Annotated in this window: 53 protein-coding genes (2 of these 53 only partly in view); 41 read left to right on the top strand and 12 right to left on the bottom strand. The window is 60.9% G+C overall.

The features are described from left to right. On the top strand, positions 1-79 hold the 3' end of the coding sequence (locus F0M18_RS01760; protein ID WP_149609656.1) for a GlcG/HbpS family heme-binding protein. It extends 317 nt beyond the left edge of the window; 79 of the gene's 396 nt are visible here — the last part of the coding sequence; its start codon lies beyond the left edge, outside the window; it ends in the stop codon at positions 77-79. Between the two features lie 75 nt (positions 80-154). Here the strand turns inward: F0M18_RS01760 and F0M18_RS01755 are convergent, their stop codons facing one another. Beyond that, entirely contained in the window at positions 155-826 is a 672-nt protein-coding gene (locus F0M18_RS01755) for a GntR family transcriptional regulator (RefSeq protein ID WP_149609655.1), read from the bottom strand. Positions 827-1,087: 261 nt separating this feature from the next. Between F0M18_RS01755 and F0M18_RS01750 the strand changes: the two genes are divergently transcribed. From F0M18_RS01750 to F0M18_RS01705, 10 genes are all read left to right on the top strand, one after another. After that, positions 1,088-2,017 carry a catechol 2,3-dioxygenase gene (locus F0M18_RS01750; RefSeq protein ID WP_149609654.1) on the top strand — a complete coding sequence of 310 codons (930 nt, stop codon included), beginning with the start codon at positions 1,088-1,090 and terminating at the stop codon, positions 2,015-2,017. Positions 2,018-2,019: 2 nt separating this feature from the next. Continuing rightward, positions 2,020-3,516 carry a 2-hydroxymuconic semialdehyde dehydrogenase gene (locus F0M18_RS01745; protein ID WP_149609653.1) on the top strand — a complete coding sequence of 499 codons (1,497 nt, stop codon included), beginning with the start codon at positions 2,020-2,022 and terminating at the stop codon, positions 3,514-3,516. A gap of 13 nt (positions 3,517-3,529) precedes the next feature. After that, positions 3,530-4,321, top strand: coding sequence for a 2-oxo-3-hexenedioate decarboxylase (gene dmpH / locus F0M18_RS01740; RefSeq protein ID WP_149609652.1), 792 nt, complete (start codon positions 3,530-3,532; stop codon positions 4,319-4,321). A 31-nt stretch (positions 4,322-4,352) separates the two neighbouring features. Beyond that, complete coding sequence (locus F0M18_RS01735) at positions 4,353-5,336, top strand: WD40/YVTN/BNR-like repeat-containing protein (protein WP_149609651.1); 984 nt, start codon at positions 4,353-4,355, stop codon at positions 5,334-5,336. Between the two features lie 28 nt (positions 5,337-5,364). After that, positions 5,365-7,785, top strand: a complete 2,421-nt coding sequence (locus F0M18_RS01730) for an efflux RND transporter permease subunit (protein ID WP_262500796.1) — start codon at positions 5,365-5,367, stop codon at positions 7,783-7,785. Between the two features lie 63 nt (positions 7,786-7,848). Then, positions 7,849-9,810 (top strand): DUF1302 family protein, encoded by a 1,962-nt coding sequence (locus F0M18_RS01725; RefSeq protein WP_149609650.1) that lies wholly within the window; start codon positions 7,849-7,851, stop codon positions 9,808-9,810. Between the two features lie 25 nt (positions 9,811-9,835). Then, positions 9,836-11,137 carry a DUF1329 domain-containing protein gene (locus tag F0M18_RS01720; protein WP_149609649.1) on the top strand — a complete coding sequence of 434 codons (1,302 nt, stop codon included), beginning with the start codon at positions 9,836-9,838 and terminating at the stop codon, positions 11,135-11,137. Between the two features lie 76 nt (positions 11,138-11,213). Next, entirely contained in the window at positions 11,214-11,807 is a 594-nt protein-coding gene (locus F0M18_RS01715) for a 2-hydroxychromene-2-carboxylate isomerase (protein ID WP_149609648.1), read from the top strand. A 4-nt stretch (positions 11,808-11,811) separates the two neighbouring features. After that, complete coding sequence (locus F0M18_RS01710) at positions 11,812-12,606, top strand: glutathione S-transferase family protein (RefSeq protein ID WP_149609647.1); 795 nt, start codon at positions 11,812-11,814, stop codon at positions 12,604-12,606. Next, positions 12,603-13,214 (top strand): glutathione S-transferase family protein, encoded by a 612-nt coding sequence (locus tag F0M18_RS01705; protein ID WP_149609646.1) that lies wholly within the window; start codon positions 12,603-12,605, stop codon positions 13,212-13,214. The genes F0M18_RS01710 and F0M18_RS01705 overlap by 4 nt, the downstream gene beginning before the upstream one ends. 115 nt (positions 13,215-13,329) lie before the next feature. On the opposite strand, the gene F0M18_RS01700 is transcribed toward F0M18_RS01705, so the two are convergent. After that, entirely contained in the window at positions 13,330-14,013 is a 684-nt protein-coding gene (locus F0M18_RS01700) for a GntR family transcriptional regulator (RefSeq protein ID WP_149609645.1), read from the bottom strand. A 125-nt stretch (positions 14,014-14,138) separates the two neighbouring features. On the opposite strand from F0M18_RS01700, the gene F0M18_RS01695 reads away from it, so the two are divergent. The 4 genes from F0M18_RS01695 to F0M18_RS01680 all read left to right on the top strand — a co-directional run bounded on the left by F0M18_RS01695 (position 14,139) and on the right by F0M18_RS01680 (position 18,511). Further along, positions 14,139-14,927: a fumarylacetoacetate hydrolase family protein gene (locus tag F0M18_RS01695; RefSeq protein WP_149609644.1), complete on the top strand. Its 789-nt coding sequence runs from the start codon at positions 14,139-14,141 to the stop codon at positions 14,925-14,927. Between the two features lie 145 nt (positions 14,928-15,072). Continuing rightward, a complete protein-coding gene (locus F0M18_RS01690; RefSeq protein WP_149609643.1) occupies positions 15,073-15,981 on the top strand; it encodes an acetaldehyde dehydrogenase (acetylating) in 909 nt (302 codons plus the stop codon). A gap of 139 nt (positions 15,982-16,120) precedes the next feature. Then, the gene (gene dmpG / locus F0M18_RS01685; RefSeq protein ID WP_394349376.1) at positions 16,121-17,167 is read left to right on the top strand and encodes a 4-hydroxy-2-oxovalerate aldolase; all 1,047 of its coding nucleotides are present in this window, start codon (positions 16,121-16,123) and stop codon (positions 17,165-17,167) included. A 72-nt stretch (positions 17,168-17,239) separates the two neighbouring features. After that, complete coding sequence (locus tag F0M18_RS01680) at positions 17,240-18,511, top strand: hypothetical protein (RefSeq protein WP_149609642.1); 1,272 nt, start codon at positions 17,240-17,242, stop codon at positions 18,509-18,511. Between the two features lie 28 nt (positions 18,512-18,539). Here the strand turns inward: F0M18_RS01680 and F0M18_RS01675 are convergent, their stop codons facing one another. Then, entirely contained in the window at positions 18,540-19,277 is a 738-nt protein-coding gene (locus tag F0M18_RS01675) for an SDR family NAD(P)-dependent oxidoreductase (RefSeq protein WP_149609641.1), read from the bottom strand. A gap of 80 nt (positions 19,278-19,357) precedes the next feature. Here F0M18_RS01675 and F0M18_RS01670 point away from each other — a divergent pair, with 80 nt between their 5' ends. The 5 genes from F0M18_RS01670 to F0M18_RS01650 all read left to right on the top strand — a co-directional run bounded on the left by F0M18_RS01670 (position 19,358) and on the right by F0M18_RS01650 (position 24,191). Continuing rightward, positions 19,358-20,080 carry a sulfite exporter TauE/SafE family protein gene (locus tag F0M18_RS01670; RefSeq protein ID WP_149609640.1) on the top strand — a complete coding sequence of 241 codons (723 nt, stop codon included), beginning with the start codon at positions 19,358-19,360 and terminating at the stop codon, positions 20,078-20,080. 2 nt (positions 20,081-20,082) lie between these two features. Further along, complete coding sequence (gene rarD / locus F0M18_RS01665; RefSeq protein WP_149609639.1) at positions 20,083-21,051, top strand: EamA family transporter RarD; 969 nt, start codon at positions 20,083-20,085, stop codon at positions 21,049-21,051. Then, the gene (locus tag F0M18_RS01660) at positions 21,048-21,728 is read left to right on the top strand and encodes an MliC family protein (RefSeq protein ID WP_188109548.1); all 681 of its coding nucleotides are present in this window, start codon (positions 21,048-21,050) and stop codon (positions 21,726-21,728) included. Before rarD ends, F0M18_RS01660 begins: the two co-directional genes overlap by 4 nt. A 153-nt stretch (positions 21,729-21,881) precedes the next feature. After that, positions 21,882-22,538, top strand: a complete 657-nt coding sequence (locus F0M18_RS01655; RefSeq protein ID WP_149609637.1) for an OmpW/AlkL family protein — start codon at positions 21,882-21,884, stop codon at positions 22,536-22,538. A 444-nt stretch (positions 22,539-22,982) separates the two neighbouring features. Then, a complete protein-coding gene (locus F0M18_RS01650) occupies positions 22,983-24,191 on the top strand; it encodes a DUF1624 domain-containing protein (protein WP_149609636.1) in 1,209 nt (402 codons plus the stop codon). Between the two features lie 101 nt (positions 24,192-24,292). Here the strand turns inward: F0M18_RS01650 and mutS are convergent, their stop codons facing one another. Next, positions 24,293-26,920, bottom strand: a complete 2,628-nt coding sequence (gene mutS, locus F0M18_RS01645; RefSeq protein ID WP_262500795.1) for a DNA mismatch repair protein MutS — start codon at positions 26,918-26,920, stop codon at positions 24,293-24,295. A 320-nt stretch (positions 26,921-27,240) separates the two neighbouring features. On the opposite strand from mutS, the gene F0M18_RS01640 reads away from it, so the two are divergent. After that, a complete protein-coding gene (locus tag F0M18_RS01640; RefSeq protein ID WP_188109547.1) occupies positions 27,241-27,888 on the top strand; it encodes a sulfotransferase family protein in 648 nt (215 codons plus the stop codon). A 201-nt stretch (positions 27,889-28,089) separates the two neighbouring features. On the opposite strand, the gene F0M18_RS01635 is transcribed toward F0M18_RS01640, so the two are convergent. Both F0M18_RS01635 and F0M18_RS01630 read right to left on the bottom strand, forming a co-directional pair. After that, positions 28,090-28,326: a DUF6316 family protein gene (locus F0M18_RS01635; protein ID WP_149609635.1), complete on the bottom strand. Its 237-nt coding sequence runs from the start codon at positions 28,324-28,326 to the stop codon at positions 28,090-28,092. 319 nt (positions 28,327-28,645) lie between these two features. Further along, positions 28,646-29,230, bottom strand: coding sequence for a hypothetical protein (locus tag F0M18_RS01630; protein ID WP_149609634.1), 585 nt, complete (start codon positions 29,228-29,230; stop codon positions 28,646-28,648). A 327-nt stretch (positions 29,231-29,557) separates the two neighbouring features. On the opposite strand from F0M18_RS01630, the gene F0M18_RS01625 reads away from it, so the two are divergent. Next, positions 29,558-31,015, top strand: a complete 1,458-nt coding sequence (locus tag F0M18_RS01625) for an SDR family oxidoreductase (protein ID WP_149609633.1) — start codon at positions 29,558-29,560, stop codon at positions 31,013-31,015. 117 nt (positions 31,016-31,132) lie between these two features. Beyond that, complete coding sequence (locus tag F0M18_RS01620) at positions 31,133-31,324, top strand: hypothetical protein (RefSeq protein ID WP_149609632.1); 192 nt, start codon at positions 31,133-31,135, stop codon at positions 31,322-31,324. Positions 31,325-31,392: 68 nt separating this feature from the next. Here the strand turns inward: F0M18_RS01620 and F0M18_RS01615 are convergent, their stop codons facing one another. Both F0M18_RS01615 and F0M18_RS01610 read right to left on the bottom strand, forming a co-directional pair. Then, positions 31,393-33,585, bottom strand: coding sequence for a carbohydrate-binding family V/XII (locus F0M18_RS01615; RefSeq protein ID WP_262500794.1), 2,193 nt, complete (start codon positions 33,583-33,585; stop codon positions 31,393-31,395). 139 nt (positions 33,586-33,724) lie between these two features. Further along, positions 33,725-34,291: a peroxiredoxin gene (locus F0M18_RS01610; protein WP_188109581.1), complete on the bottom strand. Its 567-nt coding sequence runs from the start codon at positions 34,289-34,291 to the stop codon at positions 33,725-33,727. Positions 34,292-34,495: 204 nt separating this feature from the next. Between F0M18_RS01610 and F0M18_RS01605 the strand changes: the two genes are divergently transcribed. The 7 genes from F0M18_RS01605 to F0M18_RS01575 all read left to right on the top strand — a co-directional run bounded on the left by F0M18_RS01605 (position 34,496) and on the right by F0M18_RS01575 (position 42,253). Continuing rightward, complete coding sequence (locus tag F0M18_RS01605; RefSeq protein ID WP_149609630.1) at positions 34,496-35,191, top strand: Crp/Fnr family transcriptional regulator; 696 nt, start codon at positions 34,496-34,498, stop codon at positions 35,189-35,191. Positions 35,192-35,279: 88 nt separating this feature from the next. Beyond that, positions 35,280-36,563 (top strand): spinster family MFS transporter, encoded by a 1,284-nt coding sequence (locus F0M18_RS01600; RefSeq protein ID WP_223177881.1) that lies wholly within the window; start codon positions 35,280-35,282, stop codon positions 36,561-36,563. 63 nt (positions 36,564-36,626) lie between these two features. After that, entirely contained in the window at positions 36,627-37,091 is a 465-nt protein-coding gene (locus F0M18_RS01595) for a MaoC family dehydratase (RefSeq protein WP_149609629.1), read from the top strand. Between the two features lie 127 nt (positions 37,092-37,218). Further along, the gene (locus tag F0M18_RS01590) at positions 37,219-38,139 is read left to right on the top strand and encodes an SDR family NAD(P)-dependent oxidoreductase (RefSeq protein ID WP_149609628.1); all 921 of its coding nucleotides are present in this window, start codon (positions 37,219-37,221) and stop codon (positions 38,137-38,139) included. Positions 38,140-38,194: 55 nt separating this feature from the next. Further along, positions 38,195-39,373 carry an acetyl-CoA C-acyltransferase gene (locus F0M18_RS01585; protein WP_149609627.1) on the top strand — a complete coding sequence of 393 codons (1,179 nt, stop codon included), beginning with the start codon at positions 38,195-38,197 and terminating at the stop codon, positions 39,371-39,373. A gap of 18 nt (positions 39,374-39,391) precedes the next feature. Continuing rightward, positions 39,392-40,369, top strand: coding sequence for an NADPH:quinone oxidoreductase family protein (locus tag F0M18_RS01580; protein ID WP_149609626.1), 978 nt, complete (start codon positions 39,392-39,394; stop codon positions 40,367-40,369). A gap of 78 nt (positions 40,370-40,447) precedes the next feature. Next, positions 40,448-42,253, top strand: a complete 1,806-nt coding sequence (locus F0M18_RS01575) for an acyl-CoA dehydrogenase (RefSeq protein ID WP_149609625.1) — start codon at positions 40,448-40,450, stop codon at positions 42,251-42,253. A gap of 13 nt (positions 42,254-42,266) precedes the next feature. Here F0M18_RS01575 and F0M18_RS01570 read toward each other — a convergent pair whose 3' ends face one another. After that, positions 42,267-43,178 (bottom strand): haloalkane dehalogenase, encoded by a 912-nt coding sequence (locus F0M18_RS01570; protein WP_149609624.1) that lies wholly within the window; start codon positions 43,176-43,178, stop codon positions 42,267-42,269. Between the two features lie 164 nt (positions 43,179-43,342). On the opposite strand from F0M18_RS01570, the gene F0M18_RS01565 reads away from it, so the two are divergent. Both F0M18_RS01565 and F0M18_RS01560 read left to right on the top strand, forming a co-directional pair. After that, entirely contained in the window at positions 43,343-44,095 is a 753-nt protein-coding gene (locus F0M18_RS01565) for a class I SAM-dependent methyltransferase (RefSeq protein ID WP_149609623.1), read from the top strand. A gap of 2 nt (positions 44,096-44,097) precedes the next feature. Beyond that, the gene (locus F0M18_RS01560; RefSeq protein WP_149609622.1) at positions 44,098-45,129 is read left to right on the top strand and encodes a hypothetical protein; all 1,032 of its coding nucleotides are present in this window, start codon (positions 44,098-44,100) and stop codon (positions 45,127-45,129) included. A gap of 16 nt (positions 45,130-45,145) precedes the next feature. Here the strand turns inward: F0M18_RS01560 and F0M18_RS01555 are convergent, their stop codons facing one another. Genes F0M18_RS01555 through F0M18_RS01545 form a run of 3 tightly spaced genes read right to left on the bottom strand, consistent with a single transcriptional unit; the run spans position 45,146 to position 47,375 of the window. Then, positions 45,146-45,685, bottom strand: coding sequence for a retropepsin-like aspartic protease family protein (locus F0M18_RS01555; RefSeq protein ID WP_149609621.1), 540 nt, complete (start codon positions 45,683-45,685; stop codon positions 45,146-45,148). Positions 45,686-45,708: 23 nt separating this feature from the next. Beyond that, the gene (yghU, locus tag F0M18_RS01550; RefSeq protein WP_149609620.1) at positions 45,709-46,551 is read right to left on the bottom strand and encodes a glutathione-dependent disulfide-bond oxidoreductase; all 843 of its coding nucleotides are present in this window, start codon (positions 46,549-46,551) and stop codon (positions 45,709-45,711) included. After that, the gene (locus F0M18_RS01545; RefSeq protein ID WP_149609619.1) at positions 46,551-47,375 is read right to left on the bottom strand and encodes a crotonase/enoyl-CoA hydratase family protein; all 825 of its coding nucleotides are present in this window, start codon (positions 47,373-47,375) and stop codon (positions 46,551-46,553) included. The genes yghU and F0M18_RS01545 overlap by 1 nt, the downstream gene beginning before the upstream one ends. A 175-nt stretch (positions 47,376-47,550) precedes the next feature. Between F0M18_RS01545 and F0M18_RS01540 the strand changes: the two genes are divergently transcribed. From F0M18_RS01540 to F0M18_RS01500, 9 genes are all read left to right on the top strand, one after another. Next, a complete protein-coding gene (locus F0M18_RS01540) occupies positions 47,551-48,657 on the top strand; it encodes an S-(hydroxymethyl)glutathione dehydrogenase/class III alcohol dehydrogenase (protein ID WP_149609618.1) in 1,107 nt (368 codons plus the stop codon). Then, on the top strand, positions 48,657-49,490 hold the full coding sequence (fghA, locus tag F0M18_RS01535) for an S-formylglutathione hydrolase (RefSeq protein WP_149609617.1): 834 nt from the start codon (positions 48,657-48,659) through the stop codon (positions 49,488-49,490). The genes F0M18_RS01540 and fghA overlap by 1 nt, the downstream gene beginning before the upstream one ends. Before the next feature lie 78 nt (positions 49,491-49,568). After that, positions 49,569-50,045, top strand: a complete 477-nt coding sequence (locus F0M18_RS01530; RefSeq protein ID WP_262500793.1) for a formate dehydrogenase subunit gamma — start codon at positions 49,569-49,571, stop codon at positions 50,043-50,045. Then, complete coding sequence (locus tag F0M18_RS01525) at positions 50,042-51,568, top strand: NADH-ubiquinone oxidoreductase-F iron-sulfur binding region domain-containing protein (RefSeq protein ID WP_149609616.1); 1,527 nt, start codon at positions 50,042-50,044, stop codon at positions 51,566-51,568. Before F0M18_RS01530 ends, F0M18_RS01525 begins: the two co-directional genes overlap by 4 nt. A gap of 8 nt (positions 51,569-51,576) precedes the next feature. Next, positions 51,577-54,426, top strand: a complete 2,850-nt coding sequence (fdhF, locus tag F0M18_RS01520) for a formate dehydrogenase subunit alpha (protein WP_149609615.1) — start codon at positions 51,577-51,579, stop codon at positions 54,424-54,426. Continuing rightward, complete coding sequence (fdhD, locus tag F0M18_RS01515; RefSeq protein ID WP_149609614.1) at positions 54,419-55,207, top strand: formate dehydrogenase accessory sulfurtransferase FdhD; 789 nt, start codon at positions 54,419-54,421, stop codon at positions 55,205-55,207. Before fdhF ends, fdhD begins: the two co-directional genes overlap by 8 nt. A gap of 9 nt (positions 55,208-55,216) precedes the next feature. Then, positions 55,217-55,459 (top strand): formate dehydrogenase subunit delta, encoded by a 243-nt coding sequence (locus F0M18_RS01510; RefSeq protein WP_149609613.1) that lies wholly within the window; start codon positions 55,217-55,219, stop codon positions 55,457-55,459. Then, entirely contained in the window at positions 55,456-56,178 is a 723-nt protein-coding gene (locus F0M18_RS01505) for an SIMPL domain-containing protein (protein ID WP_149609612.1), read from the top strand. The genes F0M18_RS01510 and F0M18_RS01505 overlap by 4 nt, the downstream gene beginning before the upstream one ends. A gap of 58 nt (positions 56,179-56,236) precedes the next feature. Then, a protein-coding gene (locus F0M18_RS01500; protein WP_149609611.1) for a glutamate-cysteine ligase family protein crosses the window boundary here: on the top strand, positions 56,237-57,476 show its 5' portion. 242 nt of this gene lie beyond the right edge of the window; only the first 1,240 of its 1,482 coding nucleotides appear in the window; the start codon lies at positions 56,237-56,239; its stop codon lies off the right edge, out of view.

The raw sequence follows: 57,476 nt of genomic DNA, 5'->3' as shown, positions 1-57,476 counted from the left end.
TATCGGTATTTCGGGCGCGACAGCAGAGCAGGATAGGGCGATTGCGCGGGTTGCTGTCCAGCATGCGGGGCAAAACTGATCTCGCCCTTGCGTATCTTGTTCCCCGTCGTCGTGGATAGCGATTTACCAGCTGGTCAAGGTGCTGCGCTATAGATCAGGCTTTCTGCGCAACCTCCAGATTTTCCTGTAACAGCTTCTTGGTGATCTCTGCGGTACGGCGGATATGCTGCTCGTTGGCTGCGCAGAGCGCCGAAACATCCTTGGCCAGGGCCGCGTCGCAGATAGCGGTGTGCTCCTCGTGAACGTTACGCCGGGAAGCCCTGTCGATGCGTGCCAGGTTGCGGTAGCGCTTATGCTGGTCGTACAGAATTTCGTGAAACCGCATCAGCCAGGGCGAGTGGCAGCATGAGACCAGGGCGAGATGGAATTCCCGGTTGCGGACTTCCCATTCCTGCAGGTCTGGCTCTGCCTGCATTTCTGCCTTGGTGAGATGGTGAAAGGCCGCTACCACGCGTGATTCCCAGTCATCATCGCTGTTCTCCACACTCTGGGTCAGGGCCATACCCTCGAGCACCACACGCAGGTCGGTGATGTCTTCCAGTTCCTCCGGTGACATCTCAGAGACACGAAAGCCGCGCTGGCCCTGCACCAGTACGAAGCCGTCTGAACTCAACCGGTATAGCGCTTCCCGTAAAGGTGTTGCGCCGACACCGTAGGTGCGTTTCAGCAGTTCGATACCCAACTTGTCACCCGGACCGAACCTTCCGTGAACGATGTCCTCCCGCAACTGTTGATAGGCCTGGTCTGTAAGAGTCTTTGCTTCCATGTGTCCGTTTCCATGCCCCGGGGCGAAATATAGAGATTAAATCCAAGAACTGCTTATTGCGAGGATATTCCGACACTGGCGGATATTCGATGGAATTTTTAGATCAATTCGACATTAACAACAAAATCGTTAAAACCATTAAATATCGATAATAAGTTGTTAGCGTTTGAAATATCGACTATCGTTAATCCATCCAAATATCGATAAAAAGCTTTTCATATAGATCTGCCTCGGCAGATCCAGGCGACGGAGACAATAATCATGAGAAAAGGCGTTATGCGACCAGGGCACGTTCAACTGCGCGTCCTGGATCTGGAAGAAGCGGTGGTCCATTACCGGGATCGCCTTGGCTTGATCGAGGTGCAGCGCGATGACCAGGGCCGCGTGTACCTGAAGGGCTGGACTGAGATCGACGCGTGGTCGGTGGTTTTGCGTCCCGCCGACGAGGCAGGCATGGACTTCATGGGGTTCAAGGTGCTGGATGAGGCGACCCTGGAGGCCCGCAAACAAGACCTTATCGATTACGGTTGCGAGGTGGAGACAATCCCGGCGGGCGAGCTGGACGGCTGCGGTGAGCGTATTCGCTTCCAGGTGCCAACCGGCCATTTCCTGGAGCTGTTCGCGGAAAAAGAACAGACCGGCAAGTGGGGCGTTCACGAAAACAATCCCGAAGCATGGCCCGAAGACCTTAAGGGCATGAAAGCCACACGCTTTGACCATGCGCTGCTTTACGGCGACGATCTCGACGGCACAGTCGACCTGATGACCAATGTGCTGGGCTTTCAGCTATCAGAGCAGGTCATTGACCGGGACAACGACGACTTCCGCCTTGCCGCATTCCTGACGGTATCGACAAAAGCGCACGATGTGGCCTTCATTCGGCATCCGGAAAAGGGCAAGTTGCATCACACATCCTATTATCTTGACACATGGAACGATGTCCTGCGCGCGGCGGACTTGATCGCCATGCATGACATACCGCTGGATATCGGCCCTACACGTCACGGGCTCACCCACGGGCAGACCATCTACTTTTTTGATCCATCGGGTAATCGGACTGAGGTGTTTGCCGGCGGTGACTACACCTACCCGGATCATCCGGTCACGACCTGGGATGCAGACAAGCTCGGCAAGGCGATCTTCTATCACGATCGTGAGCTCAACGAAAACTTCCTCTCTGTGGTGAGCTGATCGTGTCCAGTTCCCCATCCAAGCGAGCTGCGCCCGCAGTCAGTGAAGTCAGGAACTTTATTGACGGAGAGTACCGGTCATCCTCGGGCGGCAAGACCTTTGATAACGTCAACCCTTGTACCGGGGCGCTGAACGGAAAAGTTCATGAAGCCACCAGTGAAGACGTGGATGCGGCAGTGCGGGCAGCCCGCGCCGCACTGTACGGGCCATGGGGCAAGATGAGTGATGCCGAGCGAGGAGAAATCCTGCACCGCGTGGCTGACGGTATCGATGCGCGATTCGAAGAGTTTCTGGAAGCGGAGTGTGCCGATACCGGTAAGCCGCACGGCATTGCCAGCCACATCGATATACCCCGGGGCGCAGCGAACTTCAGGGTATTCGCCGATGCGGTGAAAAACTTCGCCACGGAAGCGTTCCAGATGGCTACGCCGGACGGCAAGGGAGCTTTCAATATTGCCGTGCGCAAGCCCAAGGGCGTGATCGCGGTGATCAGTCCCTGGAATCTGCCCCTGCTGTTGATGACCTGGAAAGTGGGCCCGGCACTTGCCTGCGGTAATACCGTGGTGGTGAAGCCCTCGGAAGAGACGCCAACGACTACCTCACTGTTGGGAGAGGTAATGAACGAGGCCGGCGTGCCGCCCGGCGTCTTTAATGTCGTCAACGGTTTCGGTGCCGACTCTGCCGGCGCCTTTCTCACCGAGCATAAAGGCGTCGATGCCATCACCTTCACGGGCGAGACCCGAACCGGGGAGATCATTACACGCGCCGCGGCAAAAGGGCTGCGCGATGTGTCGATGGAGTGTGGCGGCAAGAATCCGGCGCTTGTGTTCGCTGACTGCGACCTGGAAAAGGCGATTGAAGGCACACTGCGCTCAGCGTTCGCCAACTGTGGCCAGGTTTGCCTGGGCACGGAGCGTGTCTACGTGGAGCGTCCCATATTCGATGAATTTGTCGCTCGCCTCGCCGAGGAGGCCGGCAAGTTCAAGCTGGGTCTGCCGCAGGATGCCGATACCGACATGGGGCCCCTGGTGTCACACGAGCACCAGCGCAAGGTGCTGTCCTATTACCAGCTGGCCGTGGAAGAGGGCGCGCAAGTTGTTCTGGGTGGAGGTGTGCCAGACATGCCCCCCGAGTTGGCCGGCGGTGCCTGGGTGCAGCCCACCATCTGGACGGGTCTTGCCGACGATGCTCGCGTCAACCGCGAGGAAATCTTTGGCCCCTGTTGCCATGTACGCCCGTTCGATACGGAAGATGAAGCGATCGCGCTGGCCAACGATACCGACTACGGCCTGGCTGCTGCCATCTGGACCGAAAATACCTCTCGCGCCCTGCGGGTATCCACCGCCATCAATTGCGGGATCGCCTGGGTCAACAGCTGGTTCCTGCGTGACCTGCGCACTGCATTTGGCGGAGCCAAGGAATCCGGCATGGGACGTGAGGGCGGAGAGCATTCACTGGAATTTTATACCGAGATGCAGAACGTCTGCATCAAGATCTGAGAGACACGACTAGATGAGCACATTAAGCCCCGAGACTGTAGAGCAGCTGGCAGAGCACCTGGAAAACGCCGAGCTTGAGGCCAGTGATGTCACCAAGATCACTGATGACTACCCGGATATGGATTTCGAGGATGCCTACGACATCCAGTGGGCGATTCGTCGTCGCAAGGAAGCCAGGGGTAACAAGATCGTCGGCATGAAAATGGGTCTCACATCCTGGGCCAAGATGGCACAGATGGGCGTAAAAGAGCCCTGTTACGGTTTTCTTGCTGATTACTTCAGCTGCCCTGACGGGGCAGCTATCAAGACTACTGAATTGATCCATCCAAAGGTGGAAGCTGAGATTGCATTCGTCACCAGGGCGCCGCTTAAGGGACCCGGTGTTCACGTGGCCGATGTGATTGCAGCGACGGAATTCGTACTGCCTGCGGTTGAAATCATCGATTCGCGTTACCGCGATTTCAAGTTCGATATCAAGAGTGTGGTGGCGGATAACAGTTCATCCTCGCGCTTCGTGACTGGCGGACACAGTCGTCCCCTGGATTACATGGACCTGCGTACATGCGGGGTGGTGATGGAGAAGAACGGTGAGATCGTGGAATTGGCGACCGGTGCGGCGGTGCTCGGTGACCCAGCTGCCAGTGTTGCCATGCTCGCCAATATGCTCGGTGAGCGCGGTGAGGAACTGCCGGCGGGGACGTTTGTCATGACCGGCGGCGTCACCGCGGCGGTTGCCGTTGCTGCCGGGGACAACATCACCGTGCGCTACCACGACATGGGCTCAATCAGCATGAGGTTTGTGTAAGGCCCGGCCTTACCTCCCAGGAAACAGCATCATGAAAATCATAAACAGAATGCTGCAACATTTGCCCGGGGTGCCATGGTCACGGGTACTGCTGCCATTGGTAGTCACACTGATGTTGTCCGCGTGCGAAGCGCCATTGAACCTGGAACAGGTGGAAGCAGAGAAAGAGCGGCCATTACGGCGTTATGACATGTTGCAGGCCGTTGCCCACAGCGGTGCAACAGTCGTGGCGGTCAGTTCGGTAGGGGCCATCGTTGTTTCTGGTGACAATGGCGAGAGTTGGCGCCGTCATGAGCTACCCGACCGGCCGGCGCTTATTGACGTCACAGCATGCAGCAGTGGCGAATTCTACGCTTTGGACGCGGAGCGGCGCATTTGGCACGAGTCCGCTGCCGGGGAGTGGGTGCCCACAATAATCGATACGCCTGAAAACACACTTTCCATTCACTGCGCGCCCAATGGCCGTCTCTGGGTGTCTGCCAGCTTCGGCACACTGTACTGGACGGATAAAACCCTCGAGCAATGGCACGAGTTTAGCCTTTATGAAGATCTGCAGTTCACTACCGTTCGCTTTTTGAATGAACGCGACGGTTATGCACTGGGTGAGTTTGGCACGGTACTGGCATCCAGCGACGGCGGCGACACCTGGGAATCCCGGGAACCCATACCCAACGAATTCTACCCCATGGGCGTCGACTTCCTGAACGCAACAACCGGCTGGGCAGGGGGGCTGGATGGCGTTATCTGGCAGACAGTTGACGGTGGCAATAGTTGGCAGCGACAGATGTCAGTGACTTCTGCGCCGATTTACAACGTGCACGCCAGCGCAGATGGCATCTTTGCCGTGGGCGGCAGTGGCAAGCTGGTCGAACTCAAGCAGGGTGCGTGGACTGGCTTTGAGGGTGGCCCCGAGGTACTGGCATTCATGCGCGGCGTAGATGTTCTGGAAAACGGTTCCCTGTTGGTGGCCGGAGGTGGGGGTGCCCTGGCGCTGATCCCGCTGGCGGTCCGCTGATGACCATGCGGATAAAAGGTAAAACATCGTGAAAAAAGACAGTGTGATCAGCCGGTTCTTCAGAATGATAGAGGTCTTCGTTTTCTATCATCCGAAATCGTTCCTTGCCGTAATTCTGCTGGCGACGCTGTTCTTTGCCAGCCGCATTCCCTACCTGGAAATGTATTCCAACTTCGCCGACCTGCTACCGCAGGAGCACCCGTATATCCAGTTGCACAATGATGTGAAGGACACCTTCGGCGGCGCCAACAATGTGGTGATGGCGATCTCGGTAGAAGAGGGTGATATCTTCAATGCTGATACGCTCTCAAGAATTCATCGGCTCACTCTCGGCGTCGATTCCCTGCCCGGTGTTAACCACAACCTGGTGCGCAGCCTGACCCACCGCACTGTGCGCAAAACCTGGCTGACGGAAATGGGCAACATGAATTCCGAGGCCTACTACGATCCGCTGTATCCGGACATGTCCCGCGAGCAGCTTGATCAGCTGCGCCTGGATGTCATGGCAAATCCCACGGTGTATGGATTGCTAGTCTCGCCTGACCTGAAATCAGCCCTGATCCGCGGCACCTTCAACGAAGGCCAGCTCGACTATGTAGAGATATTTCGTCAGCTGGGTGAGCTGAAGCAGGAGGTGGAAGAACTTCGCGCCAGTGAGTCCGCACCGGGCGTGCATATCTACGCGACCGGCCAGCCGGTGCTGATGGGCTGGGTCTACAGCTATCTCGGCCAGATCATGCAGATCTTCTTTTTGACCATGGCGATTCTCCTGGCGCTGCTGGTGGCGTATTTCCGTTCGCGGGTCTACGGCATACTGCTGCCGCTGGTGGGGGTGATGATTTCGGCGACGTGGGGTCTGGGAATCGTCTCGTTGCTCGGCTACAACCTGGACCCGCTGACACTGGTCATTCCATTCCTGATCACCGCGCGGGCGATGTCTCACGGCATCCAGCTGGTAGAACGCTATTACCAGGAGGCGCACGAGGCGGTGGACAATCACGACGCTGCACGCCGCACCTTCGAAACCCTGTTCCGGCCAGGCACGCTGGGTATCGTATCTGATGCCGTGGGCCTGCTGCTCATCTCCCTGGGCTCGTCGCCTATTAACGTCAAGCTGGGTATATACGCATCGATCTGGGCGGGAACGGTCGTGATCACCGTGCTGATCGCGGTGCCACTGGTGTTGTCCCTGCTGCCCCTGAGTAAAGTCAGCGGAGACGCCGCCGACAATGCCCAGGCGGGTGTGTTCGCGGCACTGGCCCGCTTTGTCACCAGCAAGAACGGATCACTGGCCGTCTTGTCGCTGGCGCTGGTGGTTTACATCGGTGGTGGCTTCCTCAGCTCGAAGGTGCAGATAGGTGAGTCGGAGCCGGGCTCGCCCATTCTCTATCCCGACCATGACTACAACATCTCCTCGAAGAACATCAACGATAATTTCCCCGGTTCCGAGGAAATGTACATCGTGGCCCATACCAGCGAGCCCGGTGGTATGAAGCGTCCCGAGGTTTTGCGCGCCCTGCAGGACCTGCAGATTCATATGTTGAAGGACCCGGAAATGGGCGGCACCAAGGGCATGCCTGACCTGGTGAAACAGGTCAACCGGATACTTCATAACGACGACCCGCGCTGGTCCGTCATTCCTGATGAAGCGTCTTATGTGGGCGGTCTGATGTTTGCGTTCATGGCCTCCAGCCCGATTCCCGGGGCGCTCAAGGAATTTGTCGATACCGACGACCAGACCGCCAATCTGGTGTTCTTCTACAAGGATCACAAAGGCGAAACACTGCGCCGTGCCATCCATATGGCGAAGCAATGGATCGATGATCCGGCTAACCAGGTCGAGGGCCTGGAGGTGCGCCTAGCGGGTGGCCCGATCGGCGTTACCGCAGCAATCAACGAGGCTGCTTTCGCCAGCAACATGGTCATTATCCCGGCCGCAATGGCACTGATTTTCCTTTTTGTCACGCTGTTTTACTGGTCATTGCATGCGGGCTGGCTGATGTTCCTGGTGATGACATTCTGCACGGTCGCAACCTATGCCTACATGGGTGTTGTCGGAATCGGCATTGACGTCAATACCGTGCCGATTATCGCCGTCGGTATCGGTGTTGGTATCGACTACTCAATTTACATGATGGACCGGGTTCGGGAAGAAACCGCGCGGGCGGATGGCGATCTGGGCAAGGGTATCCGGCACGCCATTGCCACCACTGGTAAAGCGATTGCCTTTACGGCTACGGCTTTGATCGGTGGTGTTGTCATGTGGGCTTTTGTCTCGGATCTGCGCTTCCAGGCTGACGCAGCGCTGCTGTTGGTGGTCATGTTGATACTCAATGCCTGGGCCGCTGCCAACCTGGTGCCGGCCTGGATAGTGCGCTTCAGGCCTGCATTTATTGTGGATGCCGAGTTGCTGGACGATGAAATTCATGCCGAGCCGGTAGCGGCTTGATGATGTTTTACCTGGTTGACGGCCACGGCCGACATTTCAAGAACACCTCAAGAGGGGATTCCGATGCGAAAGATAAATAAGATGCTAAGTGCGCTGGGAAGTACCGCAATCCTGGCCGGGCTGGGTTTGGTAAATGCCCAGGCCCAGGATGAAGAGTGGGACATGGCAGGCTTTGTCGAAAATGCCACGTTTTATCGGGACGGCGCTGGTATTTCCAAATCCCGCAACACCGGGCAGTTTGAGTTCAGTAAAGACTTCGGCAAGAAGTTCGGCATGAACAATTTCCGCGTCAGCGGCACGCTGCGTGCCACCTACGACGCCGTCTACGATATCAACGACGATGAGTACGGGAAGAATGCCGGTGGCCCCCGCTCCTTCGAAAACGCTGGCAGTACCACTGCACAGGCCATCTATGGCGGTAACGGTAACTCACCCTGGGGACAGTCGATACTGGGTAATGGCGGGCCTCCTGGCGCTGTGCCGCCGGGATTCCTGTTCGATGTCAGCCGCAATCCCAACCAGGGGCTGAAAGTCCTTGGCGAAGATATGCACAATCCGAATGCGGGGGTGACCATCGGTGTGCCCGTACGGCCCTGTGATAAGGACAGTCGGGGCTGTGGCCTCGATGACTACATGGACTTTGATACCAATGACCTCCGCTTCCCGGAGTTCAATGATCAACTGGACTTTATCCGTGAGCTTTACTTCGAAGGTAGTGTCCCGACCGGGGATATGTCTGAGTTGTTCTTTCGCGTTGGCAAGCAGCAGGTAGTCTGGGGACGGACTGACCTGTTCCGTGTGTTGGATATTATCAATCCTGTAGATTACTCACGGCACAATATTTACGACGAACTGGAAGACATCCGCATCCCCCAGTGGATGGCCACCGCAGAGTATCGCTGGGGTGCGACTGAAATTTTTGATGACCTGAATCTGCAGCTGGTCTGGAACTTTGACGAGTTCCGGCCAAATGCGCTGGGTCAGGGTGGCACGCCTTACTCCATACTTGACGCCGGCTCTTTCTTCCGCGCCATGAACAACTGCTGGGAAAACGGTTGTACCGTTTCCAACTTTGTCCCCGCTGGCGCCATCGGCCTTGACGATCCTGGCCTGATAGCGGCGGACTTCGCGCCGGGGGTTATTGGTATCCGCCAGGTGAACCTGCCTGATGGCCATGACCAGGGCGGTATCAAACTGGAAGGCGTCTACAACAGCGTGGGCTTCTCACTCAATTACTACCATTACTATCAACAATTGCCGGTACTGCGCGGTGATATTGTATCCATGAACGCTTTCACCGGAGAAATGGCAGACTGGGATCATCTTATTGCTTTCGATATCGATTTTCCGGAAGTGGATTTGTTCGGCGGATCGCTGGATTTCTACGTCGATAGCCTGAAGACCGTTTTCCGCGTCGAGACGACCTATACCCAGGGTGAGGAATTCGCGAATACGATTGAACCCGACCTGTATTCCGAATCCGATGTTTTCCGCTGGGTACTGGGCATCGACCGTAACACCTTCATCCCGATCCTGAACAAAAACCGCGCCTTCCTGATCTCGGGCCAGGTGTTTGGTCAGCACTTACTTGACCATGAGTTGGAGCGTGCCCCCCTAGGCGATATCGGCATGCCAGATTGGGAAGACAACTACACCATGACACTGCTGGTTAAGGGCTGGTATAAGTCAGACACCATCAGCCCTCAGGTCATCATGGCCTACGATTACGAAGCCGGGGCCGGCACCTTCGCGCCCTCGGTAGACTGGTTGATCAATGACAACTGGCGTCTGATCGTCGGCTTCAATATCAAGTTTGGCGACGGCATGGGCGATCAGGAATTCGACGATTGCCGGACCTGTAATCCCTTCCCGCCCTTTACCGCAACCCCGGCGCATGCTGACCCCAACCAGTCCGGTTCGGTTGGTCTAAGTGGTATTCAGCCGCTGGGTCGTTTCCGTTCGGGGCCACTGGGTAGTGCCAGCGAAGAAGACGAGTTTCAGGTCACCCTGCGTTACCGGTTCTAATCAGATAACAAACTGGAGAGTTCAAATGTTTAAGAGAGCAGCTACCACGATAGCCATGGCCGCGGCCATAGGCGTAAGCCACTCCTATGCCGATGTTGTGGATGAATCCTTTTATCCCTATCGCGAAGGCGCACCGTCCTATGAGGGACTCAGCGTCGGCATGACGATTAATGCAAGCAACGCGGACCAGTTCAAGGAGATACTGGATCCCGCGACCTACGAGCAGTTGAAGAATGGCTGGTGGGAAATGAAGGTGGGGGAGACGACCTCTTTCGATCTGCATCCCAACTATGTCGAGGCGACACGCAAGAATCTGGGACAGGTTTCACTTGGAGACGAACTGGGCCAGATTAACGGTTTTGTGGCCGGGCGCCCGTTCCCGGAAGAGCCGAGCGCCGACGACCCGCGCGCCGGAGAGAAGCTGGCATGGAACTACAAGTATGGTTACAACTGGGGGGATAGCGCCGCGATCTATCCCTTTTACTGGCGCTACAGGGATCTGGAGTCGGGCAAGATTGAGCGCACGTTGAAGTTCAACTTCCACTTCCTCAACTACAAGCACCGGGTGCAGCATGAACCCGTACCAGAGTTCGCGGACAACCCCTCTGACCTGTTCCGGGCCATTTATGTGCAGGTGCTCGAACCGTTCGATGTGAAAAACACGCAGTTGCTGATCCATCGTTCTTCGGATGACCAGACTGCAGACAATACCTGGCTGTACCTCGGTTTTCAGCGTCGAGTGCGTCGCCTCTCATCAGGCCAGATCACTGATGCCTTCCTGGGAGCGGACATCATGATTGAAGACTTCGAGGGTTATAACGGCCGCATCTCAGACATGAACTGGAGCTACCAGGGCACGCGCAACATCATGCTGCCGTTCTTCAACCACAACGAACTGGAACTGGCCACTGACCTTGAAGAGAAAGATGGCTATCAGTTTGTCGACTTTGGCGGCAAGGGAGGCTGCTTCCCGAACATTACCTGGCAGTTGCGGAAGGTCTATGTGCTGGAGTCTGACCCGATCGATGAGAACCACCCGATCAGCAAACGTACGCACTACGTCGACGCGCAAACGTTCACCTTGCCCCGTACGTTGATCTATGACCGCAAAGGTGACCTGTGGAAATCCTGGCTCATCGGTCAGGCGCACCCTGACCACCATCTGGAAAAGAACAAGGGCACCGGCGTTTCCATCGACGATGCTTTTTCCATGCTGGACATCCAGGCAGGTCACTGCACAACTGGCCAGTTCAAGGGACAGGTCGATCCCAAACTGAACGAGGTCAAGCTGTTTACCGTGCAGAATATGCGTGCCAAAGGGCGCTAGTCTTTCCTCCGTGGTGTTGGCCAACTCCCGGTTCAGTGTGGCCCGTGGAGTTGGCTCTTTTTCTTGAGGTTTCGACATGACAGACGCCGTTGACGTGACATTGTATTTCAACTTTCGCAGTCCTTACTGCTATATCGCTTCGAAAACCTTGTTCGCGATTTATGACGACTTCCACACCAACCTGGTGTGGCGGCCACTCGGGGGTTGGTCCGGGCGTTCCTCTCCGGAACGGGCCAAAGTGAAAGTTCCGCTAACTCGGCAGGATGTGCGCCGCATTACTGCCAGAATGGGTATTCCGATGACGCCCCCTCCCATTGACACAGACCCAACAAAGGCCGGGGCCGCATCGTTGCTGGCAGAGGAATGTGGCTTGCTGCGGGAGTGGATTGTGGAGGTGATGCGCGCTGAATGGGCGGAAGGACTGGACATCGGGGACGAGCAGGTTCTGCTGGACGTAGGCAAGGAGATCGGCTTGGATAAAGAAGCGCTGCAGCATGCGTTTACCCACGACACCTACCTGGAGCAACTGGAGTCTAACTGGACCGAGGCACAGTCTCTGGGCCTGATTGGCGTACCGAGTTTTCGAGTGGGCGACGAGTTATTCTGGGGGTCGGATCGCATCGACTATGTGCTGGATCACCTTAACAGCCTGCGCTTAAGAAAGGTATAGCGCCATGCTTGAACTCTACACGCACCCCATGTCTCCCTGTGCGCAAAAGGTTCGTATTGTACTGGCGGAGAAAGGCCTGGATTGGGTAGCCCATCACGTCAATCTGCAGGAGAAGGAAAACCTCGCGCCGGATTACCTGAAGCTCAATCCACTGGGTGTGGTGCCTACCCTGGTGCATGATGGCAGGCCTGTTATTGAGTCCAGCATCATCTGCGAATATCTCGATGACACCTGGCCTGAGTTCGCGCTGAGGCCTGGGGATACGTATTTGAGGTCGAAAGTCCGCTTCTGGATGAAGCATGTTGATGTCAAGCTGCATCCCGCCTGCGGCACATTGCAGTGGCCAATGGTGATGCGCCCCAAGCTCATGGAAAAGCCGCAACGGGAACGCGACGCAATCCTTGAGCGCATTCCGGAAAAGCCGCGCCGCGAGCGCCAGCAACGCCTGGTCAAACTGGGCCTGGATGCGCCAGATGTCGCCGACGCGGTGCAGACCTATCGCCGCACAATACTGGATATGGAGCAAGCGCTTGAAACCAGCCAGTGGGTTGTGGGAGAGAGCTTCAGTCTTGCCGATGTCTGCCTGGCGCCATATTTCCAGACCCTGACCCAGTTTAATTGGACGGCGCTGTATGATCAGGACTGCCCGCGCGTTGCTGACTGGGTAGGGCGCTGCCAACAGAGGTCGTCCTATCAGCAAGCGGTTGCAGAGGATTTCCCTGCAGCATTGACGGCGCGGCTGCAGCAAGAGGGCACCACGGTGTGGAACAAAATTGCCGTGCATCTCAACGAACGATGATCACGCTTTACCAACGCACTGATTGCCCTTTCTGCTGGAAGGTGCGTCTGGCGCTGGCGGAACTGGGGCTTGGCTACAACAGCGTCGACACCCGGCTTGGGGAGAAACACGCGGAGGTGCTGCGTCTCAGCCCTACCGGTACAGTACCGGTACTGGTGGAGGGCGACGTGGTGATCTGGGAGTCAGGCGTTATGCTCGACTACCTGGATGCTCGATATGCTCGCGCACGTTTCATTCCCGTGGCCGCCGTCGAGCAGGCGGCTGCGCGCAATCTACATGCCTACTCCGACAAGGTGGTGGGGCCAGCGCTGCGAGAACTGGTGTTTGAGAAGCGCGCCAGGCCGGAGGCTGACTGGGATTGGCGGCGCATACGCGACAGCGAATCGAGGTGGCGCGATTGCCTGGCATGGCTGGAGTCGGAAGCAGGAACGTTATCGGCCGGAGCCCCGGGTATCGCAGACTTTGCATTGGGCGCGCGATGTGGTGTGGCTGAGGCTTACGGGGCGGGTGTCGATGGCGATTTCCCGCGGCTTCGTGACTGGTTCAAGGCATTGCAGGATCGCCCAGCCTGGGATGCTGCGTACCCGACTTATTTCACAGCGCCGTAGGCATTGCACCAGCTGACGTCAAAATGCCCGCGCGTGCACGCCACCCGGTGCTGCCTCGCTTGTTGAAGCGCATCCTGGCCCGATTTTCGATGTTGCAAGCCGGGCGCTGATTTCCTCAACGCGAAAATAGTGTCTTTTCAAGCGATAACACGGTGTTGCGTATATGCGCTTCGTGTCGGTGCAGGAGTTGCGGTATGTCCTTTGCCAGTGCCGCTTCCAGTATGGCCTCGTGCTCGGCATGAATGTCACGACCGGCGCGCTCCACCCGTGCCAGCATGCGATAGCGCCGGTGCTGGTCATAAAGCAGTTCGCATACACGTTTCAGCCATTGGGATTCGCACTGGCTTGACAGGGCGACATGGAAGGCATTGTTGCGGGTTTCCCAAAGCTCCAGATCCGGCTGCGATTGCTTTTCTACTTTTTGCAGTTGGTGGAACGCCACCACCACACGTGCTTCCCACTCATCGTTGGCATGCTCCACGCTTTCTCGAAGGGCCAGGCCCTCGTTGACGATTCGCAGTTCCGTGAGTTCACGCAACTCCCGCTCGGAAACATCTGCCACGCGAAAACCGCGTTGCCCGGTCATGACCACGAAGCCCTCCGCGCTGAGACGCTGCAGTGCTTCGCGCACCGGGGTGGCGCCGACGGAGTAGCTGGAGCAGAGTTGCTCTATGCCCAGTTTTGCGTTCGGCGACCAGGTGCCCTCGATGATGTCCCGTCGCAGGCAGGCGTGAACTCGGTCACTGAGTGTCTTGTGCGGGTTGTCGCTGGGCGTGCTGGCGCTGTCTGGAGGGGGCATATGCGTCGTCTCGGTTTCTAAAGCGGTAATCAGCTATTGCCTTACGGCAGAAAATATATATTATAGGCAATTCAGCACAAAATATATATTTTTAAATTCTCGGCGGTTCGCTGGAGTGCGTAACAATGATTGAAGAAAAAATTCAACAGCATGGGGAAGCGTTGTACCAGGCCCTGCGGGCGCAGGTATGCGTCCGACCGCTCACCGAGCAGGAGCCTGGAATCACGATCGAGGACGCCTATCACATCAGCCAGAGTATGCTGCAGCACCGCCTCGACAATGAAGGCGAGAAGGTCGTGGGAAAGAAAATTGGCGTGACCAGCAAGCCGGTTCAAGAGATGCTCGGCGTTTTCCAGCCTGATTTCGGTTTCCTTACTGACGCCATGGCCTACCCCGACGCCGCGGAGATTCCCATTGCCGGCAACCTGATTGCGCCACGCGCCGAGGGCGAAATCGCCTTCCGCCTGAAGAAAGACCTGGTCGGCCCGGGCGTTACTGAAGCGGATGTGCTCGACGCCACCGAAACCATCATCCCGTGTTTCGAGATCGTTGATTCTCGTATAGAAGACTGGAAAATCAAGATCCAGGATACCGTGGCAGACAACGCCTCCTGCGGTGTTTATGTGCTGAGTGAGAAAGAAGTGGACCCGCGCGATTACGATCTGCCCAACCTGAAGATGACCATCTGGAAAAATGGTGAATTCCACTCCGAGGGTCTGGGCAGCGCCGTACAGGGCAACCCGCTCACCGCCGTGGCCTGGCTGGCCAATACCCTGGGCGAATTCGGTATTCCTTTCAAGGCCGGGGAATTGATCCTGTCCGGTTCGCTGGCCCCGTTGATACCGGTGGTGGCGGGGGATGAGATGCGCCTGGAAATCGAGGGCATCGGCGGCTGCAGTTGTAAGTTTGTATAGGCGAGCGGGGCTGCGTTCGCACCGATCAGGCAGTGTCCTGTAGGAGCGGCTACAGCCGCGATTCAGTCTGGGAAGCTGCCGAAGAAAATCGCGGCTGTAGCCGCTCCTACAGCAGGTTCAACGATTCAGAATTAGAGAGCAAAATATGAGCAACAAAATCAAAGCGGCCATTATCGGCCCCGGCAATATCGGCACCGACCTGCTGATGAAGGCCCAGCGCAGCGATGTCATCGAGCCCGTGTGGATGGTGGGTGTGGACCCGGAATCCCCCGGCCTGGCCCGCGCAGCGGAGATGGGCCTGAAAACTACTGCCGAGGGCGTCGACGGCATGCTGCCGACGATGCGGGAAGATGGCGTGCAGATCTGCTTCGACGCCACCTCTGCCTACGTGCACGCCGAGAACAGCCGCAAGGTAAACGAGCAGGGCGCGGTGATGATCGACCTCACCCCGGCGGCGATCGGCCCCTTCTGTGTGCCGCCGGTCAATCTCGCTGATGCGGTGGCCGCAAAAGCCATGAACGTGAACATGGTGACCTGCGGCGGGCAGGCGACGATCCCGCTGGTGGCAGCGGTCAGCCGGGTACAGGATGTCACCTACGGTGAGATTGTCGCCACGGTGAGCTCCAAGTCAGCCGGCCCCGGAACCCGCAAGAATATCGATGAGTTCACCCGCACCACGGCGAAAGGTATCGAGGTTTGCGGCGGGGCCCACACCGGCAAGGCGATCATTATCATCAACCCGGCGGAGCCACCGCTGATCATGCGCGATACGGTGCACTGCCTGACCCACGATGACCCGGACCAGGAAGCCATCACCCAGTCGGTGCATGACATGATTGCTGAAGTGCAGAAGTATGTGCCGGGGTATACCCTGAAGAACGGCCCGGTGTTCGATGGCAAGCGGGTATCGATTTACATGGAGGTGGAAGGCCTTGGTGACTTCCTGCCTAAATATGCCGGTAACCTGGACATCATGACGGCCGCCGGTTTGCGCACGGCGGAGATGTACGCGGAAGAGATACTTGCGGGTAAGTTTAGCCCAGCTGCGGCTTGAACTGAGGGCCGTGGTGCCGGGATTGGTATGGCAGACCGTGCGAGGCATGGATGCCGAGCCCGAGCCTATATGGATGTATTCACGGCGTGTCCTGACATACCAATCCCGGCACCACGGACCGTGCTCGGGTTGAGAACAGATGAGGTTGAGTAACGTGGAATTGAAAGGCAAAAAAATCACCGTACACGACATGTGCCTGCGTGACGGTATGCACCCCAAGCAACACCAGATCACCGTGAATGAGATGGTTACAGTGGCGCGGGCCATGGACGAGGCGGGCGTGCCGCTGATCGAAGTCACCCACGGCGACGGCCTCGGTGGTGCCTCGGTGAACTACGGTTTCCCGGCGGCCTCGGACGAGGACTACCTGACCGCGGTGTGCAAGGAAATGAAGCAGGCGAAAATCTCCGCCCTGCTGTTGCCGGGTATCGGTACCGTCGATCACCTGAAGATGGCGGTGGACTGCGGTATATCCACCATCCGTGTGGCCACCCACTGCACCGAGGCGGATGTCTCCGAGCAGCACCTGACCATGGCCGCCAGCATTGACCACCTGGACACGGTGGGCTTTCTGATGATGGCGCACATGATTGAGCCGGAAGAACTGCTGGTGCAGCTCAAGATGATGGAAGATTTCGGTGCCAATTGTGTTTACATCACCGATTCCGCCGGCTACATGCTGCCCGACGACGTCACCGCGCGGGTGGCGCTGGCGCGGGCCGAACTGAAACCGGAAACCGAGATCGGTTTTCACGGCCATCACAATCTCGGCATGGGCGTGGCCAATTCTATCGCCGCCGTGGCGGCCGGGGCCAACCGCATCGATGGTTCGATGGCTGGTCTCGGCGCGGGAGCAGGTAACACCCCGCTGGAAGTGTTTATTGCGGTGTGTGATCGCATGGGTATCGAAACCGGCGTGGACACCTTCAAGGCAATGGACATCGCCGAGGACCTGATCGTACCGATGATGGATCACATGGTGCGCATCGACCGGGACGCACTGACCCTCGGCTATGCCGGCGTGTACTCGTCCTTCCTGCTATTCGCCAAGCGCAGTGCGGAAAAGTACAACCTGTCCAGTCGCGATATCCTGGTGGAACTGGGGCGCCGTCGCACCGTCGGTGGCCAGGAAGACATGATCGAAGACCTGGCGCTGGACATGGCGAAAGAGCGCGGTACGATCTAGGGCCTGATAACAGACCCTGGGCCGCATCACCGGCGCTCTGAGTGCTGCGGGCCATTGTACGGAGCGATCGATATGCTCACGCCAAGCTACAGCGCATCCCTACCATGGCTGAGCCCGCGAATGCCGGCGGCCTTGCGCTGGGCCTTCGCGGCGACGCTGCTGGTGATCGCGCCCATCGTCAGCGCCGCCACCTACGACGTCGATTACCGCGCGCAGATCGTTCCAGACGAGGGCATCGCCAGAGTGGAAATCGCCCTGCGTGGTGAGAAGTTGCCCAGCAAGGTGGTGCTGCGCGTGGATGCGGACAGGCATCTTGCGTTCTCCGGTGATAGCGGCCTCGATGTCGCTGACGACAAGGTCACCTGGAAACCCTCACCCCCGGTGGCGACATTGCGCTACCAGTTCGTGATCAAAAACCAGAAAGCCTCGGGTCGCTACGACTCGTACATCAACGCGGACTGGTCGATATTGCGCAGCGACAAGATGATTCCTCCCATGGCCGTGACTGCCGCTAAAGGGCTGCAATCCCGGGCTTCGCTAAGCTTCGACCTGCCAGAGGACTGGTCTGTGGCCGCCCCTTACGAGGAAGACGGCGACAAACGCTACCGCCTGGTCGATCCGGGGCGCGGCCTGATACGTCCCAAGGGCTGGTTGATACTGGGCCGGATCACCTCGCGGCAGGATGACATCGAGGGTGTCGACATCCGGGTCGCGGCGCCCCGGGGCGAGGATATCCGCCTCCAGGATACGCTGGCCTTTCTCAACTGGGTGCTGCCCGAGGTGACTGCGATCTTCCCCGGCTTCCCACAGCGCCTGCTGGTGGTCTCTGCGCGGGAGCCGATGTGGCTGGGTGGCCTGTCTGGCACACGCTCCCTGTTCATGCACGGCAGCCGGCCCCTGGTCAGCGGTAACCGGACCAGCAGCCTGATCCACGAACTGGTGCACGTGGCGTCGGGTATTCGCGGGGACCACGAGAGCGACTGGATCGTGGAGGGCCTGGCGGAGTACTACGCTGTCAACCTGCTGTATCGGTCCGGCGGTATGAGTACGGCGCGGTACCAGCAAACACTGGCAGAACTGGAAGACTGGGGCAGGGAGGCGGACTCGCTGCTGGTGAAGCGCTCATCGGGTGCGGTGACCGCGCGCGCTGTCGCTGTGCTGCTCGGGCTCGATCAGGATATTCGCCAGGCCTCGAACGGTCGCGCCAGCCTTGATGACGTGGCGCGGGAGCTTGCCGCCACACGAGGTGTTGTCAGTCTCGAGCGCCTGAACACGCTGGCCAGCCAGGTCGCCGGCGCGGACATTACCGCGCTGCAGCGCGAAGCGCTGTCACGGCCGCAATAAACCGGCACCGTGGCGCGCGGGCTTCAGCTCAACTCGGGCTCAGGCCGCCGTTTACCGGCAGTTCCTGGCCCGTTACCCAGCTCGCCTCTTCACTGGCCAGGTAAGCGATGGCGCTGCCAGCGTCGTCGCCACTGCCGGTCCTGGGCACCGGTATGCCGCGGGCAACGAATTCGACAATCTCCTCCGGCAGGTTATCCATTGGGCCCAGGGCAATGGCGTTGGCGGTGATGCCGCTGGCTGCCACCTCTTGTGACAGGTTACGCACGAAGTGCACGGCGGCGGCCTTGCAGGCGCCGTAAAGGGTCACGCCGGCATTGGTGCCCACGCGGCCCGCATCCGAACTGACCACGATGATACGACCCCAGCCGCGTTCGCGCATGCCCGTCAGAACAGCGTGACTGCAGTTGAGCGTGCCATAGAGATTGACGTTAACCATGGGGCGCCACTGTTGTGGAGAGGTTTCCGCAAAGGGCTGTAGCGCCATACCCTCGCGCCCCGGGATGCCGGCGTTGTTGACCAGGATATCGATGCGCCCGGCCGCCTCGACGGCCGCTGAGACGGCGTCGTAATCCGTGGTGTCGAAGGGCAGGGCGCTGGCCTGTAGCCCCTCCGCGGAAAGTTGCGCGCAGGCCGCCAGCGCGCGCTCCTCGAACAGGTCGTTGATCAGCAGCGCGGCTCCCTGCCTGCCCAGCACCCTTGCTATACCGAGGCCCACGCCGCGGCCGGCGCCGGTTACCAGGGCGGTTTTTCCAGTGAGATCAAACATGTCGTGCTTCCTGTTGCTGCGGTTGGCCAGTAGACTTGCAGCGCATTACGCTATCACACCCACACGAGCGCTGCCTGCCGATGCCCACCGAATATTTCCTGGTGCCAGTCGCCTTTCTCACCTCGGCCCTGGCCGGGGCGATGGGTATGGGTGGTGGTGTGCTGTTGATCAGCGTGATGCCGGGCCTGGTGCCTGTTCACGCGATCTTCCCCATCCATGCCTGCACGCAGTTGGCCAGTAATGCCTCCCGCGCCGGGTTCGGCTGGCGCCATATAGATTGGCGAATGCTGCCACCGCTGGTGTTCGGCGCACTGCTGGGCGCCGTGCTGGGTGGCGGCGTTTACGCCAGCCTGAACCTGCACTGGCTGCCCGCTATTGTGGGTGTGTTGATTCTGCTGCTGACCTGGTTGCCACTGCCGCAACTGCCCGGGCGCGGGCAGCTCAGCCTGGCGGCGCTGGGCTGTTACCAGACTGGCCTGGGTATGGTGGCGGGCGCCACCGGGCCACTGGGTGCCGCAGTGATGTTGAGGCGCAACCAGCAGCGCGACTGGTTGGTGGTAAATACCGCTGTTTACATGACTATCAGTCATGTCATGCGGGTCAGCGCCTTTGTGGCGATAGGGTTCAGCTTTGCCCCGTGGTGGCCACTGGTGCTGGCGATGGTGGCTGCGGTGACAGCCGGGTCCTGGCTGGGTACGCGCGTGCGTGGTGTTTTTCCGCAGGCTGACTTCCAGCGCTGGTTCAAGCTGCTGATCACACTGCTGGCGCTGCGGATGATCGCGCTGCCGTTTTACGGGGGCTGACGATGTCTGCTCCCGCTCTCAGTACCGGTGACGCGCGTCGCGGTTTGCTACTCGGCGTGGTGTCCTATCTCATCTGGGGCTTTGCTGCGCTCTACTGGGTTCATGCAGAACCGGTCCCGGCGCAGGATATCCTGGCGCATCGGGCATTGTGGTCCGTGCCATTCGTGCTGCTTTGCCTGCTGTTGCTGGGGCGCTTGCGCGGTGCGCTGGCAATTCTGCGCCAGCCGCGAACCCTCGGCATAATGTTCCTCTCAGCCACGCTTATCGGTGCCAACTGGCTGATTTTTCTCTGGGCGATCACTCACCAGCAGGCCTCCGCTGCCGCGCTGGGTTACTTTCTTTTACCGCTGGTTAACGTGGCGATCGGCCTGACCCTGTTTGGTGAATCCATCGGGCTGGCGCAGAAAACGGGTGTTGCCTTCGCCGTGGCCGCGTTGCTGTTACAGGTGCTGTATTTCGGCGGCCTGCCGCTGATCGCACTGGGATTGTCTCTCAGCTTCGGGCTGTACGGTGCCATCCGCAAGAAGGTCGCCGTCGATTCTTTGGAAGGACTGTTTGTCGAGACCATGCTAATGGCGCCTTTCGCACTGGCCTGGGTGCTGTATCGGGATGGCGCCGGTCTCGGGCAATATGGCCTTGGAGTGGACCTGGTGTTGCTGGGCGCGGGCGCATTCACCGCGATTCCGTTGATGGCCTATGTGGCTGCCAGCCGCCTGTTGCCGCTGACTGCCCTGGGACTGGTGTTTTACATTGGACCCACTGCGCAGCTGCTGGTGGCCGTGCTGGCTTTCAACGAACCCTTCAGCGGCGTCCAGGCAGCCGCCTTCGCCCTGGTATGGGTGGGACTGGTTGTGGTCACGGTTGATAATTTTCGTCGCTCACGTAACCTGCGGCGGCTACAGGCGGCCAGTGAATGGCCCTGCCGGCGATACCTCCGCCCGGTCGATCAAGCGATGGAGAACGCGTTGTGAAAAAAGTGATTGTGCCCTTCATGTTGTCGTTGTCGGTCGCAGCCTGCGCCGGCCAGGTGCCCGCAGAGACGGCACAGGCTAGCCAGGATTTCCACCCCGACCAGCGCCCGCTGGCCCGGACCCTGGTATACGAGTGTGGCGATATGGAATTCATTGCCCGTCTCGGCCCGGGAGAAATGGCGATCTGGCTGGAGGATCGTTACCTGGTGTTGCCCCAGGTGCGCGCCGGCTCGGGTAGCAAATACCAGGAAGCGGATGTGGTGTTCTGGTCAAAAGGCGACGAGGCCCTGCTGGAAGTGGCGGGGCGTACCTATCGCGATTGTCGGCTCAATCCGGCCAGGGCGCCCTGGGAAGATGCCCGCCGCCGGGGTGTTGATTTTCGCGCCGTGGGCAACGAACCGGGCTGGCACCTGGAAATTCGTGAGGATGACAGCGTGTTATTCGTGGGCGACTACGGCGCCAGCAAGCTGCGCTTCACTGATATCAGCCGCGAAACCGGGCGCGAACAGGTTTTCTATACAGCCAGTCATGGCGCAGACACCCTGCGGGCTACAGTGGTCGAAAGCGAGTGCAATGACAGTATGAGCGGGGAGAGCTTCCCCTTCGCGGTGATGGTTCAAATAAACGACCGCAGCTACCAGGGCTGCGGCCGCAGCCTCGATCACCCCTGGGAATAAGCGCTTTCGGTAATACTACCAAGGTCGCACATCACCTCTGGCGTATCTCTTGATTGACATCAATGTCTCCGGGGGGGCGCAACCCTACCATAGCCCCAGCTGATACAGGGGTAGAAACACTCCTGCATCGATGTCCATAGATAGGAGTGAATCATGAAGAAAGTTCTTACCCTCGCAGTCGCAGCTGCACTGGCCGGCGGTACCGCAATGACACAGGCCTACGAGGCCGGCGACTGGATCCTGCGCCTTGGCGCCACGACCGTTGCACCTGATGCCGACAGCGATGTCGTTGGAGACCTGGGGGTTACCGTGGACGTCGATGACAATACCCAGTTGGGTATCATCGGTACCTACATGGCGACCGAGCAGTTCGGCATCGAACTGCTGGCTGCAACACCTTTCAGCCATGATATCGACGTCAACGAAATTGACGCCAAGGCCGGTGACACCAAGCACCTGCCCCCGACCCTGTCCATCCAGTGGTATCCCCGTGGTGGCAACAGCGGCTGGCAGCCCTATGTTGGCGTGGGCGTGAACTACACCTATTTCTTTGACGAAAGCGTCGCCAGTGACCTGGAAGGCATCGTGGGTAAAGCAGACCTGGACCTTGATGACTCGTTCGGCCTGTCCGCCTCTGCCGGCGTTGACATTCCTTTCGGCGAGCACTGGGCGTTCAACGTGGGTGTCTGGTACATCGATATCGACACTACTGCCGAGGTAACCCTGCGTGATGCGGGCAATGCCAAGGTCAAGTTCGATGTGGATATTGACCCCTGGGTTTACAACATCGGTATTGCCTACAAGTTCTGATCGAATCCCCATTTGACCGGCTCACCTACGGTCTAATGGCGACTGGCCCGGCTCTCTGAGTCGGGCCTTTTTTATGCCCACGGATGGGCGGTATGTCCCCGGGAGCCATGGAGGCGGAGGGGACGCATGTGCAGGACGCACGGTACGTCCGCGAGAGGCAGGAGAGCCTGCCCCGCTGTATCGGGCACGCCGAAGCGGACGCGGTTGGGAATATGACCAATCCTGCACTGAAGTCTCCGGGAGCCACGGAGAGCCTACCCCGCCTTATCGGGTAGGGCGGTAGCGGCGCATGCACAGGCTGCACGCTGCCACCGTATGAAGCAGGAGAGTCTGCCGCCTGATCGCCAATTGGTCGCCGCGCCATTGCAATAAGTAATATGAGACTGCAACCCTGTCCTGCTATATTTGTCGCTACACCGAGAACAATAAGAAGGCATCCAGCCAGTGACAAACTCAGCAATTTCCCGGGACGCAAGATCCTACCGGCTCACCAACATCGACATGTTGCGCGGCCTGGTGATCGTCATTATGGCGCTCGACCATGTGCGTGACCTTTTTATTGTCAACGTGGTCCAGGACCCGATGACGCAGCCAGATGTCTCGCCCGCTTTGTACCTGACCCGCTGGGTGACACACTTCTGCGCGCCAGTGTTCGTCTTCCTGGCAGGGACATCGGCCGGCCTGATGGCGGCGAGAAAAAGCCGGCACGAGCTGGCAGCCTTCCTGTTTAAGCGCGGAATCTGGCTGGTGTTCGTGGAGGTGGCGATTATTTCGACTGCCTACACTTTTGCTCCCTTCGACGGCGTGCCCGAGCTGGGAGGGCAGACGCTGCTGGTGATGCAGGTGATATGGGCCATCGGTGCCTCCATGATTGTGCTGGCGGGCGCCCAGTACCTGGGTGCCAGGGCCTGCGCGCTGGTCGGCGCTGTCATTTTCCTCGGCCACAATGCGCTCGACCCGATCTGGCCGGTTGGAGATCTGCTGGCCGGTAACGACCCGCTCTGGTACGGCCTGAAGTCCCAGTCCTCGACCGCATTCGGCCCCTTCCTGCTGGCATTTGGTTATCCGCTGGTGCCCTGGATTGGCGTGATGCTGCTGGGTTATGGCACGGCCGGTATTTTCCAGCGTGAACCCGTTGCCCGCGATCGCTTTCTTGTCACGGCCGGGCTGGTAATGATCGTCGCGTTCCTGCTCCTTCGCGCCAGTGGAGTGTACGGCGATCCCAATCCCTGGCAGGTGCAGGAAACGGGGGGGCTGGCCACGGCACTCGACTTTATGAATGTCACCAAGTACCCGCCCAGTCTCCTGTTCCTGTTGATCACACTGGGGCCGATGGCGCTGCTGTGTGCCTACGCGGATCGCATGGGCGGTTGGCTCAAGGATACGCTGGTGATGTTTGGCCGTGTGCCGTTTGCATTTTATATCGCCCACTGGTACCTGATTCGCCTGGGCAATATGGCGCTCGCTCATTACCAGGGCTTTGAGCAGGAGCAGATGATGACGTTCTTCTTTTTCTTCCCGCAGGGCTACGGTGTATCGCTGCCCTGGGTTTACGCTATATGGCTGCTGGTGCTGGCGATCCTGTATCCATTCTGCAAGTGGTTCGCGGGCATCAAGGCCCGGCGCAAGGACTGGTGGTTGAGTTACCTCTAGGTCTCAACCCCGGTTCACCTGCAGCATGACGTGGAGAGGGGGCCGGCCCTGGCTACCCGCTTGCCCCTGGCTCGGTCGGCGCGTCGCGCAAATCAGTGTGACTAGAGTTTGCCCTTCAATGCGTACAGCAGCTCCAGTGCCTGCCTGGGGGTGAGGTTGTCCACGTCCAGTGCTTCCAGTTCATCCACCACCGGATGCGGTGCCGGTGTGCTGAACAGGTCGACCTGGGGCGAGGAAGGGGCCGCGGGCGTGGCGGGGGGGGGAGCCGTTGCAGGCTGCGCTTCAGCCGGCCGCGCCTGAGCTGGCCGCGCCTGGGCCGGCCGCGCCGCCTCCAGTTCGTGCAGTTTTTCCCCGGCTGCCTGCAGCACCCGCGCGGGAATGCCGGCCAGCTTGGCCACCTGTAAACCAAAACTGCGGTTGGCCGGCCCTTCCTGGATGTGGTGCAGGAAGACGACGTGGTCCTGGTGTTCGGTGGCGTCCAGGTGCACGTTGGCCATGGTGGGGCAGATCTCCGGCAGGGCGGTCAGCTCGAAGTAGTGGGTCGCAAACAGGGTGAAGGCCTGCACCTGCTGCGCCAGCTCTACCGCGGCCGCCCAGGCCAGGCTGAGTCCGTCGAAGGTGCTGGTGCCGCGGCCGACCTCGTCCATCAACACCAGCGAGCGCGGCGTGGCGTTGTGCAGGATGTTTGCGGTTTCGGTCATTTCCACCATGAAGGTGGAGCGGCCTGAAGCCAGGTCGTCTGATGAGCCGATGCGGGTGAAGATGCGATCCAGTGGCGCCATGCGCGCGGCACTGGCGGGCACGTAGCTGCCGATATGGGCGAGCAGGGCGATGACGGCGTTCTGGCGCATATAGGTCGATTTACCGCCCATGTTGGGGCCGGTGATCAGCAGCATGCGGCGCGATGTATCCAGCAGGGCGTCGTTGGCGATGAAGGGCTCCTCCAGTACCTGCTCCACCACCAGGTGGCGGCCCTGGTTGACCTCGAATACCTGTTCCTCGCAGAACTCCGGGCGGCAAAGGCTGAGGTTTTCCGCGCGCTCTGCCAGGCAGGCCAGTACATCGATCTCCGATACGGCGGCGGCGGTGTCCTGCAGTGACGCCAGTTGTTCGTTGAGCCGTTCCAGCAATGCCTCGTACAGCGCTTTCTCGCGGGCCAGTGCCCGGCTCTTGCTGGACAGGGCCTTGTCCTCGAACTCCTTCAGCTCCGGCGTGATAAAACGCTCGGCGTTCTTCAGCGTCTGGCGGCGGATGTACTCGGCGGGCGCTTTGTCAGACTGGGCGCGCCCGATCTCGATGTAGTAGCCATGCACGCGGTTGTAGCCGACCTTCAGTGTGGGTATGCCGGTAGCCTCACGCTCGCGTCGCTCTATTTGCAGCAGGAAGTCGGCCGCGCCGGTGCTGATCTGGCGCAGTTCGTCCAGTTCGGCATCGTAACCGTCGGCAATGACGCCGCCATCGCGGATCACCACCGGCGGGTTTTCAATGAGGGCCCGATCCAGCAGTTCCACCAGTTTCGGGTACTCGCTGGCGCGGCTGCTCAGTTCTGCCAGCAGTGGCGCGTCGCAGTGACCCAGTTCGGAGCGCAGGGGCGGCAGTGCCGCCAGCGAGGCGAGCAGGCGCGTCAGGTCCCGCGGGCGCGCGCTGCGCAGGGCAACCCGGGCGAGGATGCGCTCCATGTCGCCGATGGGTTTCAGGGCGCTGCGCACTGTCTCATAGTGATAGTTGGCGCACAGGGCACCAATCGCATCCTGCCTGGCCTCCAGTGTGGGGATATGGGTGAGTGGCCGGTGTAGCCAGCGCCGCAGCAGGCGGCTGCCCATGGCGGTCACGCCCTTGTCCAGTACAGCGTAAAGCGTGTGTGTGTCGCCGCCCGCCATATTGACGTCGATTTCCAGGTTGCGGCGGGTAGCCGCGTCCAGGATCACGCTCTCTTCTCGGCTCTCGTGGCCGATCGCACGCAGGTGCGGCAGGCTCGAGCGCTGGGTGTCCTTGACGTATTGCAGCAGGCAGCCGGCCGCGCCCAGGGCCAGTTCCAGGTCGTCGCAGCCGAAGCCGCGCAGGTCGTGGGTCTGGAACTGTGTGTTCAGTGCGCGCCGTGCGCTCTCGCTGTCAAATTCCCACTCGGGTTGGGCGCGGGCACCGCGGCGGCCGGTAATCGCAGTGTGGCCGATCGTGTCGCAGTAGAGGGTCTCGGCGGGGTTCAGGCGCTCCAGTTCCCCGCACAGGGCCTCGTCGCCGCTGACTTCCAGCACGCGGAAGCGGCCACTGCTGAGGTCCAGGTAGGCGATACCGTAATCATTCCCGTGCTGGGCGATGGCGAGCAGCAGGTTGTCTACCCGCTCCTCCAGCAGGGCCTCGTCAGACAGGGTCCCGGGCGTGACTACACGCACCACTTTACGTTCTACCGGCCCTTTGCTGGTGGCGGGGTCGCCGATCTGTTCCGCGATGGCGACCGAGACGCCCGCTTTCACCAGCCGGGCCAGGTAGCCCTCGGCCGCGTGAAAGGGCACGCCCGCCATGGGAATGGGTTCACCGTTGGACTTGCCGCGCGCGGTGAGGGTGATATCCAACAGTTCCGCCGCCTTTTTGGCATCGTCGTAGAACAGTTCGTAGAAGTCGCCCATGCGGTAGAACACCAGGTCATGCGGGTGCTCGGCCTTGATGGCCAGGTACTGCACCATCATCGGGGTATGACTGGATTTACTCGCTTTGTCGGTCGTTTTCATTTATCTGCGGCAACTCACGCTGCCGGGGCAACAGGCGTCGGACTGGTTATATTTTGTCGTGCCAGGGCGCGTGCCCGGCGAGAACACGCATACTAACATCGAATTCGGTTTCGGTGCGCACTGCCATCCGCCCGCACACCGGGGTAAAGAGGTCGGCGCCCTGGCCACAGTATGCAGAGGGTTGGATTCCGGCTGCTGCGACTTGCGCTACACTCACACCACGCCTTCAATACTATGGCGGCGCTCAGGTGAGCGTCGTACAGCGCGCACCCGGTCTACACCGGGACCGGGTGCCCAACCATCACACGAGGGAGATTGACATGGCACTGGACATTATCGGGGCAGGCTTCGGCCGCACTGGCACGATGTCGCTGAAAGCGGCGCTGGAGCAACTGGGCTACCCCTGCTACCACATGGTGGAATGTTTCCCGCGTGGCCCCGAGCACTGGCGACTCTGGGAGCAGGTGGGCCAGTCCACACCCGACTGGGATGCGATTTTTGAGGGCTTTACCGCAACCGTCGATTTTCCCGCCTGCACCAGTTATGGCGCCCTGGCCAGTTACTACCCTGATGCCAAGGTTGTGCTGACGGTGCGGGCCCCGGAAAAGTGGTACACCTCCGTACAGAACACCATTTTCCAGAAAGAGTGGATCGATTTCCTGCCCGGCACCGATGCCGGTGCCTATATGAAGGCAACCATCGATGACTACTTTGATGGTCGCATGCACGACCGTGATCACCTGGTGCGACGCTTCAACGAACACGTCTCCAGCGTGAGGGAGAACATTGCGCCGGAGCGCTTGCTGGTGTTCGAAGTGGCCGATGGCTGGGAACCACTCTGCGAGTTCCTCGAATTGCCAGTGCCGGATATGCCCTTTCCCAACGTCAACGACACCGAGGCAGTGCAGGGTATCATCAAGGCCATCATGGAAAACGGCTTCCAGGCGGTGCTCGGTTACAAGGGCTAGCAGGCAGTTCCCGGGCGGGCCACGTTAGTTGCCCGCAGCACACCAGGGCGGCTATAAAGTTGGCGTGCTCCAGTCCTCGGAAGCCGGCCATTCGATTTACCTCGCCCTTGGTTTTCAGGACGTTGGCGAAGTGCATATGTTCACGCACATGCCTGCGGTGACGGCGTAAACCTCAGCAGGGGAGGGCGGCCCAAGGCGCGTTCAGCGCCACTGCATGTGCATTGGCAGCAAACCCTGCTTTGCCGTGGCGGAGCGTGTTGGTGTGCCCCGGCCCGCGAGATCAAGATTGGCAAAGATTTCCAGGTAAGCGACTAATTTCTCCCGCGCTTGCAACTGATCCTGAAAGGGGCCCTCGATGCCTTCCCGGGTGTTGAAGTACCATTCGCCACAAATCTGGAAAATACGACCATTCTGGCTTATATCGCTGTAGCTGCTCACGATAGCCTCCCCATCTTTTTTATTCCGCTCGGACTCTTATTGTGGTTGGCCACGATTCTCAATCAATAGATGGCGTGACCAAGATGGGTAAGCATCGACAGGTCCTGAATTCGCACCGGGCTAGGGCTGCCCTTCGAAATACCACGCCTGATTTGACGTTTTTGCGCGGCCAAAGTCGTATCTGATGCCGCCATGTCAGATTGTCAGGATTCGCTTACTTTCACCTGTGCGCAGGCGAAGCATGACCGAGCTCCTGGCTAATACAGCCGTCCGCCAACTTTGCCACAGAGCACGGTCAGTTTTTGAAATGAACTAATGATCACTTCTTGTGTGGCTGATCATCATGAGCCTGGAGATTCCCGTGGGTCAGGGGGACCGGCGGCCAGATTTCCAGGACTGGGTTATCCTCATTTCCTTTTTCCCAGATCTTGATGCCCATCCTGTCGTTCGTGCCCGGTTCGCCTGCATCGATGAGCTTAAACCTGACTTCGTAGCCTCCGACAGTGTTAAAACGACCACTGCCCCGGCCTTGAAATGTATCGATTCGCGCACGCGGAGGAGCCTGCTTGATTTCGGGGTCATCAGAGCAGAAAGCTGTGTTCAAGTGTTCTTCCATATGAAACCGATTCCCCTGCCAGTTGATTTGCAGATTATTGGAAAGCAGCTTGTCGCAGTGCAGGGTTAGCCCTCGGGTAATCCTGACTCCATCGACCACTTGCAGGCCTCCACCGGTGAAACGTCCGGGTAAATTACAACCACAGGATTCTTCCTCAGTTGTTGCCTGAGCCTGCTGTTTGGGTTTCTTCGCGTGGTCGGGTTTTTTCGCGTTGGCGATGCCAGGGGATATCATTTGCAGCGCAACTAACACGCCGGTTGCTATCAGTGTATTCCGCGTATTCAACATAACTCTGTTCCTCTTTTGGCAGGAATGACGGCGGAAAGACCACCATGGTGGCGATCCGGCGATCCGGCGATCCGGCGATCAAATTTTGAACGATCACATGTTGTATAGTTGGCGCTTTCTGGCCAGTCAATCGGGAAATGTGAACTGGTTCACAACAGGTCGAGAATAAGCGAACTGATGCTCATTTCGGGAAGCAGGCGGCGCTTTCCGGGTCTAATCGAAGCTTTAAGATGTATGGTCATGCGACCATGAGCATGCCAATAATGCGAAAAACAGCAACGCTTCGCTGCTCGCGAAGCGAAAACCGGGCCTGACGCAGGGCAGGACATGACAGATAACACCCGACCGCTGATCCTGGTTTTTGGCGCCAGCGGTTACATCGGCACCAACCTGGTTCCCCATCTGCTGGCCGGCGGCCACCGGGTGCGGGCTTGCGCCCGCAATCGCAAGGTGCTGGAGGCCAGGGGCTGGCAGGATGTGGAATACTTTGAGGCCGATGCATTGTCACCGGCAACGCTGCCACAGGCGCTGGCTGGTGTGGATGTGGCCTATTACCTGGTGCACTCCATGGCGGCGGGGAAGAACTTCGGGCGCCTGGACCTGGAAGCCGCGGCGCACTTTCGCGACGCCGCCGTGGCCGCCGGTGTGCGCCGCATTGTTTACCTGGGCGGGCTGATCCCGGAGCAACCCGAATCCGAACACCTGCAATCGCGCCTGGAGACCGGGGATTGCCTCCGGCAGGGTACGGTACCGGTTACCGAGGTGCGCGCCGGTATGATCGTTGGCCCTGGCTCGGCCGCGTTTGAGGTCATGCGCGATCTGGTCAACTACCTGCCGGTCATGGTGACGCCGCGCTGGGTTGAGTCACGCTCACCACCAATCGCCCTGCGGGACTTGCTGGTCTACCTCGAACGGCTGGCGTTCATCGATGCTGCAGCGGGGCAGACCTATGACGCGGCCGGGCCGGATGAGTTGACCTACAGGGATATCATGCAGCGGCTGGCGCGGATGCTCGGCAAGTCACCGTTGATCATGCCGGTACCGGTGTTGACGCCGCGCTTGTCATCCTACTGGTTGAACCTGGTCACCGCAGTGCCGGTCAATGTCGCCCGCGCGCTGATCGATGGCCTGAAACACGATGTGCTGGCGCAGGCGCAGCCACTGCGGGACCTGGTGCCCATGCCGCTGATGAATCTGGAGCAGTCGATCCAGGCCGCGCTGGATGCCGAGCGCAGCCAGCAATTGCCGGCACACTGGGTAGAGGGCTCGCTGCGCTGTCGCAACTACGAGCCTCGCTATGCGTTCTACGCCAAGCGCGCAAGCGGTGATTGCATGACCGATGCGCCGGCGGATGTTGTCTGGGCGCAACTGTGCCGGTTTGGCGAAGCGGGTGATTTCTTTTCGCTGAATGTGCTGTGGTGGCTGCGGCGTGCCGGCGACTGGCTGTTGGGTGGGCCCAGCTTCCGGCGCCAGCGCAGGCACCCGGGCGAGTTGCGCTACGGCGATGTGATCGACTCCTGGCGCGTGATCGGCTACGACCCGCCGCGCAAGTTGACCCTGCTGATGGAAATGAAGGCACCCGGCAGCGGTGTGCTGGAGTTTGAACTCGCCCCTGAAGGCGGCGGGTACCGGTTGACGGCGACCGCCTATTTCCATCCCGCCGGTATCTGGGGGCTGTTGTACTGGTATCCGCTGGTGCCGGTACACCTGTGGATATTCAGGGGCATGACGCGAGAGGTCTGCCGACGCGCCGAGGCGCAGGCGGGCATGGCAAATACACGGTAGGGCTGCCGGCAGTTCATGCGCAGGTTTATTCGAATCATTGGCCTGTTAAATTCGGATTGTATATCGGCCGGGTGGCTTTAAGCTGGCGCAACTTCAACTCAAGCCAGGAAGATCATCGTGAACAATGCCTCCAAAGACAATGCACCGCAGCAACAGGTCGCAACGGCGGTACGCCCGCAAGGAAAAGAGCGTTTCATCGCCTGGATCCAGGACCCAATGGGTGGCGTGATTGCGGCCTCAGTTGCCTGCATCGGCGCGTTCGGTACCGTACTCTCGGGAACCTGGTTGATTCACCTGGCCATGAACTGAGCTCGCCCCAAACTCACGGTTTGACGTTTTCAATGGCGGCTTGACGCCGCCAGTTCCCTGGCTGCAGATCAGCGGCGCAAGTTGCGCGATTGGCGCTGCGGCCGGGGCCGGTTGCGTTCCTGCATGGCGCCGTGATTTCGCGCCCTCTGCGCCCTGTCGAGATCGCGGTGCCGGTCATGCGTGGTCGGCCTGCTAGCGGGTTTCTGCAGATCACGGTTGGACGGTTTGGGGATATCGCGCGTGGCGGGCTTGGGCAGGTCCTGCCTGGCCGGTCTGGTGGCCTCACGCGTTGCCGGTCGATTCAGCTCCGGGTCCTGTTTCCAGCCACCTTTGTCCCGGGACTGCCACTGGTTGTCCTCGTGCTTCAGCACGCGGCCATCGCGGTCTGCGTAGACGTTGTTTTTCAATTTGCTGTTCGAGGTGGCGCGCTTCAGATCACGTTTGACCAGTGACGGATCCGCCTTGCGGTCGCGGTTCTCCGCGCGATTGTACAGGTTGTCCCGGCGCTGCCCGTCGCGATTGAGATCAATGTCGTTGCGGTTGATGCGATCGCCGAAGTCAACGCGATTACCGACGTTGATATTGTTGCCGATATTGATGTAGCCGGTATTGATCACCACCGGCCCGCGATAGCCACCGCCGCCATACCAGCCATGATGGTGGCCGTGGTAGTAACCCCCACCCCAACTCACGCCGAAGTTGAAGAAACCACTGCTCCAGCTAAGGCCGAAGCTCCATCCCGTCCAGGGGTTGTAGCCCACGTTAAAACCCCAGGTGGGTGGCCGCGGGTAATACCAGGGGCCGGGATAGGGGCGGTAGTACCAGCCCGAGCCATACACGGGCACGCCATAATAGGGAAAGGACCACAGGTAGCCGGGGGTGTAGCCGACGTAGACGATTTCGGGAGTGGACTCGTACACATTCACATAGGTGGTGTTGTACACCGGCGAGCTGGGCGGAATTTTCTTGATTTCATCGCTGGGGATGGAATCAGCTACCGCCCATGGCCCGGTGGCCCTGGCCGCCGTGAACCAGACGCCGTTGTCTACTGCGTAGTACTTGCCGTCCACGCGCAACACCTGGGTGCCCGTGTTGACGGCGTAGGCGACGCTGGTGCCGGGTATATCTTCAAACCTGGGCGTGCCTTCGTAGGCTACCTGCAGCGTGGTATCGCGGCTGATGGCCGCGGTTTGTGGAATCTGCGCATCCAGTACCGCGTCTTCCGCCTCGGGGGTGCCGGCTACCGACGTGCGCAGGCCGCCGATATCGGAGGCGGGTGGTATATCCGCAAAGGCGGCTGGCAGTTCATCGGCGGGCACGAAGGTCCAGGGTCCCGATGTGTTTTTGGCGCGAAACCAGCGCCCGGAAAGCAGCAGGTACATGTTGCCGGTAGAGAGGTTACGCAGCCACGGCGACTCTGTGTTGGTCACATAGAGTACCTCGCCGCCGGCGAGTGGTGTCCACTCCGGTGCGCCATCGGTAACGATCAACTCTGTGGGCTCGGTGGCCACCACGATTTCAGGTGGCGTGGGCCAGTTGGGCAGGTCCCCCTCCGGTGCAGGCATGGCCTTGACCAGGTCGGCGGGGGGTGACGAGGTGGCCGTCCACGGGCCCATGGCCGAGTCAGCCTGGTACCAGAGTTTGCCGTTGGTTACGTAGTGTTTGCCGTTGCCGGCGCGCACGACCGCGATCGGTGCGTTTACCACGCGTTGGTAGTTGCTGTTTTCAATATCGGCGTAGCGGGGCTTGCCGTCATAACTCAGCAGCACGGCGAGCTGCTCGCGAAACAGGATCTGCGGCGGGTCGTTGTTCAGCTTCTCGAGGCTGCGCGTCTCCAGCTCAGCCGTGGCCAGGCTTGCGGCCAGGCGCTCCCTGGATATGACGAAACCGGCCTCCGGGATGGCCGCCTCGACTATGGCGGTGAAGCGTTGCTCGCCCGCGTCCCTGGATTCGGGCCAGCGCACCTGGGTGACGCGCAGGTCGCGCACCAGCGCATTGTCGTCATCCGTGTCGCTGTCGACCCGGGCCGTGAACCAGAACGTGCCGAAGATTTGCTCGCCACCGGATTTGGGTACCAGCGCCATCGCCGCCCGGCCGCTCAGCTGATTGCCTTTGAAGGCCTCGGGTTGAGGCTGGTACACGATAATGGTGCCTTCCGCGGCGCTGACTTCCTGGGGCCATTCCAGCGCCCGGGCGTGGAGCGAGGAAAGCAACAGCATTGTGCAGAGAACGTAAAAAGTAGAACGACGGATGATATTCAAGCGGCCCCCTTGATGGCGCGGTAAGTTCAACACCGCCCCGCTGGTGGGCCAGTGCGATGCGGCAGCCAAGCGGCCGCGCATCGCAGTGAGTATAGAAGGGGAGGGCGGACTGTCCAGTGGCCAGCCCGCCTGTTATGCCCTAGCCCTCGAAGGCCTTGCGGGGCTCGGTGACTCCAGGTGCGTCTGAACCCTTGAGGTAGGCCAGCATGGTGTCTGCGTCCGATACCTCGAAGGGGTCTGTCGGGCAGTTGTCGGCGTAGTCCGCTTCGACGAACATTTTCTCGATTTTGCCGTCGTTCACCAGCATGGAGTAGCGCCAGGAGCGCATGCCAAAGCCCAGGTTGGACTTGTCTACCAGCATGCCCATCTTGCGGGTGAACTCACCGTTGCCGTCAGGCAGCAGAAATACGTTCTTGTTGCCGATCTGTTTGCCCCACTGGAACATCACGAACGCATCGTTGACTGATACGCAAACGATGGCGTCCACACCCTGGGCCTGGAACTCATCGAACAACTCCTCGTAACGCGGCAGGTGGTTGGAGGAGCAGGTAGGAGTAAACGCGCCGGGCAGCGAAAACACCACGACTTTCTTGTTGGCGAAAAGTTGCTCGGTGGTGAGGTCTTCCCAGCGGTAGGGATTGGGCCCGTCCACAGACTCATCGCGAACACGGGTTTTGAAGGTAACGTTGGGTACACGTTCTGTCATTGGCATGTCGATCTCCTTTGATCGTGGGTTGTTGCGCATAAATATAGACAATCAATCGCGCTACATCTAATTAAACATCTCTATACATCGCTGCGGCTTTTTACTATCAGTCCGGCGCTGTTACCATGTCCGGCTTCCTACCAGACAGGTGATCAGGCGAATGCGGGCACGGGTGGCCATGAACAGTGTGCGGGTGCGAGGCTGATGGTTGATATCCGCCCGCTGGACCTTATCACCGATTCTCCCTGGTTCAGTGGCTTGCCGGAGCCGGCGCTGCAGCAGCTGGCTGGCGCTGCCTCCATACGCCCCTATCCGCGCGGTGGGCAGATTTACACCGAGGGCGAGGTGACCACGGAGGTGTACTGCGTGGTGACGGGACGCCTGCGGGTGGCGATCTCCAGCAGCGAGGGGCACGACTTTGCCATTGTCGATCTTCGCCATGGCTTCTGGTTTGGCGAGCCGGTGCTGGCCAGCGATGCTCCCCGCGTGACGTCGGTGCAGGCATTGACCAGTGCCGATGTCCTGGTGATACCGCGGCAGGTTGTGCTGGAGGTCGCGGAGGCCTATCCGCTGATGTATCGCAACCTCTTCCATGACCACATCGCGGCCACCCGTAAATTGTACGAACTGCTCAGGAGTATGCTGTTTTACCCGCTGCGGGCCAGGGTGGCCCTGCGCCTGCTCAATTTCGCCGAGGACTACGGCGTCGCGGCCAAGGGCGGCACCTGCATCGATATCAAGCTCACGCAGAACGACCTGGCGCGACTGGCACTCGGCTCGCGGCAGCGAGTGAACAAGGTGCTGCGTACCTTTACCGAGCAGGGCCTGATAGAGACCCGCGACGACCGCGTGGTGATACTCAACAGCGAAGGGCTGGCGGCAGAAGTCGAACCCGGTTAAGGCTGACTGTCGTGCTCGTGGCACCGGGGTGGCATTTTTGGTGCTAGGATGGGCGCATCAAACAATAACAACAGCAAGTGAGTACCCTATGCAGCAAGCCGATGTCAGTCCTGGCGCCGCGCGCTATGGCCTGTTCATGTTAACGCTGGTCTATGCCTTCAACTTTGTCGATCGCCAGATACTGGTGATCCTGCAGGAGCCTATCAAGGTCGATATGGGGCTCTCCGATGCGCAGCTGGGTCTGCTCAGCGGCTTCTCTTTCGCCCTGGTCTATATCACGGCGGGTATTCCCATCGCCTGGTGGGCGGACCGCACCAACCGGCGCAATATTATCGCCGGTGCCCTCACCGTGTGGAGCGGCATGACCGCCCTGTCGGGGCTGGCGCAAAACTACACACACCTGTTGCTGGCGCGGATCGGGGTCGGCATCGGCGAGGCCGGTGGCAGCCCCCCGGCGCACGCCATGATCAGTGACTATTATCCCGCGCACCAGCGCGGTACTGCCCTGGCTATCTACTCCACCGGTGTTCACCTCGGCATCCTGCTCGGGTTCATTGTCGGCGGCGTGGTCAGCCAGTTTTATGGCTGGCGGGTGGCCTTCTTCTCGGTGGGGATACCGGGTATTTTACTGGCGGTTGTCTTTGTGCTCACGGTGAAGGAGCCGTCGCGCGGACGCTGGGATTCGGCCAGCGCCGAGGTCCACAAGCCGACTCTGGCGGAGACGCTGAAAACCCTGTCCCGCTTCCGCTCCTTCTGGCTGTTGGCACTGGCAACCGGGCTTTCCGCGTTTGCCGGCTATGGCAGCGGCAACTTTGCGCCCTCGTTCCTGATCCGCAATCACGGCTTCAGCGTGGGTGAAGTCGGCGTCATCCTGGCCATCGTGAGTGGCGGGGCGGGCATGATAGGTACCTTTCTCGGCGGCTACATTGCCGACAAGCTCGGTCACAGGGACCGTCGCTGGTATCTGTGGGTGCCGGCGATCGCCGGGCTCATTGCTTTGCCCCTGAGCTTTCCCTATCTGCTGCTGGACAATACTGCGCTGGTGCTCGGGTTTTCCTTTTTCCTGAGTATCGCCATGAATACCTACCTCGGTCCGGCACTGGCGATCGCCCACGGCATTGTTCCCCCGGCCATGCGCGCACAGGCGTCGGCAATCCTGTTTTTTGTGCTCAACCTGATCGGCCTGGGTCTGGGGCCGTTGACCGCGGGGCTGCTGAGTGATGCCCTGCAGCCGCATTATGGCGAGGACAGCCTGCGCTATGCCATGTTGGCGATCGCGCTGTTGAGTACACCTTCCATACTGCTGTATTACCTGGCATCGCGGCGCCTGCCCCATGATCTCGCTGCCCGCGAGGAGCTGTCGCCCAGGTGACAGATGTGCCGCTGCCGAGTTGCTAGGATGTGGTCCCCCTGGAAAAGAACAACGGAGCAGCGCATGTCCCTCAGAACAGTCCCCAAGGAAGAACTGGTTAACGAAATCGGCAAGAAGTTTGCGCCCGGCGACTGGGTGGTCCTGGATCAGGAGCGTATCAACACCTTTGCTGACTGCACCGAGGATCACCAGTTCATCCATATCGATGAGGAAAAGGCAAAGCAGACGCCTTTTGGTGGCACGATCGCCCACGGCTTCCTCACTCTGTCCATGTTGGTGAAAATGGTCGAGGGTATCGGTGTGGCACCCGAGAACGTGGTGATGGGTGTCAACTATGGCTTCGACAAGGTGCGATTCCTCGCGCCCGTGCGCGCCGGCAAGCGCGTGCGCGCACACGTTGAGGTGCTGGATGTTACCGCCAAGGACGATAACCGTTTCCTTATCAAGCAGGGTATCTCGGTAGAAATCGAAGGCGAGCAGACCCCCGCCCTGGTCGCCGAGTGGCTGTCCATGGTGGTAACCGGCTGATACCGCCCATGCCGCTGGCGTCAGCTGCGCCAGTGCCAAACCGATGAATCTTACATTGCTGCCGCAACCCGTCTGGCGATCCCTCTACAGCGGGCTGGCGGCATGCAGACAACAGGAGTAACAAAACATGTCTATTCGTTATGACGGCAAGGTCGCTATCGTTACCGGTTCCGGCCAGGGTCTGGGGCGCTGCCACGCCATCGAGCTGGCGAAACGCGGTGCCAGGGTCGTGGTCAATGACCTCGGTGGCAATGTAGACGGTTCCGGCGGTGGCTCGGAAGCGGCGCAGGCTGTGGTTGCAGAAATCGAGGCTGCCGGGGGCGAGGCGATCGCCAACGGCGCCAACGTCGCCGACTACGGCCAGGTTGAAGCGATGGTGCAGCAGGCGATGGACAAGTGGGGCAGGGTGGACATCCTGGTGAATAACGCCGGTATCCTGCGCGACAAGAGCTTTGCCAAGGGCTCACTGGATGACTTCAAGCTGGTCCTCGATGTGCACCTGATGGGCACGGTGAACTGCACCAAGGCGTGCTGGGACATCATGCGTGAGCAGTCCTATGGCCGCATCGTGGTGACCACCTCCTCCTCGGGCCTGTACGGCAACTTCGGCCAGACCAACTATGGCAGCGCCAAGCTGGGCGTGATCGGGCTGATGAATACGCTGGTGCAGGAAGGCGCCAAGTACAACATCCGCGTTAACGCGCTGGCCCCCACCGCGGGCACCCGCATGACCGAGGGCCTGATACCCGAAGAGGCCTTTGCCTTGTTAACCCCGGAGACGGTAACCCCCGCCGTGTTGTACATGGTGAGTGAGGACGCCCCCAACAAGACCATCATTTGCGCCGGTGCCGGAGCCTATGCGGTCGCCAAGATCGTGGAAACCGACGGCGCCTGGCTGCCGCCAGAAGAGCAGACCCCTGAAGGCATTGCCGCACACTGGGATGCAATCAGTTCACCGGAAGGTGAACGGCAGCCGGAGGCCGGTTTTGAACAGACCGTGAAAATGACCGGCAAGGCCATGGAAGGGTTGGGCATCGACAACAAGTGACGCCTGCCAAAGCGCACAATCCACGCACAGCAGCAAGAGAATTCGGAGAAAAGCTATGAAAGAAGCAGTCATCGTCGCCACGGCGCGCACCCCCATCGGCAAGGCCTACCGCGGCGGCTTCAATAACCTGGGCGGCGCCAGTCTCGGCGCTGCGGCTGTAGCAGAGGCGGTCCGTCGCGCGGGCATCGACCCGGCAGAAGTGGACGATGTCATTATGGGCTGTGCCCTGCAGCAGGGCGCGACCGGTTCCAATATCGCACGCCAGGTGGCCTTGCGTGCCGGCCTGCCGGTCACCGTTTCCGGCATGAGTATAGATCGCCAGTGTTCTTCCGGGCTGATGTCCGTGGCGACCGCGGCCAAGCAGGTGATCGACGACGGCATGAGCGTGGTCGTGGGTGGCGGCCTCGAATCCATCTCCCTGGTGCAGAACGAACACATGAACTTGCATCGGGCGGCAGACGACGCGCTGCTGGCCATGCACCCCGACGTGTACATGCCCATGCTGCAGACCGCTGAGGTGGTTGCGGAGCGCTATGGCATCACCCGCGAAGCCATGGATGAGTACGGACTGCAGTCACAGCAGCGCACCGCGGCAGCTTACGAGGCGGGCCGCTATGACGATGAACTGGTGCCGGTGACCTGCTCGCGTATCGTCTGGGACAAGGAGACCGGCGAACAATCCGCAGCGGAGGTGACCGTGAGCGCCGACGAGGGCATGCGCGCTACCACCGCTGAGGGCCTTGCCGGCCTGCGCACGGTGGTAGAGGGCGGCACTATCACCGCGGGTAACGCCTCGCAGCTGTCCGATGGCGCCGCGGCGCAGGTGGTGATGGATGCCAAACTGGCGGAGCAGCGCGGGCTGGAGCCACTCGGTATCTACCGCGGCATGGCGGTCGCCGGGTGCGAGCCGGACGAAATGGGCATTGGCCCGGTGTTTGCTGTGCCCAGACTGCTGCAGCAGCATGGCCTGAAGGTCGATGATATCGGCCTCTGGGAATTGAACGAGGCGTTCGCGGTGCAGGTGCTTTACTGCCGGGATCGACTGGGCATCGACAACGACAAGCTCAACGTCAATGGCGGCGCGATTTCCATCGGCCACCCCTACGGCATGAGCGGTTCGCGCATGATAGGCCACGCCCTGATCGAGGGCCGGCGGCGCGGCGTCAAGTACGTGGTGGTCACCATGTGCGTGGGCGGTGGCATGGGTGCGGCCGGCCTGTTCGAAGTAGCCTGATTCTGGGGAGTAAGCGAAATGAAAGCAGTTGTATGTAAGGAACTGGGCCTGCCTGACAAACTGGAACTGGTCACTGACTGGCCGGAGCCCAATCCCGGTGATCACGAACTGGTGGTGGACGTCAGGGCCGCCGGTCTTAATTTTCCCGATGTGCTGATGATACAGGGCAAGTACCAGCACCAGCCGGAGATGCCGTTTATTCCCGGCGGTGAGTGCGCCGGCGTGGTCACGGAAGTCGGTGCCAAGGTGACCCGCTACCAGCCCGGTGACCGGGTGATTGTCGCCGCCGGCGTCGGCGCCTTCAGCGAGAAAGTACTGGCCAACGAATTTGCCGTATTCCCCATGCCCGGCACCCTGAGTTTCGAGCAGGCCGCGGGTGTCAGCATCACCTACTTCACCTCCTACTATGCGCTCAAGCAGCGCGCCAATCTGCAGCAGGGAGAAACCCTGCTCGTGTTGGGAGCGGCCGGTGGTGTGGGCTCCACAGCGGTGGAACTGGGCAAGCTGATGGGTGCGAAGGTGATCGCCGCGGCCAGTTCGGAAGAGAAGCTGGCGCTGTGCAAGCAGCTCGGTGCAGACGAGGTGATCAACTATAGCGAGGTCTCGATCAAGGATGCGGTGCGCGAACTGACAGACGGCAAGGGCGTGGACGTGATCTACGACCCGGTAGGTGGTGACTACTCCGAACCCGCCGTGCGCAGCATGGCCTGGAACGGACGCTACCTGGTGATCGGTTTTGCCAGCGGCCCGATCCCCTCGATTCCGCTCAACCTGGCACTGCTCAAGGGTTGCTCTATCGTCGGCGTCTTCTGGGGTCGATTCTCGGGCGAGGAAACCGATGTGCAGATGAAGAACGTCGAGGAACTGTGGGCGCTGTTCGAGGCCGGCAAGCTCAACCCGGTGGTCACTGACTGTTTCCCGCTGGAGCAGTACGAGGATGCCTTCAACTGCCTGATTGAGCGCAGGGCGCGCGGTAAGGTCATCCTGACGACCTGACGCTGTGTCCACAGCGGGTGACTCCCCGGTCGCCCGCTCACGCTTTTTTTCTTTTAAATTATCCACTGAGGAGTTGCCATGCCAGCCCCCCTGCTTGATCGCCGTGACCTGGAATTCATGCTCTATGAGTTGTTCGACGTGGAGCAATGCCTGAGCCGGGAACGCTACAGCGACCACAATCGCGAAACCATCGACGCGGCCCTGGATGTGTCGCAGGCCATTGCGGAAAAGTATTTCCTGCCCTACCGCCAGAAGGTGGACACCCACCAGCCTACCTTCGATGGTGAGAAGGTACAGATGATCCCGGAAATCCAGCAGGCACTGGATGCGGTGATCGAGGCCGGCCTGGCATCGCCGGGCGCAGATTACGAGTTGGGTGGGATGCAGTTGCCGGCACTGGCCACGTCCGCCGTGTTTGCCTACCTGAATGCCGCGGGCAGCACCACCATGGGCTATATCGGCCTGACCAACGCCAATGCCAACCTGATCGAGGCCCACGGCAGCGAAGAACAGATCCGTACCTGGGTCGAGCCGCAGCGCACCGGGCGCTTCGCCGGCACCATGGCCATGAGTGAGCCGGGCGCGGGTTCCAGCCTGGCTGACCTGACCACCAGCGCGGTGCCGCAGGCAGACGGCACTTACCGTATCACCGGCAACAAGATATGGATTTCCGGCGGTGACCACGAGCTCAGTGAGAACATCGTGCACCTGGTGCTGGCGCGGGTGAAAGGCGCGCCAAAGGGCGTCAAGGGTATCTCGCTGTTTATCGTGCCCAAGTTCCTGGTCAACGAAGATGGCAGCCTGGGCGCGCGCAACGACGTGCAACTCGCCGGCCTGTTTCACAAGATGGGCGGGCGCGGGCAAACCTCCACGGCGCTCAACTTTGGCGAAAAGGACGGCGCCGTGGGCTACCTGGTGGGAGAGGAAAACCGTGGCCTCATGTACATGTTCCACATGATGAACGAGGCGCGCATCATGGTGGGAACCATGGCGGCAACCACTGCACTTTGCGGTTACCAGTATTCACTGGACTACGCGAAGGAGCGCCCGCAGGGCCGGCTGCCTTCCTCCAAGGATCCCCTGTCGCCGCCGGTGAACATCATCGAGCACGCGGATGTGAAGCGCATGCTGCTGGCGCAGAAGGCCTATGCCGAGGGGGCGTATGCCTTGTGCCTGCTGGGTACGCAGCTGGCGGACGATGAGCGCACCGCGCCCACGGAAGCGGAGCGCGCAACGGCGCATGAATTGCTGGACTTCCTGACACCGATCATCAAGTCCTGGCCCTCGGAGTATGGCCCGAAAGCGAACTACTATGCGATCCAGGTGCTCGGCGGCTCCGGCTATGTCAATGAGCACCCGGTGGAGCTGATGTACCGGGACAACCGCCTCAACCCCATCCACGAGGGCACTACCGGTATACAGTCCCTGGACCTGCTGGCGCGCAAGGTGCCGCAGAACAAGCTCGCCGGCTACCGCGCCTGTTTGCAGGCTATTGGCGAGACCATCTCCCGGGCGCAGCAGGTCGCGGAACTGTCCGCATTTGCCGGTGAACTACAGGCATCCGTGGACACACTCAACAGCACCACCGAGTTTCTGCTGGGCAGCATGCTGGAGCAGGATATCGACCTGGTGTTGGCCAACTCGGTCAAGTACCTGGACATGTTCGGGCATGTGGTTATTGCCTGGATGTGGTTGAAGCAGGCAATAGTGGCGGCAGAGGCGCTGGCGAACTCGCCGCACGATGCTGACGCGGCGTTCTATCGCGGCAAGCTGCAGGCGATGCGTTACTTCTTCCGCTATGAGCTGCCCGAGACGGAAGTCTGGGCGCAGCTGCTGCGGCGCCTGGACGACACTTGCCTGGGCATGCACAACGACTGGTTCTGACGGCGGGCTGCGCTTACCGCGGGTTGTCGGCGATGAAGCGGTTGATCACGTCCGCCAGTACCTCGCCCTGGTCCTCCTGCAGGAAGTGGCCACCGTTTTCGATGGTGATATGGGGCTGGCCCTCGCAGCCGGGGATCAGTTTCTGCATTACCGTCTCGGCGCCGGCGGTCACCGGGTCCGAGTCGCTGAAACTGGTCAGGAATGGCTTCTGCCATTGCTTCAGCACCTCCCAGGCAGCGCGGTTTTGCGCGCAGGCCGGATCATCCACTGTGGCGGGCACCAGCATGGGAAACTGCCGGGCGCCTTCTTTGTAGGTTTCATCGGGAAAAGGCGCATCATAGGCGTGCAGGGTCTCTGCACTTAACGCAGTGGTAGTGGCACCATCGATGATCGTGCTCACCGGGAAGGTGTCAACGCGTTGCGAGAAGTCACGCCAGTCAAGGAATGCCTGGCCCAGGTCGTGATCACCGGTTGGCAGCATGGTGTTTCCCGCCACCACGCGCGCGAAACGAGCCGGGTTTTCCGCCACCAGGCGCAGGCCGATCAAGCCACCCCAGTCCTGGCAGAACAGGGTGATGTGTTGCAACTGCAGCTGATCGAGCACTGACTGCATCCAGTCGACGTGGCGCTGGTAGGTGTAGTCCTCGCGCCGGGTGGGTTTATCGGAGCGGCCAAAGCCCACCAGGTCGGGGGCTATCACCCGGTGGCCGGCAGCGACCAGGGGCGGGATCATCTTGCGGTACAGGTAGCTCCAGGATGGCTCGCCATGCAGCAGCAATACGGGGTCGGCATCACGCGGGCCCTCATCCAGGTAGTGCACGCGCAACTCGCCGTCTTCGGTATCGCTGACCTGCAGGTAGTGGGGATTGAAGGTGTAGTCTTTCAGGCCTTCGAAACGCTGGTCCGGTGTTCTCAGGTATTGCATCTGCTCTCCTATTGCTGGCCAGGGCAGCTCGCGCTGATGCGGTGGTCGCCCTGGCCCGGTGGTCCTTGCTACACAGCATAGCTTATAAACTCGCGACGGGCTGATGTTAGACTGTGCGCCGAGAACACTGTGTGGCTGTGTATGCAACAACCTGGAGGTACCGCATGGATGACCTGGCCCTGCTTATTGATCTGCACCGGCACCAGCACCGCCAGGGGCCAGGCAGCGCCGCGGTAACGGCCCGGGCCATGACGCTTGCCGGCCTGGACACGGCGCGCGGCTTGCGCGTTGCCGATATCGGCTGCGGCACCGGTGCTGCCGCCCTGCAGCTGGCGGCGCAGTTCGGGGCTGATGTGACGGCGGTGGATTTTGCTGCTGAGTTTATCGGTCAACTTGACGCCGCAGCGCGCGAGCAGAGCCTGTCAGAGCGTGTGCACCCGTTGGTGTGTGCCATGGAGTCGCTGCCCTTCGCCGATGCCGAGTTCGACCTGATCTGGTCCGAGGGTGCGATTTATAACATGGGTTTTGTCGACGGCATCAGGGCCTGGCGCCGCTTCCTCAAGCCGGGTGGGACGCTGGTGGTATCGGAGATCACCTGGCTGACCGGCTCGCGCCCAGAGGCCCTGGAGCGCTACTGGCTCGATGCCTATCCCGAAATAGCCAGTGCCGGCGCGAAGCTGGCGCAACTCGAGGCGAACGGCTACGACCTGCAGGCGTATTTTTCCCTGCCTGCGGACTGTTGGCTGGAAAACTATTACCTGCCCCTGCAGGAGGCGTTTCCCGCTTTCCTGGCGCGGCATGAAAATGATCCCGCGGCGCGCAACCTGGTAGCCGCGGAGCAGGAAGAAATTGCCTTGTACCGCGCGCACCAGTCGTACTATGGCTACGGCATGTATATCGCGCGTGTTGCGGGCTAGGCATGCTCCGTAAACGCATTGTCATTCATGCCGGTAGTCACAAGACCGGTTCGTCCGCCATCCAGCGCTATCTGTTCGAGCGGCAACATGAGATCGAGGGGCTGGCTTACCTTTGCCGGGCGGAGCGCCCCAATTCCTCCCTGTGGATGCTGCAGGCGTTCAAGCAGGACGTCGCCGAATTGCCGGCCTTCCGCCACCGGCAACTCACTGCCGACGAGGTCGAAGTCAAGCGGCGGCGCGCACAAGCGCAGTTGACCAAACTGGCCAGCGCGGTCACAGCCCCGTTGACGATCCTGTCTGCCGAGTCAATCGGCACCTTCAATAGTGAAGAACTGCAGTCCCTGCGCGATGTGCTGGCCCCGCACTTTGATGACATTTCCCTGCACCAGTACTTTCGCCCGCTGAAGGCGAGAATGGAAAGTGCTTTCCAGGAAAAGCTCAAGCACACCGCGGCCTCACTCATGCAGACCTATCGCCTGGCCTATTGTCGCACCATCGAACTGCAGGATGCGGTTTTCGGCGCGGAGCAGGTGATTTCATACAAGTATGACGAGGCGCTGTTTCCGCAAGGAGACGTGGTGCTGGATTTCCTGGCACAGCTTGGCGTTACCGCCCCGCAGGCGCAGCCGGCCCGGCCGGTGAATGTCAGCCTGTCACTGCATGCGATCCAGTTGCTCTACGTTTACCGTCGCTACTACACCACGCCCTGTGCGCAGGACAAGGCCGTGGTGCGCCGGCTGAAGGCGCTGCCTGGCCCGCCGCTGCGCTTTCACAGCGAGCTGTATCGGCAGCTGGTGGTGATCAGGCCCGGCGAGGTTGAGCGTTTTGAGCAGCGGGCCGGTTTTTCCGTGGAACAGGACGTCACTGCAGACGACGAGCTCGGCATTCGCGATCCCCAGGACCTGCTGACGATTCCCGCCGTGTCGCTGGCCTGGTTGCAGCAGCAGGTGGGGGGGGCGCCAGTGGCTGCGACAGACTACCGCGCTATTGCTGACGCGGTGGCGGCGCTGGCGGGCATGGAAGGGCAGGCGTGACGTTGACGCCTGGTGCTCAGGAAGCCGGTAACAACTGGCGCAGGATCAGCGTATCGCCACGCTGGGTGAACTCGATGTGCTTTAGGAAGGACATGCCCAGCAGTACCTGGTCGATACCCATGCCCGGTGCGATGCCAGCGCTGACGTTGTTGAGCTCGATATCGCCTACGGCCACGGAGTCCAGTACCGCGGCATAGCTTACAGCGGTGCCGTTGGCGGTCTGGGTGCGATACGGGCGCCCCCGGGGCACACCCAGTCGCTTCGCCACCGCGTCGGGTATGGCAACGCCGGTAGCCCCCGTGTCCAGCATGAAGGTGACCGGCTTGCCGTTGATTTCACCGCTGGTGACATAGTGGCCAAAGCGGTTGCGCTGCAGCACCACCTCGCGCACGCCGTCGGCTGCAAGCCGCGTTTCCAGTTGCTGGTTGGGATTGAACTGGCGCTCCAGTACGTCACCGAAGAACAGCGCGCCCAGGCCGAGCAGTGTAAGCCAGGCCAGCACCATCATGCCCAGCCCCATACGCTTCTGCTGCTTTACCGGCTCAGTGGATTCCATACGGGTTTATACGCGCAGCAGGCTCAGTCCAGATCGCTGGCGTCGTGGCGCTCCGGCACGCGATCCGCTTCTTCGCCCCAGACGCGGTTGACCCGCTGGCCGCGCTGCACGGCGGGCCTTGCCTCCACGTCCCGCGCCCAGCGCAGTACATGCTGGTAGGACTGCACATCGAGAAATTCCTGGGCGTTGTAGGTCTCACCGGTCACCAGCACGCCATACCAGGGCCAGTTGGCCATATCGGCAATGGTGTAGTCATCGCCCGCCAGCCATTGGACCTCGGCGAGGCGCTTGTCCAGCACGTCCAGTTGGCGCTTCACTTCCATGGTGAAACGGTTGATAGGGTATTCCCACTTCTCCGGCGCGTACGCGTAGAAGTGGCCGAAACCGCCGCCGAGATAGGGGGCGCTGCCCATCTGCCAGAACAGCCAGGACAGGCACTCGGCGCGGCTGGCGTCAGTGGGCAGGAAGGCACCGAATTTCTCCGCCAGGTACAGCAGGATCGCGCCGGACTCGAACACCCGCGTAGGCGGGTTGGTGCTATGGTCCACCAGCGCGGGAATCTTGGAGTTGGGGTTGGCCTCGACAAAACCGCTGCTGAACTGGTCGCCTTCCAGGATGTTGATCAGGTACGCATCGTACTCCGCGCCCTCGAATCCCAGAGCCAGCAATTCCTCCAGCAGCACGGTGACCTTGATCCCGTTGGGGGTGGCCAGCGAATACAGTTGCAGGGGGTGTTTGCCCACCGGGCGGGGCTTGTCATGGGTGGCGCCGGCAACCGGGCGGTTGATGCTGGCGAAGCGTCCGCCGTTGTCTGCGTCGGGTTCCCAGGTCCAGACCCTGGGTGGTTGGTAACTGTTGTCCGTCATCAGCCGATATCCTTGAGGTCATTGAAAGTGTCGATCGCACGGGGCGTATAGTTGGCCTCGCGTTTTTCCATGGCGGACATGACCGCCTCCATCTGGTTGTTCTTGCCGATAATCCTTGCCTGCAGGACTTCCTCCAGGCGCAGGCCTGCTTCGTCGTCGCCGTGCCAGGCGTTGTCGAGCAGGTACTTGCCGAGGGTGATAGCGTCGGGGTTGCGCCCGGCAATGTCCCGGGCCATGTCCAGGGCGGCGGTGACCGGGTCTTCATCCACCCGGGTGAGCAGGCCCAGCGACAGGGCTTCTGCCGCTTCCACGACACGGCCGCTGAAGGTGAGTTCCTTGGCCACATCCAGACGTACCAGGTCGCGCAGTGTCTGCGACGCGGACATGTCGGGAATCAGGCCCCACTTGATCTCCATCACCGAGAGCTTGCTCTGCGGGTGGGCGATACGGATATCGGCACCCATGGCGATCTGGAAACCGCCGCCGTAGGCGACGCCGTGAATGGCGCAAATGACCGGCACGGGCACCTGCCTCCACACGTAGGCGGGCTGCTGGTAATAATTTGGCCAGAAGCCGCCGCGCCCCTCGCCGAAGGGGTCCTTGCCCAGTCCGCCGGCAAAGTTTTCCAGATCGAGCCCGGCGCAAAAACCGCGGCCTTCGCCGGACAGCACTACCGCGCGAATGGATTTGTCCTGGCTCACCGCATCGCCGGCGGCGTTGATGGCATCGAACATGTCCCAGTTCAGGGCGTTCATTTTTTCCGGCCGATTAAGGCGCACATGGGCGACGTGATCGTGAATGTCGATAGTGACCAGTTCGGTCATGTCTTGTCTCCGTAACAGTCGGGGTCTGGGAGTATAACCGCAAATACCACCGTCAACAGTGCCAGCGGGCTGCGGCTGGTCACACTATGGGAAACAAAAATATCGGATATGACTTGTCATACGAGACGGGTTTGCTTGTAGACTTGTTGCTCTTTAAGGAAACAGGGAGCAGCCCATGAAAACACGCGCCGCGGTAGCCTTTGAAGCGGGAAAACCGCTGGAAATTGTCGAGGTGGACCTGGATGGCCCCCGCGCCGGCGAGGTGCTGGTGGAAATCAAGGCCACCGGGGTTTGCCATACCGATGCTTTCACCCTGTCCGGTGATGACCCGGAAGGTGCCTTCCCGGCGATCCTCGGCCACGAAGGCGCGGGTGTGGTGGTTGAGGTTGGCCCCGGGGTCACCAGCCTTCAACCCGGGGACCATGTAATCCCGCTGTATACACCGGAGTGTCGTGAATGTGATTTCTGCCTGCACCCCAAGACCAACCTGTGCCAGTCCATCCGCGAAACCCAGGGGCAGGGCGTGATGCCCGATGGCTCCAGCCGCTTCTCCCTCGATGGCAAGCCCATCCTGCACTACATGGGCTGCTCCACCTTCTCCAACTATACGGTCATGCCGGAGATTGCCCTGGCCAGGGTGCGAAAAGACGCGCCCTTCGACAAGATCTGCTACATCGGCTGCGGCGTCACCACCGGCATTGGCGCGGTGGCATTCACCATGAAAGTCGAGCCGGGCTCTACCGTGGCGGTGTGGGGGCTTGGCGGTATCGGTCTCAACGTGATCCAGGGTGCGAAGATGGTGGGCGCTTCACGCATCATCGGTGTTGATATCAATGCCGACAAGGTGCCGCTGGCGCGCCAGTTTGGCATGACCGACTTCGTCAACCCGAATGATGTGGACGACGTGGTGGGCCACCTGGTGGAAATCACCGGCGGTGGCCTCGATTACACCTTCGAGTGCATTGGCAACGTCAATACCATGCGCCAGGCCCTGGAAGCCTGTCACAAGGGCTGGGGCGAGAGCTGCATTATCGGTGTGGCCGGCGCCGGTCAGGAAATTGCCACGCGGCCGTTCCAGCTGGTGACCGGGCGCAGCTGGAAGGGCACTGCCTTCGGCGGCGCTCGCGGCCGCACTGATGTGCCTAGGATAGTCGACTGGTACATGGATGGCCGCATCAATATTGACGACCTGATTACCCACACCATGCCGCTGGACGACATCAACAAGGCCTTCGACCTGATGCATGCGGGTGAGAGTATCCGTTCGGTGGTGCTGTACTGATGCAAAAAATTGCAGAGAATCGTTGCTTCGGCGGCCGCCAGTTGCGTTACAGCCATAGCTCGTCGGCCCTGGGCTGTGACATGAACTTCTCCATTTACCTGCCGCCGCAGGCCGAGCGCGGCCGGGTGCCGGTGCTGTACTGGCTGTCCGGGCTGACCTGCACCGACGAGAACTTTGTCACCAAGGCCGGCGCCCAGCGCTATGCCGCGGAGCACGGCCTGGCCATCGTGGCCCCCGATACCAGCCCACGAGGAGAGGGGGTACCCGACGACCCTGAGGGCGCCTGGGACTTTGGCCTCGGTGCCGGCTTTTACGTGAACGCGACCCAGGAGCCCTGGGCGGCGCACTACAATATGCGCGATTACGTGGTCAGCGAATTGTTCACCCTGGTGGGTGCCAATTTCCCGGTAGACAGCGCGCGGGCGGCCATCTCCGGACACTCCATGGGCGGACACGGCGCCATTACCATCGCCCTTACCGCCTCGGGCCGCTTTCGCTCGGTCTCGGCTTTCGCACCGATCTCTTCACCCATGCGCTGCCCCTGGGGCCGCAAGGCGCTCGCGGCCTATCTGGGTGACGAAATCCGGGAGTGGGAGAACTATGACAGCAGTGTGCTGCTGGGCCGTGACACGGAACAACTGCCGCTGCTGGTGGACCAGGGAGATGCCGACGATTTCCTCGACGAGCAACTGAAGCCGCACTTGCTGCAGCAGGCCGCGGACAGTTCCGGTTACCCGCTGCAGCTGCGTATGCAAACCGGTTACGACCACAGCTATTTTTTCATTGCCAGCTTCATCGGCGAACATATCGCTTTTCATGCCGCGAATTTGTGACGCGAGCCCGGTCCGGGCTGACGGCGGGCGCGCCTTGGGCCATACTTGGCGGGTAGAAGCAGAATAAGAGAACACGCTTTGGACACCGAACGCCTGCTCGCGCAACTGCTGTGCCAGTACCAGGATACCCCGGGTGGCCTGCTGCCGCTGCTGCAGGCGATACAGGAAGACCTGGGTTACATCCCCGGCGAGGCTGTGCCGGCAATTGCCCGGGTGATGAACTGTTCCGCGGCCGAAGTGCACGGGGTAATCAGCTTTTACCATGACCTGCGCACCGCACCCGGTGGCCGACACACGCTGCAGGTGTGCCGGGCCGAGTCCTGCCAGGCGACCGGTGGCAGGGAACTGGAGGCCTGTGCCCGGGACCTGCTGGGGGTGGATTTTGGCAACACCACCGCTGACGGTGTGATTACCCTCGAATCCGTATATTGCCTGGGCAACTGCGCTTGCTCGCCCTCGGTGCGACTCGACAACGATACCTATGCCCGCGTCGACCGCGAGGGCCTGGCCGGCCTGATCGCATCGCTGCGGCAGGGCGCGGAGGACACGGCATGAGTACGCGCTATTTCGTACCGCGTGATGCCACGGCGCGGGCGGTGGGGGCAGATGCGGTGGCCGCTGCCCTGGCCTCAGGTGTTGCGGAGCACAACCATGCCGAGATTGTGCGCAACGGCTCCCGTGGTGCGTTCTGGCTGGAACCGCTGCTGGAGATCGAGCAGGACGGCAAGCGCGTTGGCTTTGGTCCGCTCTGCGCCGACGATGTGCCCGCCATCCTGGCGCTGGAAGCGCACGAATATGCAACCCATGACCGCTACCTGGGTCCCCTTGAACAACACCCGTGGTTCGCCGCGCAACAGCGCGTTACCTTCATGCGTGCCGGGCTCGACGATCCGCTCTGCCTGGAGTCCTACCTGGCTCGGCACGGTTTCGAGGGGCTTGAGCACGCGGTGCACCTGTCGCCGGGGGACATTGTCGATGAGGTGACTCGCTCCGGGCTGCGCGGTCGCGGCGGTGCTGCCTTTCCCACCGGGGTGAAGTGGCGCACCGTCCTGGAGGCGGAAGCCGGGCAGAAATATATTGTCTGCAATGCCGATGAGGGCGATTCCGGAACCTTTGCCGACCGCCTGCTGATGGAGTCGGACCCCTACCAGTTGATCGAGGGTATGGCCATCGCGGGTGTCGCGGTGGGAGCAGACCGCGGTTATATCTACCTGCGCTCGGAATACCCCGATGCCTGGCAGGTGATGCACACGGCTATCGCCAAGGCCGAGGCCGCCGGTTACCTGGGACAGGACATTTGCGACAGTGGCAGGGCCTTTCACCTGGAACTGCGCCTGGGTGCAGGCGCCTATATCTGTGGCGAGGAAACGGCCCTGCTCGACAGCCTCGAGGGCAAGCGCGGCGTGGTGCGCGCCAAGCCACCGCTGCCTGCACACCAGGGTCTGTTCGGCCAGCCCACCGTGGTCAACAACGTGCTGACCCTCGCCGCCGTGGCCAGCATCATGGCTGACGGCGCAGAGGCCTATGCGGGCCTGGGCAGCGGGCGTTCCCGTGGCACGCTGACCCTGCAGCTGGCGGGCAATGTTCGCCATGGCGGGCTGGTGGAAGTGCCCTATGGCTGCACCCTGCGCGAGGTGCTGGATACGTTTGCCGGTGGCACCCGCTCGGGGCGGCCGATGCGCGCCATCCAGGTGGGCGGACCGCTTGGCGCCTACCTGCCCGAGTCACTGTGGGATACGCCGCTGGATTACGAGGCCTTTGCCGCCGCGGGCGGTATGCTGGGCCACGGCGGGGTGGTGGTGTTCGATGACACTGTGGACATGGCCGCACAGGCACGCTTCGCCATGGCGTTTTGTGCAGCCGAATCCTGCGGCAAGTGCACGCCCTGTCGTGTCGGTTCGGTGCGTGGCGTGGAAGTACTGGACCGCATTATCGCCAGGGAAGAAGGCGCCAGGAATCTGGCCCTGCTCGAGGACCTGTGTGACACCATGACATCGGCCTCGCTGTGCGCCATGGGCGGGCTTACGCCAAACCCGGTGCGCAGCGCAATCGCGCACTTCCCGGAAGATTTTCAATAGGCACGCTTATGGTGCAGTACTACGAACCGCAAAGAGATTACGGCACGCCGGCCGCCAGCGGCGGTGAGGCGGTAGCGCTGCAAATCGATGGCATCGATATCGAAGTGCCCGCGGGCACCTCGGTCATGCGCGCGGCGGCACTGGCAGGCGTCAAGGTGCCGAAACTGTGTGCCTCTGATTCACTGGAGGCATTTGGCTCCTGCCGTGTCTGCCTGGTGGAGATTGCCGGGCGCAGGGGTTATCCCGCCTCCTGCACCACGCCGGTGGAACCCGGCATGCAGGTGCAAACACAAACACCCGCGCTGGCAAAGTTGCGCCGTGGGGTAATGGAGCTGTATATCTCCGACCATCCGCTGGACTGCCTGACCTGCCCCACCAATGGTGATTGCGAGCTACAGGATACGGCAGGGGAAGTGGGCCTGCGCGCGGTGCGCTACGGCTTTGCAGGCGCCAACCACCTGGAGGCAGAAAAGGACCAGAGCAACCCGTATTTCACCTTTGATCCCGCCAAGTGCATTGTCTGCTCACGCTGCGTGCGTGCCTGTGAAGAGGTCCAGGGCACTTTTGCCCTGACCATCGAGGGCCGCGGTTTTGACTCTCGGGTCAGCGTGGGTGCGACCGACTTTCTCGGCTCCGATTGTGTCTCCTGCGGCGCCTGCGTGAACGCCTGTCCCACCGCCACGCTAACCGAGAACAGTATCATCGAGCAGGGCATCCCCGAGCACACGGCCATTACCACCTGCGCCTATTGCGGTGTTGGCTGTGGCTTCCGCGCCGAGTTGCGCGGTAATACCGTGGTGCGCATGACGCCCTGGAAAGATGGCAGGGCCAATGAGGGCCACGCCTGCGTAAAGGGGCGCTTTGCCTTCGGCTACGCCACCCACCCGGATCGCATTACCACGCCGATGGTTCGCGACAGTATCGAGCAGCCCTGGCGCGAGGTCAGCTGGGACGAGGCACTGCAGTTTGCCGCGCGCCGTTTTCGTGAGATCCAGGAGCGGCACGGCCGCAACAGTATCGGCGCCATCAGTTCCAGTCGCTGCACCAATGAGGAAGTCTACCTGGTACAGAAACTGGTGCGCGCCGGCTTCGGTAACAACAATATCGATACCTGTGCCCGCGTCTGCCATTCACCCACTGGTTTCGGCCTGAAAACCACCCTGGGCGAATCGGCCGGCACCCAGGCCTTCACCTCGGTCGACAGCGCCGACGTGATCATGGTGATCGGCGCCAATCCGACCGAAGCCCACCCGGTGTTCGGTTCACGCCTCAAGCGCCGCCTGCGTGAGGGCGCCAGGTTGATTGTGATCGACCCGCGTGAGATCGAGCTGGTGGATGCGCCGCATATTCGTGCCGATTACCACCTGCCGGTGAATCCTGGCGCCAACGTGGCGGTACTGAATGCCATGGCACACGTTATCGCCACCGAAGCGCTTCACGACGCCGGGTTCATTGCACAGCGCTGTGACCGTGAGTCCTTCGCCTCCTGGCTTGAGTTTGTCAGTGCGGAGCACAACGCGCCGGAGGCGCTGGCGGCAGCAACGGGAGTGGACCCGGAAAGCCTGCGCGCGGCCGCGCGGCTCTATGCCAGCGGCGGCAACGCGGCAATCTACTACGGGCTCGGGGTGACCGAACACAGCCAGGGCTCCACCGCGGTGATGGCCATTGCCAACCTGGCCATGCTCACCGGCAATATCGGTCGCGAGGGTGTGGGGGTGAACCCCATGCGCGGGCAGAACAACGTGCAGGGTTCCTGCGACATGGGCTCCTTCCCCCACGAACTGCCCGGCTACCGGCATCTTTCAGATGCGGCCACCCGCGGCCAGTTCGAGGCGGCCTGGCAGGTGCAGCTGGATCCCGAGCCGGGCATGCGCATACCCAACATGTTCGACGCGGCACTGGACGGGCAGTTTCGCGGGCTGTACTGCCAGGGCGAAGACGTTGCCCAGTCCGATCCGAATACGCAGCACATCGAGGCGGCGCTGTCGGCGCTGGAATGCCTGGTGGTACAGGACATCTTCCTCAACGAAACCGCCAAGTTCGCACACGTGTTCCTGCCCGGGGCGTCTTTCCTGGAAAAGGATGGCACGTTTACCAACGCCGAGCGCCGCATTTCCCGGGTGCGCAAGGTCATGCCGCCGTTATCCGGCAAAGCCGACTGGGAGGTGACGCAGGCGTTTGCCGCAGCACTCGGTTGCGATATGGATTATGCGCACCCCTCGCAGATCATGGACGAGATCGCGAGCCTGACGCCAACGTTCAGCGGCGTCAGCTATGCCCTGCTCGACGAGAAAGGCAGCCTGCAGTGGCCATGCAATGAAAGCGCCCCCGAGGGCACCCCGACCATGCACAGGGACGAATTTGTGCGCGGCAAGGGTTACTTTGCGATTACTGATTTTGTGGCCACGGATGAACGCGCCAACCGCCGTTTCCCGCTGCTGCTGACGACCGGGCGGATTCTCAGCCAGTACAATGTCGGTGCGCAGACCCGTCGCACCGACAACAGCGCCTGGCACAGCGAGGACACGCTGGAGATACATCCGCACGATGCCCAGGAGCGTGGCGTCAGCGAGGGCGACTGGGTCGGCATCCAGAGCCGCGTCGGCAATACGGTGCTGCGTGCCACCCTCACTACCCGGGTGAAACCGGGTGTCGTATACACCACGTTTCACCATCCGGTGTCCGGGGCCAACGTGGTCACCACGGATAACTCTGACTGGGCCACCAACTGCCCGGAGTACAAGGTCACTGCGGTGCAGGTAAGTCGCGTCAGCGCACCGTCCGCATGGCAGGCGCGGCAGCAGCAGTTCGATCGCAAGCAGCGGGACCTGCTTGAGCGCGCGCGTACTGATGCCTGACGGAACAGTGACGCTGCCGCGCCGTGTCTGGTGCGCGGGGGAGGGCGTCGAGGACAGTGACGATGTGGTGGTGGAAAGCCCGGTGGCGCTGGTCTACAACGGTGTGTCGCACGCGGTCATGATGGCCACGCCGATGGACCTTGAAGACCTCGCCTTGGGTTTCAGCCTGTCCGAGGGTATCTTGCGCGACAGCGACCAGTTGCTGGACCTGCAGGTGGCGACACGCGAACAGGGTGTCGAGGTGGCCATGCAGATTACCGGTGAACCGTTCGCCGCGCTGAAACACCGCCGCCGCCAGCTCACCGGGCGCAGTGGCTGCGGTCTCTGCGGTGTCGAGTCGCTGGAACAGGCGGTTTACCCACCTCACAGCGTCAGCGCGGAAGTGCAAACGACGCATGAGGCAATACAGGCTGCACTGGATGGGCTTGCGGCAACGCAGGAGCTGAAACGCCGCACCGGCGGTGTGCACGCGGCCGCCTGGTGCAGTGCACAGGGAGATATCCTGCTGGTCCGGGAAGACGTGGGGCGCCACAATGCGCTGGACAAATTGCTCGGTGCGCTGGCGTTGCGCGCAAGCGACAGCGGTTTTATCCTGCTTACCAGCCGCATCGGCTATGAAATGGTGGCCAAGGCGGCAGCCTGTAACGTGGCGCTGCTGGCCGCGGTTTCGGCGCCCACCTCGCTGGCCGTAGCGCAGGCGCAACAGGCGGGCATGAGCCTGGTCGGGTTTGTACAACGCGGTCGGCAGGTGATTTACTGTGGCGAACATCGCGTGCGTTAGCGAGGCAAAATGAGCGGCCAACAGATCGATCACCTGGTAAAGATGGCAAACCAGATCGCACTGAACTTCGGCGAGCAGCGCGATCTAAGCCGTGCGGCGCAGTGCACGGCTGAGCACCTGGAAAAATTCTGGACCAGGGCCATGCGTGAACAATTGTCGGCATACGCGGATGCGGGAGGCGAGGACTTGTCCCCCGCGGTACGCCTGGTGTTCGCCGGGCAATCGGATACACAAGGGAGTCAGAGACCATGAATACAATGTTTTCAACCAGGGCGGGGCTGCTTGCCGCGATGCTCGCGATAATACTTGCACCAGCTGTTGCCAGTGCCGATGAAGCCGAGGCCCAGATCCGCGTCAGTGGTGAGGCGGAGCGGGCCATGGCGCCCGACATGGCGATCATGCAACTGACCGTTACTCGCGAGGCGAAGACAGCGCGTGAGGCGCTGGACGCCAATTCCGCGGCCATGACCGAGGTGATTCGCGCGATGCGCAAGCAGGGCGTGGCGGAACGCGACCTGCAGACCTCGAACTTTTCCATCCAGCCGCGGTACGTATATCCCAAGCCGCGCAATGAAAAACCACCGGAAATCGTCGGTTACGTGGTGCGCAACAGCCTCACCGTGCGTGTGCGCGATCTCGATGACGTGGGCAAACTGCTTGACCAGTCCGTGACCCTGGGCGTGAATGAGGGTGGTAACATCCAGTTCACCAATGAAGACCCTGAAGAGGTGCTGGCCAAGGCGCGCGCTGCGGCAGTGAAAGATGCCCTGGCCAGGGCCGAGACGCTGGCTGAGGCAGCCGATGTGGACCTCGGTGACATCCTGTCGATTTCCGAAGAGAGCTACAATCCGCAGCCCTACCGCGCGGAGCGTATGATGGCATCGGCAGCGGCAGCTGATTCGGTGCCGGTGGCGGCCGGTGAGAATCGGTATCGGGTCACGGTCCACCTGACCATCGCCATCGATCAGTAATCGTTTAGTCGATCCAGATCAATAACAATACCCACGAGGAAAGTCACAATGGCCTGCTATGGGTATTGAGATAGATCACATCGAGTTTAGCGACCAGGATTTCCTGGCGTTTCGCGCTTGCCTGGAAGATAACATCGAGGCGCTGGGCGAACTGTTGCAGCGTCCCGGCTTCGGCGAGGGCCCGGCGTCGCTGGGTGCGGAGCTGGAGATGTATATCGTCGATGGCGACGGCTACCCGCTCTATGCCAACCAGGAGATACTCGAGGCCGCCGCTGATCCCACGCTGACCCTCGAGTTGAATCGTTATAACCTGGAGTACAATCTCCCGCCCTTTGCCCTCAGCGATGACCCCTTCCGGTGCACCGAGAAGGCGATTATCGACAGCCTTGAGCGGCTGGCGCCGGTAGCCGCCGCGCACGGCGGTCGCATTGTGCCCATCGGCATACTGCCGACCCTGCGCGAGACGGATTTCGGCTCGCACTGCATTACCGACCGGCGCCGCTACCACGCGCTGGTGCGACAGTTGATCGAGCGTCGCGGCGACCGTTTCCAGATAGATATCAACGGCACTGAGCCGCTCAAGCTGGCCATGCAGGACATCACCCTGGAGGGTGCCAATACCTCTTTCCAGGTGCACTACCGGGTTACCCCCAGCGCCTTCGCCGATACCTTCAACGCTATTCAGTTGATGACGCCGCTGGCGGTTGCGCTGGCCGCCAATTCGCCGGGGCTGTTCGGTCACTCGCTCTGGCACGAGACCCGTATCCCGCTGTTCAAGCAGTCTATTGATACCCGCCACCTTGACCCTTACGGCTGGAACGAGCCGGCGCGGGTCAACTTCGGCCAGGGTTGGGCGCGGTGCGGCGCCGAGGAACTGTTCCGCGAGGTGGTGCGCATTTACCCGCCGTTGCTGCCGCTGCGTGACGGCAGCACCGCCGCAGAGGATATGGCCGCGGGCAGGGTGCCGTCACTGGCCGAGCTGCGCCTGCACCAGAGCACGGTGTGGCTTTGGAACCGGCCCATTTACGATGACGCGGACGGCGGACACCTGCGTATTGAAATGCGCGCCCTGCCGGCAGGACCCACGGCGGTAGACATGGTCGCCAATGCCGCTTTCCTGATCGGCGCCGCCGAGGGAATTCGTTCCCAGCTGGCGCACCTGCTGCCGGCTATTCCGTTTCGCAATGCCGAGTACAATTTCTATCGGGCGGCACAGCACGGTCTCGATGCGCGACTGGTATGGCCGGAACTGGACCAGTCCGGTTACCGGGAACAGCCGATTACCGAGGTGATTGCAC

Origin of the sequence: Pseudohalioglobus sediminis, assembly GCF_008370495.1 — a bacterium.
Taxonomy (GTDB): Bacteria; Pseudomonadota; Gammaproteobacteria; order Pseudomonadales; family Halieaceae; genus Halioglobus.
Note: the sequence above shows the minus strand (reverse complement) of the source record. Positions and strands in the feature narration are given on the sequence as shown.

Bases quoted from the DNA above. Each gene is read 5' to 3' on its own strand.
- F0M18_RS01755 (WP_149609655.1), bottom strand. From the start codon at position 826: ATGGAAGCAAAGACTCTTACAGACCAGGCCTATCAACAGTTGCGGGAG.
- F0M18_RS01750 (WP_149609654.1), top strand. From the start codon at position 1,088: ATGAGAAAAGGCGTTATGCGACCAGGGCACGTTCAACTGCGCGTCCTG.
- dmpH (WP_149609652.1), top strand. From the start codon at position 3,530: ATGAGCACATTAAGCCCCGAGACTGTAGAGCAGCTGGCAGAGCACCTG.
- F0M18_RS01735 (WP_149609651.1), top strand. From the start codon at position 4,353: ATGAAAATCATAAACAGAATGCTGCAACATTTGCCCGGGGTGCCATGG.
- F0M18_RS01725 (WP_149609650.1), top strand. From the start codon at position 7,849: ATGCGAAAGATAAATAAGATGCTAAGTGCGCTGGGAAGTACCGCAATC.
- F0M18_RS01720 (WP_149609649.1), top strand. From the start codon at position 9,836: ATGTTTAAGAGAGCAGCTACCACGATAGCCATGGCCGCGGCCATAGGC.
- F0M18_RS01715 (WP_149609648.1), top strand. From the start codon at position 11,214: ATGACAGACGCCGTTGACGTGACATTGTATTTCAACTTTCGCAGTCCT.
- F0M18_RS01710 (WP_149609647.1), top strand. From the start codon at position 11,812: ATGCTTGAACTCTACACGCACCCCATGTCTCCCTGTGCGCAAAAGGTT.
- F0M18_RS01705 (WP_149609646.1), top strand. From the start codon at position 12,603: ATGATCACGCTTTACCAACGCACTGATTGCCCTTTCTGCTGGAAGGTG.
- F0M18_RS01700 (WP_149609645.1), bottom strand. From the start codon at position 14,013: ATGCCCCCTCCAGACAGCGCCAGCACGCCCAGCGACAACCCGCACAAG.
- F0M18_RS01695 (WP_149609644.1), top strand. From the start codon at position 14,139: ATGATTGAAGAAAAAATTCAACAGCATGGGGAAGCGTTGTACCAGGCC.
- F0M18_RS01690 (WP_149609643.1), top strand. From the start codon at position 15,073: ATGAGCAACAAAATCAAAGCGGCCATTATCGGCCCCGGCAATATCGGC.
- dmpG (WP_394349376.1), top strand. From the start codon at position 16,121: ATGAGGTTGAGTAACGTGGAATTGAAAGGCAAAAAAATCACCGTACAC.
- F0M18_RS01680 (WP_149609642.1), top strand. From the start codon at position 17,240: ATGCTCACGCCAAGCTACAGCGCATCCCTACCATGGCTGAGCCCGCGA.
- F0M18_RS01675 (WP_149609641.1), bottom strand. From the start codon at position 19,277: ATGTTTGATCTCACTGGAAAAACCGCCCTGGTAACCGGCGCCGGCCGC.
- F0M18_RS01670 (WP_149609640.1), top strand. From the start codon at position 19,358: ATGCCCACCGAATATTTCCTGGTGCCAGTCGCCTTTCTCACCTCGGCC.
- rarD (WP_149609639.1), top strand. From the start codon at position 20,083: ATGTCTGCTCCCGCTCTCAGTACCGGTGACGCGCGTCGCGGTTTGCTA.
- F0M18_RS01655 (WP_149609637.1), top strand. From the start codon at position 21,882: ATGAAGAAAGTTCTTACCCTCGCAGTCGCAGCTGCACTGGCCGGCGGT.
- mutS (WP_262500795.1), bottom strand. From the start codon at position 26,920: ATGAAAACGACCGACAAAGCGAGTAAATCCAGTCATACCCCGATGATG.
- F0M18_RS01640 (WP_188109547.1), top strand. From the start codon at position 27,241: ATGGCACTGGACATTATCGGGGCAGGCTTCGGCCGCACTGGCACGATG.
- F0M18_RS01630 (WP_149609634.1), bottom strand. From the start codon at position 29,230: ATGTTGAATACGCGGAATACACTGATAGCAACCGGCGTGTTAGTTGCG.
- F0M18_RS01625 (WP_149609633.1), top strand. From the start codon at position 29,558: ATGACAGATAACACCCGACCGCTGATCCTGGTTTTTGGCGCCAGCGGT.
- F0M18_RS01610 (WP_188109581.1), bottom strand. From the start codon at position 34,291: ATGACAGAACGTGTACCCAACGTTACCTTCAAAACCCGTGTTCGCGAT.
- F0M18_RS01605 (WP_149609630.1), top strand. From the start codon at position 34,496: ATGGTTGATATCCGCCCGCTGGACCTTATCACCGATTCTCCCTGGTTC.
- F0M18_RS01600 (WP_223177881.1), top strand. From the start codon at position 35,280: ATGCAGCAAGCCGATGTCAGTCCTGGCGCCGCGCGCTATGGCCTGTTC.
- F0M18_RS01595 (WP_149609629.1), top strand. From the start codon at position 36,627: ATGTCCCTCAGAACAGTCCCCAAGGAAGAACTGGTTAACGAAATCGGC.
- F0M18_RS01590 (WP_149609628.1), top strand. From the start codon at position 37,219: ATGTCTATTCGTTATGACGGCAAGGTCGCTATCGTTACCGGTTCCGGC.
- F0M18_RS01585 (WP_149609627.1), top strand. From the start codon at position 38,195: ATGAAAGAAGCAGTCATCGTCGCCACGGCGCGCACCCCCATCGGCAAG.
- F0M18_RS01580 (WP_149609626.1), top strand. From the start codon at position 39,392: ATGAAAGCAGTTGTATGTAAGGAACTGGGCCTGCCTGACAAACTGGAA.
- F0M18_RS01575 (WP_149609625.1), top strand. From the start codon at position 40,448: ATGCCAGCCCCCCTGCTTGATCGCCGTGACCTGGAATTCATGCTCTAT.
- F0M18_RS01570 (WP_149609624.1), bottom strand. From the start codon at position 43,178: ATGCAATACCTGAGAACACCGGACCAGCGTTTCGAAGGCCTGAAAGAC.
- F0M18_RS01565 (WP_149609623.1), top strand. From the start codon at position 43,343: ATGGATGACCTGGCCCTGCTTATTGATCTGCACCGGCACCAGCACCGC.
- F0M18_RS01560 (WP_149609622.1), top strand. From the start codon at position 44,098: ATGCTCCGTAAACGCATTGTCATTCATGCCGGTAGTCACAAGACCGGT.
- F0M18_RS01555 (WP_149609621.1), bottom strand. From the start codon at position 45,685: ATGGAATCCACTGAGCCGGTAAAGCAGCAGAAGCGTATGGGGCTGGGC.
- yghU (WP_149609620.1), bottom strand. From the start codon at position 46,551: ATGACGGACAACAGTTACCAACCACCCAGGGTCTGGACCTGGGAACCC.
- F0M18_RS01545 (WP_149609619.1), bottom strand. From the start codon at position 47,375: ATGACCGAACTGGTCACTATCGACATTCACGATCACGTCGCCCATGTG.
- F0M18_RS01540 (WP_149609618.1), top strand. From the start codon at position 47,551: ATGAAAACACGCGCCGCGGTAGCCTTTGAAGCGGGAAAACCGCTGGAA.
- fghA (WP_149609617.1), top strand. From the start codon at position 48,657: ATGCAAAAAATTGCAGAGAATCGTTGCTTCGGCGGCCGCCAGTTGCGT.
- F0M18_RS01525 (WP_149609616.1), top strand. From the start codon at position 50,042: ATGAGTACGCGCTATTTCGTACCGCGTGATGCCACGGCGCGGGCGGTG.
- fdhF (WP_149609615.1), top strand. From the start codon at position 51,577: ATGGTGCAGTACTACGAACCGCAAAGAGATTACGGCACGCCGGCCGCC.
- fdhD (WP_149609614.1), top strand. From the start codon at position 54,419: ATGCCTGACGGAACAGTGACGCTGCCGCGCCGTGTCTGGTGCGCGGGG.
- F0M18_RS01510 (WP_149609613.1), top strand. From the start codon at position 55,217: ATGAGCGGCCAACAGATCGATCACCTGGTAAAGATGGCAAACCAGATC.
- F0M18_RS01505 (WP_149609612.1), top strand. From the start codon at position 55,456: ATGAATACAATGTTTTCAACCAGGGCGGGGCTGCTTGCCGCGATGCTC.